Raw genomic sequence first — 43189 nt, 5'->3', positions numbered from 1 at the left:
CCCGCGGCCCAGGTCACCGTCGACCTCGTCGCCCGGCAGGTCCGTGCCCCCGGCATCACCGCAGGATTCGAGCTCGACGAAAACGCGCGCTGGCGTCTGCTGGAAGGCCTGGACGACATCTCCATCACGCTGGCCGAGGAATCCGCCATCGCCGACTACGAGTCCCGCCGCCCCCGGTTCACTCCCGACACGACGCCGCTCTCCCCCTCCCGCGTGATCGATCTCGCCGTGATTCCGGGCGACGGCATCGGCCCGGAGGTGGTGTCCGAGGGGCTCAAGGTGCTCGCGGCCGTCCTGCCCCCCGAGGTCGAGCTGAGGACCACCGAGTACGACCTCGGAGCGGACCGCTGGCACCGCACCGGGGAGACGCTCCCGGACGCGGAGCTCGCGTCCCTGGCACGGCACGACGCCATCCTGCTCGGGGCCGTCGGGGACCCCTCGGTACCCAGTGGCGTGCTGGAGCGCGGCCTGCTGCTGAAACTGCGGTTCGCGTTCGACCACTACGTCAACCTCCGCCCCAGCGTGCTTGTCCCGGGGGCCACGACCCCGCTCGCCGGGCACCCGGAGATCGACTTCGTCGTGGTGCGGGAGGGCACCGAGGGCCCCTACACGGGTAACGGCGGAAGTCTGCGCACCGGTACGCCCCACGAGATCGCCACCGAGGTGAGTGTCAACACGGCCCACGGCGTGGAGCGGGTGATCCGTGACGCGTACGCACGCGCGATGGGCCGCCCGCGCCGGAAGCTGACCCTGGTGCACAAGAACAACGTCCTGGTGCACGCGGGCCGGCTGTGGACGGAGGTCTTCGCCCGGGTGGGCGCGGAGTACCCCGAGGTCAGCACCGACTATCTGCACGTCGACGCCGCGACGATCTTCCTCGTGACCCGGCCCGAACACTTCGACGTGATCGTCACCGACAACCTCTTCGGAGACATCCTCACGGACCTGGCCGCCGCGGTCGGCGGCGGCATCGGCCTCGCCGCCTCGGGCAACATCGATCCGACGCGGACCCACCCCTCGATGTTCGAGCCGGTGCACGGTTCCGCGCCGGACATCGCCGGCACCGGCCGGGCCGACCCGACCGCCACCTGCCTGTCCGTGGCGCTGCTCCTGCGGCATCTGGGCTTCGACGACGAGGCGGCCCGGACGGAGAACGCGGTCGCCTCGGACCTCGCCGTGCGGGCCACGGCCCCGCCCCGTACGACCGCGGAAACCGGTGACGCCATCACCGCCCTCGCGGCCGGCACGCGTCGGCGGCACAGGGCGGCGGCCTCCGTCGAGTAGCGACCGGCCGACGAGCAGGAAGCGAGAAGCGACATGCCCAGAACGAACGCCCTGCGCACCGAGACCGCCGTGTGGGACCACTTCGACACCGTCGAGACCGGCGTCCGACGGCGTGTCGCCGTCGCGGACCCGGTGGTCAAGGCCCACCTCGACGGGCTGCTCGTACGCATCACCCGGCATCGCGCTGTGGAACACCCGCTCCTCAACACCTACCGCAGCACCCCCTTCGACCCTCGGCAGGAGCGCCTCTTCTACAGCGAGTGCCACTACTTCTTCCGCCATCTCCCCTTCTACATCACGGGTATGGCGATGATGACCCGCGACGAGATGATCCTCCGGGAGATCATCCTCAGCGTCGCCGACGAGGTCGGTACGGACCCGACGCGCTCCACGCTGTTCGCCCGCTTCCTGGCCCGTCTCGGCATCGACCGGGAGCATCTCGACCGGTACGAGCCGCTGGAGGTCACCCAGCAGCTCAACGACGGCATCCGGCGGCTGTACACCGAGTCGTCGATCTACACGGCGCTCGGCGCGCTCTACGCGGACGAGACGATGTCCTCCGTCATGGTCTCCAAGATCGACGACGGTCTGCGCAACCAGGGCTACGACGAGCCGACACGTCATTTCTGGACGGTGCGCGTCGACACCGAGGCGGAGCACGGCAACTCCGTCTGCAACGCGATCGCCCCCTACGTCGGCTCGGCCGACACCCGGCAGGAGTTCGAGGCGGGCGCCTTCGAGTTCCTGGAACTGGTGGAACGGTACTGGGACGGGGTGCACCAGCTCGTGGGCCCGGCCACCTGAACCGGGGCACGCCGGGGCGGGCCCCTCCTGTGCGGAAGGGGCCCGCCCCGGCGTCGGGGGAAACGTCAGATGCCCGACCAGGCGCCGCGGAGCGCCACCTCGTCGAACGGGGACTCCACGCCGGCGAGCACATGGGCGAGGGCCGCGTAGCACACGGCGTCCGCCTCGCCGAGGCTCTCGGCCTTGGACAGGTTCTTCTGCAACCGGTACAGCTGGGTGAAGGCCTGCTTGAGGTCCTGCCGGCCCAGCAGGCCCTTGATCTGCGCGGCGGCCTTGGACACCTCGCCGGAGCGCTCCCGCCCGGCGGCCGGCTCCCGCTCGCTGATGGCCGCGTGGGCCGTCAGGAAGCGCTCGCACGGCTCGATGTGCTGGGGCTTGACCGCCAGTGTGTCCAGCGGGGCGGCGTTGACGAGCAGGGCCAGGCGCAGTACCTCTTCCGGAATTCCGGGATCGGTGCCCTTGGCGAGCTGGGCGTTGCCGACGACCACGACCTCGGGCGCGGTCTTGACCACCGGTACGATCTCCGGTTCGGCGAGCAGCAGGCGCAGGGCCAGCAGGTCGTCCTCGACCCTGCTGGACGGGGTGACGACCGTCAGCTCGGCGGACCGGACGTGCTCCTCCACTGCGCTCAGCACGGGCGACAGGCTCAGGCGCACCGGCTCGCCGGACGCGTCACCGTGTGCCACCGTCCTGCGGCGCCGGTCCCACGGCACCTCGACATCGCCGTCGGGACCGACCGATGCGATACGGAAGGTGCCCATACCGGAATCGGTGTACTCCTCGACCAGCCCGCGCTCCGCGACGGCCGCGAAGTACACGGTCTTGGCCTGGTCGAAGGGCTGCCCCTCGGCGGTGGGGCCGACCCGGAAGGCGTGGCCGGACTTGATGTAGGGCGGCTTCATCCAGTCCGCCGGGGCTCCGTCGTAGTCCTTCGGCGCGAGCGAGAACCGGACGGGAAGGCCGACCTTGCGGCTGAACTCCAGGTCGGGCAGGTTGTGCCCGGGGTTGAGGAGGACCGCTCCCGTACCGAATTCGGCCTTGACCCAGTCGCCGACCCAGATGGGCAGGAGATCCCCGGTGAGCGGGTGGCGGCAGAAGCGCCCGGTGAACGAGGCGTGTTCGTCCGGGCCGAGGCCGGTGCTCAGGGGGTGCCCCGGGTGGACGGCGACGGCGCAGGAACTGGGCAGCCCCGTCCAGTCGGTGACGAAGGTCGTCAGGGAGGCGGGCTCGTCACCGCCGGCCTGGGGCCCGTCCTCCAGGGGGAACTCGAAGACGGCGCCGACGGAGCGGCGGACCAGCTTGCGGTGACGGGACACGGTCGACTGGGGCCAGCCCCCGTCGCCGTCGCCCGCGACCCGGTCGCGGGCGGCCGGGGTGGGCACGTAGCGCACCTCGTTCCCGTCGCCGATCAGCGTCGCCGCTTCGGCGAGCAGGCTGACGGCCTGGCGGGAGCCGGTGGCGTCCGTGGCGGCGGCGGTGGTGGCCGGGGCGTCCGCGGTCTCGATCGCGCGCAGTCGCCGCAGGCAGGCGCCCAGGGCCTCGCTGCGGAGGTTCACCTCGGGGGACTCCGGGTCGCGAAGGACCAGGACGGTAGTGCTCCTCACGTATGGCTCCAATGCTCTGGTTCGGTTCGGTGATTTCACCGGGGGAAGGGGGCGAGCCGCGGGGCTCAGGGCAGGGGCACGTTGGCGATGCCGACGACGGGCTCGTGGGCGGGGTGTGGGCGGGGCCGGGCCGCGCTCCACGGGAGGGTCGGTACCGGGGGTGTTCTCGCGAATCCGGCCGTGGCCTTGTCGGCTGCGATCTGGACGGCGTACGCGTGGAGCAGTTCGTGGATCACATAGCGCCCGGGGGCCGGCGTGCCGAGCAGATGGGTGTCGACGAGCGATTCGAGCAGGGCGTCCGCCTGGCTCAGGGAGATCCCGGCGAGTCCCGCCACGTTGTGCGTCCCGATGTGGTCGCCGGGCAGCCGGCCGAGCAGCCGGAAGACATGCTGCTGGGCACGGCTGAGTCCCCGGTACGCCTGATGGAACACTTCGACCAGGCTGCCGTCCTCCGCTTCCAGCGTGGCCAGCCGCTGCCTTCCCCTGGCGAGGTGGGAGGCGAGCTGGGCGACCGTCCAGGACGTACGGGGGCGGAGTTTGGCAGCGGCCAGCCGGATCGCCAGTGGCAGCCGTCCGCACATGTCGACGACCTCGTCCACGGCTTCGCGCTCCGCCGCCGCGCGTTCTTCCCCGACGATCCTGCCGAACAGGTCCCGGCCCTCCGCGGACGTCATCTCCCGGAGCGTGAGGTGGCAGGTGGCGATGAGGTCCATGAGCCGCGTACGGCTGGTCACGATGGTCAGGCAGCTCGGCACCCCGGGCAGCAGCGGGAGTATCCGCCGGGTGTCGGCCACGTCGTCGAGCAGGATCAGCGCGCGGCGGTCGGCGAGGAGCCGGCGCCAGGTGGCGGAGCGTTCCTCCAGGCCCTCCGGTATGTCGCCCGGTGGGTATCCGAGGCCGGTCAGCAGCGTGCCCAGGGCCGCCGCCGGGCTCGGCGGCCGGCCCGCCCCGGCGCGGGCGCCCATGTCGACGTACAGCTGCGCATCCGGGTACAGCGGCGTGAACTGGTGCGCGGCGTGCACGGCCAGTGCCGTCTTGCCGATGCCGGCCATGCCGTCGATCGCCAGGACCGCGGGAGCGACGGAGGGCGAGCGGCCACCGTCCGCATAGCTGCGGGCCATGTCGGAGAGCATGGCCGTCTCACGGGTCCGGCCGGTGAATCGGACGGCGGAATGCGGCAGGTTGTTGTGGGTGAGAACGGGAGCGGAGCGGGCCGGCGGGCGTCCTTCGCACCGCAGAATACGGCGGTGCAGTTCCTGCAATTCCGCCCCGGGGCCGGTGCCCAGTTCCTGTTTGAGTATGCGGCGGGTCTCCTCGTAGACGGCGAGCGCCCGCGCCTGCGCGCCGGAACGGTAGAGCGCCAGCATCAGCTGGGCCACGAGGCGCTCCCGGAGCCGGTTCTCGGCCACCCAGGTGGAGAGGTCGCCGATGACCGACTCGTGGTTGCGCTGGGCCAGTTCCAGTTCGACCCGCTCTTCCATGGCGGCGAGCCGCAGTTCCTCAAGGGCGGCGGTCTGCGCGCGCAGGCCGGGGCTTTCGAGTCCGGCCAGGACGGGGCCGCGCCACAGGCGCAGTGCGGCGCGGAACTCCTCCAGCGCCTGCCCGACGCCTCCCTTGTCCCGGTGCCCGCGTGCCTGGGCGACTCGTTCGGTGAACTCCCTGGCGTCCAGGCGCCAGCCGTCGAGTGCGAGGCGGTAGCCGTCCCCTGCCAGGGTGAGCCGTTCGGCGATCTCCGGATGGGTTCCGCGGAGGTCGGATGCGACGTTGCGGATCTGTTTGGCGCCGGTGGCGGGTGCCCGGTGTTCCCATACGGTGTCGATCAGACGGTTGAGCGAAACCGGTTCACCGGCGGCGAGGAGAAGCGCGCCGAGGACCCTCTGGCGCTTTTTCCCGGACAGTCCCAGGCGTTCTCGGCCACACCACACCTCAAGCAGACCCAGAACACGGCACTCCAGCACAGGGCCCTCATCTCTCGTAATCCAGTTGACGCGTTCCAGGGGAATACCGCGTTCGCGGTCCGGTAGGCCCGGTCGGGTGAAGGGGCCGGGCCCGGTCGGGTGAAGGGCAGGTGTGTCCCGCTTCGACGGGGGATGACCAGCGGCACACACCTGCCCGGCCTTTCACCGGCGGCTTTACGCGCGACGGCCCGAGACGGTCCGGTACGTCAGCTCGTACCGACCTCGGGTGCCACCGCTTCCCGCACCTGCGGAGCGGTGCTGCCACCCGGTCCACGGGCGGTCGCCGGCTCCGGGGCGGCGGCCGGCTCCCCGTCGCTCTCCTGCGGTGTGGTGGCGGCCTTCGCGGCCCGGTGTCCGCTGACCACGGCGAGGAACGCGCCGCCCAGCATGAGCAGGGCCGCCCCGGCCTGGGCCCAGGTGAAGGACTCCCCCAGGAAGGCGAACGAGAACAGGGTGCTGAACAGCGGGACGGCGAACATCATCACCGAGGCGGCGGAGGCACCGACGTCGCGAATACCCCGGACGTACAGCAGATAGGCGACGGCGGTCGGGCCGATGGCGAGGTGGACGGCGTTGACCCAGAAGCCACCGGACAGTTCGCCCCACTGGACACTGCCGAACTGCGGTGCGGCCATGACGGCGAGCGCCAGGGAGCCCGCGACGGTCGAGTACGTCACCGCCTGCACGGGGTCCATGCCGACCACCAGCTTGCGGTTGAGCAGCGTGTAGACGGACCACACGGCGGCCCCCACGAGGAAGATGGCGTCACCCGTGAGCCGGCCGGAGCCGCCCCCGCTGTGGACGGTGGTGGCGACGAAGAACAGCGCCGCACCGCATACGCCGATCACCAGACCGACGATGCGCGTCGGCCGCGCGCGCTCGCGGCCGCCCAGTATGAGGGTCAATGCGGTGATGACCGGCGTGAGCGCGGGAAAGATCACGCCGCCGTCGCTCGCCGGGGCCATGGTGACGCCCCAGAAGAACAAGGCGTTGTAGCCGAACACGCCGACCAACCCGGCCACGCAGGCGCCCACGATCGCCTTGAACGGCGGGGTCCGCTGCGGGCGCCGGAAGAAGGTGATCAGCAGCAGGACGATGGCGCCGCCGCCGAACCGGAAGAGGGCCGCGACCTCGTGCGGAACGTGTTCCACCGCGAATTTCGACGAGGGGAAGGCACTGCCCCAGAGCACCATGGTGAGCAGGAGCCAGCCGTAGGCTCCGAGTGGTTTGGTCTTCATGTCGCATCACACTCGTTCGTCTTCTCGAATCCAATGGGCCGGCTCGGCGGCCGTACGGTGAGGGCGTCGGCCGCGCGCAGGGTTTCGGCGATGGCGTCATGCACCCGCGCGGCATGCGCGAAGATGGCGAAGTGGTCGCCGATCAGCCGGTGCAGGGTGAATTCTTCGGTCGTCTGCTCCTGCCAGGCGTCCAGTTGGGCGACAGTGGCCCTCGGGTCGTCGGTCGCGGCGAAGGCGGTGACGGGGATGTCCAGGGGGGCTTCGGGCGTGTACCGGTACGCCTCGCTGACCGCGAAGTCGGCGCAGAGGAGGGGGTGCAGCATCCGCAGCATGGCCGGGTCGTCCAGCACCCAATCAGGGGTGCCTCCGTGGTGGCGCAGTACGTCCGCCAGCTGCTCGACGGTCAGTTCGTCCAGGCGTGAGGCGCGCTCGCCGATGTGGGGAGCGCGGCGCCCGGCGACGAAGAGGTGTACCGGCCGCGGGGCGCCGATCCGCCGCAGTTCCCGGCACAGTTCGAACGCGCAGATCGCTCCGGTGCTGTGTCCCAGGACGGCGTACGGTCCCTCGACAGAGGTCGCGACGGCCTCGGCGAGTGCGGCAACGAGCGGGCGCACGTCGCTCAGCGGGGTTTCGTGCCTGCGGGTTTCGCGCCCCGGTGGCTGGACGGGGCACAGGCCGATCCAGTCCGGCAGATCCGCGCCCCAGGCCCGGTACGCGGAAGCGCCCGCGCCCGAGTGCGGCAGGCACAGCAGCCGGACGGCCGCCTCTTCGGCGGCGCCGAACGGCAGCCAGGCAGTCTTCGTGCGCTGCGTGCTCATGGTCCTCTTCCTGCGTCGAGACGTCTGTGCATAGCGACCGTGCAGGCCTTGAGGACAAGGTCCGTGACTCCTGGCGTCTACGGCCATGAGCTTGGCAGCAGTTTCAGGCACTCGCTACTTCTCCCGAAACCCCTGCGGTAAGTTGGCGGCTATGCCGAATTTTGATGAGATCAATCGCGGCCTGCTGCTCGAACTCCAGAAGAACGCACGCCGCTCGAACCGGGAGTTGGCACGCACCCTCGGCATCGCCGACTCGACCTGCCTGGAGCGGGTCAAGAACCTCCAGCAGAGCGAGGTGATCGTCGGCTACAACGCCGAGGTGAACCTGGACGCGCTGGGACGCGGTCTGAAAGCGATGATCGCGGTGCGGATCCACCCGAAGAGCCGGCACGCCGTGGAGTCCTTCCGGGAGTTCGTGCTCACCCTCGGCGAAGTCCTGGACGTGTTCGTGGTGTCGGGGAGCGACGACTTCCAGGTGCTGGTGGCCGTACAAGACCCCCAGCACCTGGAGGACTTCGTACTGGACCGCATCGCGCAGTTCCCTTCGGTGGCCGACCTGCACGCCTCGCTCGTCTACGAGCACCTGCAGCGACGGCCGGTGGAGATTCTCGCGCCCAAGCCGAGGCGCCGCCGCCCGGCCGCGGAACTGACGGGCCCGGTCAGCACACGGACGAGCCGGCCTGCCGGTACGCCGCCTTCCGCATGAACGCGGCCATCGGCTCGGCCGCTTCGGCCGGGTCGGTGAACAGCGCGTAATGGCCGCCGGTCGGCAGGACGGACAGCGTCGCGCCCGCCACCAGTTCGGCGGCCCGCCGCGCGTGGCGGTGGCTCACCATCCGGTCGTCCTCACGGGCGACGAAGTGCGCCGGCACGGCCAGTCGTGCGCAGGCAGCGGCCGGATCGTAGTCACACGTGGCGTGGATGCCGAAGGCGAATCGCGTCAGCGCCTCGGCGTCCTGCCGGTAAGGGCGCGTGATCATGCGCGTCAGGTCCTCGTCGTGGATGCCGAGCACGGCCGACTCGTTGCCCCGCGGCCGTACCGCCTCGTGGTAGAAGCCGGCGCGTTCGCTGTCCGCGGAGATCTTCGCGCACATGTCGAAGACGGCGTTGCCGAGCCGGGCACCGGGGGTCCCGGTGAACAGCAGCGCGCCGTCGACCGAGGTGAAGGACAGGGCGCGCTCCCCGAGCGCGTGGGTGACGAACAGGCCGATCGAGGCGCCGGTGCACCAACCGGCGACATGGACGCGGGTGACGCCGAGCGCCCTGAGGACGGCCAGGGCGTCGGCCGTGTGGTCCTCCAGCGTCACCCGTGCCGCGCCCTCGGCGCCGGGGCTGCCGCGCAGCTCCCAGGTGATCATGTTGAGTCCGCGCCCCCGGAACTCCTCCCCCAGGCCCGACAGGAGGGCGTTCTCCATCCCTATGGCGTTGACGAAGAGCACGGCGGGCCGTTCGTCGTCGCCGAATGCGGTCACGTGCAGGGCGACTTCACCGCTGCGGACGGTTTCAGCGCGCACCGCGCATCTCCTCCAGTGCTGCCGCGAGCCTGCGGATTCCCTCGGCGATGACCGACTCGTCCGGGCCGAGGCTCAGCCGTACGCAGCGGGTCGCGTGCTCCGCCAGGAAGGGCGAGTCGAACGGTGGCACGAAGAAGTGACGGCCCGGGACGACGAAGACCTTCTTGCGCTTGAGCGCCTCGTACAGCGCGAGGTCGACGAACCAGTCGTGGTCGATCCACAGCCAGCAGAACATGCCGCCCTCGGTCGCGTGGAGGCGCCAGTCGACCGTGTCGGGCAGGAACTCGTGCAGCATCTTCTCGGCGACCTGGCGCTTGCGCCGGTAGTACGGCTTGATGACCTCGTCGGTGAGCGTGTCGATCACGCCGGTGTCCAGCGCCCGTTCGACCGTGGCCTGGATCAACTGCGGTGGATGCAGGTAGATGTTGGCGGTGAAGGACAGCATGGTGTCGATCGCGTCTTGCGGGCCGATCGCGAAGCCGAGCCGCTCGCCGGGCAGGCCCGCCTTGGAGAGCGTGAAGCAGTTGATGACGTGCGGGTGCCACGGCGGATCGACGGCGTCCTCCGCTACCCCGGGGAACGGGTCGCCATAGGCGTGGTCCAGGAACAGCGGTACGTCGCGCTCCTCGGCGATCTCGATCAGGCCGGCCAGCGCGTCCGCCGGAATGCTGCGGCCGGTGGGATTGCCCGGGCTGGAGAGCAGCATCATCCCCATGGAGGGTTCCCGGCGCACCGCGCCGAGGTCGAAGGTGTAGCGGAAGAGGCGACCGTCCTGGAACTCGACGCCGGGGGCGACACCGACGATGCCGTCCACGTCCAGACTCAGCCCCTGGTATCCGGTGTAGTCGGGGACGGACGGCAGCACCAGGCGCCGGAAGCCCCCGGCGAAGGGACCGGTGAAGGCCGTGGTCGCCATGAACGCCAGCATCTGGCAACCGGCTCCGACCAGGACGTTGCGGGCGGTGATGGACCAGCCGTAGCGGCGGTTGAAGTAGCGCACGATCGCGTCGACGAGGCCTTCGGCGCCGCGTGAGGGGCCGTAACGGCCGCTGACCTCCGTGAAGCGCTGCGCCGACGACTCCTGCTGCAACCGGAGCCAGGTGTCGGCCACCTCCGGGATGTGCGCCGGGTTGCCCGGGCTCAGATTGACCCAGGCCCCGCCGGAGGGGTCGGAGCCGGCCAGGGCGATGTCCTCCATGATGCTGCGGATGCCCGACAGACCGCCCATTTTCGCGCCCCGAAGGGAGAGTTCCACCGGCTCGGTCCTTCCGTTGAGAGGCCGTGTCGTTCTGTGCGTCAGCGTGCTGTCGCGTGGGGAGCGGGCCGCGCCCCGCGGGCGGGGGGAAACACCGCCGCCCGGTGTTCCCCCCGCCCGTCCGCAGGCCGACGCGGCTCCGTACCGTCGGTGGGCCGACGTAACTCCGTACCGTCCGTACCGGCCCCGTCAGCAGGCGCCCGGCGGGGCCGTCGGGCGGTGCGGTGTCACGACACCGCGGCCCGCGACTCCAGGTGGGCCGTGATGCCCTTGATCGTGGAGTACCTGAACAGCTCGTCCATCGGCACCTCGACGCCCAGCTCCTTGGTGATCCCGGCCTGGATCTCCGCCATGATGAGCGAGTGTCCGCCGAGGGCGAAGAAGTCGTCGTCGTCGGAGATGTCGTCCAACTTCAGGGCGTCTTTCCAGATCTTGCTGATCTTCTGCTCGGTCACGCTGTGTCCTCTCTGTGCCGCCGGCCGGATGACCGCGCCGGGCCCGGGCGCGTCAGTGGGTGTTCTTGACGGCGAACAGGTCGCCGTGGGCGTTGGTCGTGCGGAGCCGGTTGTGGCCGTAGGTGTCGCGGCCCGAGACCACGACGGCGCCGTAGTCCTTGAGGTCGAAGTTCTGGCCGTGCGCGGTGTAGGAGTCCTGATCGGGGTACACGCGCACGTGCGTCGGGACGTAGCGCGAGGTGATCGCGAACCGGGTCTCCCGCTCGGTGATGTTGGGCAGTGCGCCGTGCACACAGGAGGCGGTGAAGATGAGGGCCTCGCCCGGCTGCATCTCCACCTCGACGACGTCCTCGGGGCGCGGCTCCCAGTTCGGGTCCACGGCGAAGTCGGAGAAGTCGTAGCCGTAGAAGCCGGTGTCCTTGGTGAACGTGGTGACGTGGTCCGACGCGTAGCTGGCTTCACGGCCGCGTGCCGGGGACTTGCTCTCGTCGAAGATGCGCTCACGGTGGGAGCCGCGCACGAACCTCATGCAGCCGGTGCGCTTGGTCGCCGGGGTGAAGGTCGTCCACACCGTGATGTCGATGTACGCGTTCCAGTCCGTCGCCGTGGGCAGGAGCTGCGGCTTGCCGGTGGCGTAGCTGTAGTCGCGGACCTGGTGCCACTCGGTGCCGCGGGAGCCGGGGAACTTGGCGAAGAACTCGGTGCGCCAGGACAGCACGTCGGGTCCGAGGATCGCGTTCAGGTACTTGAGGATCGTGGGGTGCGTGACGTGCCGCGACAGGTCGGGGATGTCCAGGTGCCGGTCGTAGTTCATGCTGTTCTTGAACACCGAGTGGGTGGCGTCCTGGTTCTTGACGCGCACCTCGCGCAGGATCTCGGCGGCCTCGTCGGGCTCGTAGAGCTTGACCGGGCCGATGAATCCGTCCTGCATGAACCGTGTGATGTCGTCCTTGATGTCCTCGGGGACGATCGCGTCGCCGGCGATCGCCACGCCCGAGCCTACGGGGCCGACCTGAGTCTCGGTCATCGTGAGGTCACGTGTCCTTTCATGAGTTCCTGCATTTCTCGGCCGTACCGACACGCGGCCCGTTTCGGTCCCGGAAACACGGAACAGCAATGCGCCGTCATGAAAACCGGCCGGCGATACAGGGACGTGCGGTGTCTTGCCCGGCTCATCCTCGGCGGCGCTGTCCTCGCGTGGTCCTCGCCGCGTCCTCGCGGCCTTTTTGGCGCCGCCGCAATCGGCGGCACGTGCGCCTTCGGAAGACGAGGGAGAATTGCGGGTTGACAGCCCGTCACGCACCGCCGATGCTGACGGAGATCGCGACCGGGCCGGCATCGGGGCCGCCGACACCGCGCACTGCCGTACCCACCACGAGGAGAAGACATGGCCAGGCCGGACACGTGCGTCAACATCGCCGAGAAGCTGGCAAAGGTGACCGAGCACTGGTCACCGAAAACCGTACTGGAGGCGAACGGCCTCGAATTCAAGGCGGTCAAGGTCAAGGGTGATTTCGTATGGCACAACCATCCCGAGGGCGACGAACTGTTCATCGTCGTCAAAGGAGAGCTGACCATCGAGCTCAAGGACCGCCCGAGCGTGGTGCTGAGCGCCGGGGACATGTTCGTCGTGCCGCAGGGCCTGTATCACAAGCCGTACGCCGCGCAGGAATGCGAAATACTCGTCATGGACCCGCCCGGGGTCGTGAACACCGGTGCGGCGTCCAGTTCCCTGACCGCCGATGAAGAATGGATATGACCGGTCGTTCCCTTGCGGGCTGTTCCCCGAATCCGGCGGCTCAGTGGGATCAGTAGGCTTCGATGCCGAGTTTGACCGCGAGGGCGATGCCTGCCAGGGCGATACCCGTGCGGAGCAGGCCGGTGGGGAGGGCGCGGGCGAGCGGGGGGCCCAGCCACGAGCCCAGCAGGAGGCCGAGGGCCAGTGGCAGTGCGGCGAGCCAGGACACCGTGCCGAACAGGATGAAGCCGGCCGCCGCCACCAGGTCCGCCACTCCGACCAGGACGTTCTTGAGGGCGTTGCTGCGAAGCAGGCTGTCGGAGGTGGCGGCCAGGAGCAGGGCGAGCATGACCACGCCCGAGGCCGCGGCGAAGTAGCCGCTGTACAGCGCCACCGCGAACATGCCCGTGACCGTCAGCCGGGTCGTGCGCGCCGTCGGCTTCGTCCCACCGGTGTCGGCGGCGGTCTGCGCCGGCCTGCGGACGAGGATCAGTACCGAGGCTCCGCCGACCAGGAACGGTACGACCCGTTGGAAGACTCCCGGTGGGGTGGCCAGCAGGAGTGCCGCTCCGGCCGCACTGCCGAGTACGCACACCAGGCCCAGTTTGAGTACGGCGGACGACTGGCCGGTCAGTTCCCGGCGTGAACTGGGGACGACGGTGATGTTGCCGACGGCGAGCGAGACCGTGTTGGTCACATTGGCGGCCGTCGGCGACAGGCCGGTCGCGAGCAGCGCGGGATAGGAGAACAGGGACGCGAGTCCCGCGACCGTTCCCGTCAGGCCCGCGGCCACTCCGGCCACGGTCAGTAACGTGAATTGTGGGATGGACAAGTTCGGGGCTCCGCGGGTCGGGAAACGGGCCGCCCGCCCGTGAGGGCGAAGCGGTACAGCGTGGCCATGTCGCCGCCGGGTGAGGTGCGGGACGGGCCGGCCAGCGTCGACGTGTCCGGAACCGCATGGTAGGTGCGGGCGAGTTCTTGTACGAGGACGACATGCGTACGGCTGTCCGGGCCGATGGGGATCTCGAAGGATTCCGCGCCGTCGTGACGGACGCTCTCGGCCATCGCCGCCATCAGGGCGAGCGCGGCTCCGGCGTGGTCGCGGGGGAAGACGAGGTGCCAGGCGACGTAGCTCTGCGGGGCCGCGGGTCTGCGGTAGCCGCCGATGAAGCCGATGGCGGTGCCTGCCAGGTCGGCCACCATGGAGGTGCGGGCGAAGGCGCCGCAGCACATCCGGCAGGCGCCGCGGGTGACGGATACGCCTGACCGGCGGGCGAGGGCGTGCACCCGCCCGGTATCGGCCACCGTGGGGTGACGGTGGGTCAGGGCTCCGGGGCCGGGCGGCGTTTCCGAGGGCGGTGGCGTCACCGGGTGGACCGGTCGCGCGTTCATCGGGGACCTTTCGGGTGCGTCGCGGGCATGGTGGTCCGTGGCTCCGGAGGTGCGGGGTGCGCCGGGGCGGGGTTCAGGAGCCGTCCCAGGCCGGTGCGCCCGGCGGAGAAGCCGAGGCGGCGTGCCAGGTCCCAGAGCACCGCTTGGTTGCTGGTCACCACGGGCCGGCCGACGAGGGCCTCGATCTGGTCGATGACGGGCGTCACGCGCAGCGAGGTGCAGCAGATCAGCAGGCCGTCGGCCTGCGGGGCGCAGGCGTGGCGGGCCGCCTCCACGAGGGTGCGGGGCGGCACGCGGGCGATGTGCGCGTCCTGGGCGATCTCCAGTCCGACCACGTTGCTCACCTGGAATCCGGCTGCGCCGAAGTGGCCGGCCATCGCCTCGTTCAGCTCGCGCACATTGGGGGTGAGCACCGACGGGCGTCTGATGCCGAGGTGCCGCATGGCCGCCGCCGCCGCGCTGACCGGGGTCAGGCACTGCGCCGCCGGGTGTGCCGCGCGCAGCAGCCGTACCACTTCCGGGTGTCCGATCGCGGCGGCTCCCGCGGTGCAGCCGTATACGAGGGCGTCCAGGCGTCCGTCGGGCAGCAGGGCCCGCGCCGCGTCGGTGATCCGGTCCTCGGTGGCGCGCAGTGACGCGGCGGTGATGGGGTCGGTGTTCGCCAGCCGCGTGGTGCACAGCCCCACGCCCGGTGGGAGCAGGCTTCTGAGGGTGTCCTCGATGGTGGCGTCGGTGGCCAGGGCCAGCAGCCCCACGGTGCCGTCCGGCGAGGCGTCCTCGTACGGGATGCTCGCCCGGCCGGGGTAGGCGTCTATCGCGACCCCGGTCATTTCGGTTCGGTGTCCTCGCGGATGGTGATCCGGTGGATGACCCGTCGGTACTGGTGGGTGTTGAACGTCGACGCGGCGTGCACGACGCGTCGGTTGTCCCAGAGGACGACCTCGCCCTGCTGCCATCGGTGGCGGTAGACGAATTGCGGCCGGGTGGCGAATTCGGTGACGTCGCGGATGAGGCGCCGGCCCTCTTCGTCGTTCATTCCGACGACGCCGATGCTCATGCGGGCGCCGAAGTACAGGGCTTTGCGGCCGGTGCGCGGGTGGGTACGCACCAGCGGCCATCGCTGCGGCGGATGCTTTTCCAGTTCGAGTTCCGCCCTGCTGATGCTCTCGGGCTTTCCGAGTTCGCGCAGGTAGTCGTTGACTCCCCGGACGGAGTGCAGGAGCCGGAGTTTTTCGTAGCGGCGCCGCGTTTCGGGGGCGAGTGCCTCGTACGAGGAGTAGGTGCACGCGAAGAGGGTGTCGCCGCCCACCGGGGGGACCTCGACGCCGTACATCATGCTGATCCAGGTGGGCACGGCGTACTGTGAATGGTCGGCGTGCCATTCGAGTTCGCTGATTTTCGGCTCGTCCGCGCTCTGTGTGAAGTCCGGTGCGAAGAGCACGGCTTTTTCGGCCGGGTTCCCGATCACGAAGATTTCCGGGTGTTCGGGTTGGCGGTCCTCGAAGCGGGGCGGGATGTCGAGTTCCCCCAGGGCCCGGCAGAACCGGATCTCCTCGGCCGGGGTGAGGTCCTGGTCCGCGACGACGAGGACGCCGTACCGCTCCAGCGCGTCCTGGAGTGCTTCGATGACGGCGGGGCCGGGGGGCTGCCGCAGATCGAGTCCTTCGACCCGGGCGCCGAGGGGCGCGTCATCGATCGGGGTGAACGTGAGGGAGGTCGCGGCGCGGGGTTCGGGCCGCTTCTCCCGCAGCATCTTTCCGGCCAGGTCCCAGATTTCCGGGCGCGCTTCGCGGAAGGTCAGTGCGTCGTCGTCCGGTTGCTCGTGCAGTACGGCTTCGCCGGTCACGATCCGGTGCAGACACTCCACGACGACCCGGGCACACAGCTGATTGACCGCGTGCACCAGCTGCGGCACCGTCGCGTCCGGCAGGGGCGGCAGCGGGCTGGACACGAGCAGCGGACCGCGGTCGACACCGGTGTTGATCAGGTGGGCGGTGGCCCCCTGGGGAAGGTCGTGGATGACCGCCCAGATGTAGGGGGTGTTGCCCCGGACGTCCGGCAGCATCCCGGGGTGGGTGTTGACGATGCCGTACGGGAGGGCGTCGATCACTGCCGGTTTCAGGAGGCGGGTGTCGCCCAGTACCGCGAGGTGAAGATCCCTCTCCAGCAGGGTGCGCCGGGTCGCGTCGTCGTTGTGGCCGCCCACCGTCACGTAGTCGATGCCGTGCTCGGCGCACAGGCTCCGGGTGGTGGCGGGCGGTTCGAATCCGGGAACGAGCCGTAACACGTCGAGTTGCCGTCCGCGTCCCCTTTCCGCCAGTGCGGAGGTCTCCTCGATGACGACGTCGGGCACGAAGCCGGCGGTCAGCAATTCCTTGAGCATCGCATCGCCCCGGGGGTGCGAGGCGAGGTTGAGGTAGGCGAAACGCAGGTCCGCCGGTGCCGAACAGCCGGGGATCACGAAGGGCCGGGAGAGAGCGTGCGGATCGTTACGGGTCAGTTGCCTCACTGGTGGAACTCCTGTCCGTACGTGTGGTGCGGGTGCCCGCCGTGCCGCGGCAGGCCGAGCCGGTCGGCCACCCGGCGCGTGTGGGTCTCGGTGTCCCCGAACGCCAGGGCGGCGCTCATGGAGTGCTGGAGGTACAGGTGCAGGTCGTGCTCGGCGGTGAACCCGATCGCTCCGTGCACCTGGTGACCGAGCGCGCACACCCTCTGGTACGCCTCGCTCACCCATGCCTTGGCACAGGACACGGGCAGCGCCACGTCCGACGGCTCCGGGTGGCTGCCACCGGGGCCGCCGTCCCGGGCGTCGGCCAGTCGCCAGATCGCTTCGTACGCGATGAGCCGCGCGCTCAGCACATCGACCGCCATATCGGCGCAGTGGTGCTGCACCGCCTGGAAACTGCCGATCGGCCGGCCGAACTGACGGCGCTCCGTGGCGTACGCCAGCGTCAGATCGAGCACCCGCTGCGCGCCGCCGACCATCTCCGCGCACGTGGCGGCGGCACCGCGCCTCTCCAGCGCGTCGATCACCTCGTGTCCCCGGTCGATCCGGCCGAGTACCGCGTCGGCGGGCACGGCTACGTCCTCCAGGCGCAGCCGGTACAGGGGTACGGGGCCGACGGCCCGCAGCGCGGTGATGTCGACGGCGTCGGTGTGTGCCGTGTCGAGCAGGAAGACGCTGGGCCCGGTGTCCGCGTGAGCCGCCACGATGACGGCCTCGGCGGCCTCGGCGAACGGTACGAAGGTCGCGGTACCGGTCAGGGTGAAGCCGTCGGCGCTGCGGACCGCCGCGATCCTCGATGTCGTCGCCGCCGTGACGGGCCGCCCGGCGACGATGGCCGGCAGCCAGACGGCGCGCTGCTCGTCGGTTCCGAACAGCTCGATCGCCGTCCCGGCGCACGCCGTGGTGACCAGGAACGGGCTGGGTACCAGGGCGGCCCCCAGCTCCTCGGCCAGCAGGCAGCTCTCCAGGAACCCCGATCCCAGGCCACCGTGCCGTTCGGGCACGGCCAGCCCGGTCCATCCGAGGTCGGCCATCTGCTGCCACAGCCGATGGCAGTACCCGTCGCCGGGTCCGTCGCGCACCGCCCGTACCCCGGCGGTCGCGGCCTGGTCGCGCAGCAGTTTCCGGGCCGTGGCGCGGATCATCTCTTGTTCGTCGGTCAGCGTCAGGTCCATGGCGTTCCTATGCGGACCGGAGCGGAGCGATCTTGTCCGAACGTACCCACACCCCGGGTCGCTGCTCCCAGAACAGCTGCACGAGGACCCCTCCCGCGTGCTTGGGGTGGATGAAGGTGTGCTTCCAGGCGGCGCCGTCGGTGACGCCCTCCTCCTCGCCGAACGTCGGCACGCCGTGCGCCGAGCAGGCGGCGAGGGCGTTCTCCCAGTCCGCGACCTCGAAGGTCACGTGGTGGGCGGCCGGGCCGCTGCGTTGCAGGAACCGGTCGACGAAGGAGTCGTCGCCGCGTCCCGTGATGACTTCCCAGCAGATGCTGGAGCCCGGGACGTTGAGCACCAGGTCGGCCATGTCGGGGGCGGCGCCCTCCGGGGTACGCCACACCTCGACGAACCCGGCCAGGTCGGTGTACCAGGCGGCCAGGGCGTCGCGGTCCGGGAAGGCCTGGCAGAGGTGGTCGATGCCCCGGATGCCCAGCGTCGGAGCGTCGGCGGCGCTCCGGGGGGCGGCCGGTGCCGCGGCGTCGTCCGGTACGGCGGCGGCGCCCGGCCCGTACAGCCGCCAGAGGACTCCCGGCCCGTGTGCGGGAGGTGACAGCGAGACCTCCGCCCAGCTGCCCGGCACCGAGTCGGCGATCTCCAGTCCGCGGTGCCGCACCTCGGCGAGGGCGGCCTCCAGGTCGGGCACCTCGGCGCCGACGTGGTGCAGTCCGGGCCGGCCGCCGCGGTCGTCCAGCCAGCGTCCCAGTGCCGTGTTCGGGTCCGGGGGACTGAGCAGCAGCCAGTACTGGCCCGGCGCCCCCGGAACGCCCAGGCGTACGCAGCGCGCCTTTGTCGCCGGGTCGTCGAAGGTGTGCGTGCGCTCGAAGCCGAACAGGCCTTCCAGTAAGGCGGCTTGTCCCTCCAGGTCCGGGGTGGCGACGGCGATGTGGTCGATGCGGTAGATCCGCAGCACGGGAGGTCTCCTCGAAGTCAGCTGGGGTGCGGCTCGATCCAGTCGTATCCGCCGTGGACCAGTTCCTTGACCAGGCGCAGGTTGTACCGGTTCATCGCGGCGATCCGCTCGGCCAGTCCGGCGACCCGGTCATCGAACTCTCCGGCGGGGAACACGGAGTTGACCAGGCCCGTCTGGAGCGCGCGGGCCGCGTCCAGCCGTACTCCGGTGAAGAGCATCTCCTTGGCCCGCGCCTTGCCGACGCGTTCCGGAAGCCGCTTCGTGCCGCCCCAGCCGGGTGCGTTGCCGCCGTATTCGGGCTGGTCGGGATCGCCGTCCTCGGTCATTTTCGGCCGGTGCGGCGGCCGGGCGGACAGGGTGATCTCCACCAGGCCCATCCGGGCGTTCTCGTGCGCCACGATGAAGTCGGCGCCCAGTGCCAGTTCCAGGCCGCCGCCGACGGCATAGCCGTGCACGGCGGCGAAGACCGGAACGGACAGGCGCTCCATCATCGCGAAGGTCTTCTCGCCCAGCCGGCCCTGTTCGACGCGGTCCGCGCGGGTCAGGGACGCGGACCATTCGAGATCCATACCGGCGCAGAAGGCCCGCTCCCCGGCGCCTCGCAGTACCGCGACGCAGATGTCGGGGTCGTCGTCGATCTCGTCGAAGACCCGGCGCAGCGCGTACAGCATGCCGGGGGTCAGCGCGTTGAGCTTGTCCGGGCGGTTCAGCGTGATCCAGCACACCCGTTCCTTGGTCGTGACGTCGAGCCCTTCGTACACGTGCGTGTCCTCCTGTCGGATCAGGCCGAGGGCAGGCCGAGGCCCCGGGTGGCGATGACGTTGCGCTGGATTTCCGAAGTGCCGCCCATGAAGGTGGCGGCGACCGCGTCCAGCGACAGGTGGGTGAACGCCCCTGCCATCGGCGCGTCGTCGCCGCGCCACAGCAGGCTGTTGGCGCCGAAGGCCCGACGGCCGGTCCGGGCCAGCCGCTGGTGCAGCTCCGCGTTGAACAACTGGCTGACCGATGCCTCGTAGCCGGGCACCGCCCCGGTGGGTTCCCGGGAGGCCGTGTAGCGCGCGAGATGGTGCGACACCTGCACTTCGATGTAGCGGCGGGCGACCTCGCCGCGCAGCCCGTGGTCCCACTCCTCGTGAAGCTGTTCCGGGCCGTGCTCCGTGGCGAGGTGGGCGATCAGACCGGTCAGCGTCCGGTCGAATGTGATGCCGGCCCCGAGTCCTGCCCGCTCGAAACTGAGGGTGTCCATCGCGACGTACCAGCCGCGGCCCTCCTCACCCACCCGATTGCCCACGGGTACGCGGACGTCCTCGAAGAAGATCTCGCAGAACGGCGCCGCGCCCCGGATATCGGTGAGGGGACGTACCGTGACGCCGGGTGAGCGCGCGTCCACCAGCAGGAAGGTGATGCCGTGGTGCCGCGGCGCCCCGGCATCGGCGCCGGTGCGTACGAGGACGAACAGCCAGTCGGCGTGCTGGCCGAGCGAGGTCCACACCTTCTGCCCGTTCACCACATAGTGCTCCCCTTCGCGCACGGCGCGCGTGCGCAGGCCGGCCAGGTCCGAACCCGCTTCGGGTTCGGAGAATCCCTGGGCCCAGACGCGCTCGCCGCGCGCGGTGGGCGGCAGGTGTTCGGCTCTTTGTACGGCGGTGCCGTGGACCAGCAGGGTCGGGCCGAGCAGAAAGACGCCGAGGCCGTTGACGCCCGGCTTTCCCGCCCGCAGTACTTCTTCGTGCAGGACGAAGGCCTTGGCCGCCGACAGGCCCGCGCCCCCGTACCGGCGTGGCCACTGGGGAGCTATCCAGCCTCGCCGGGCCAGCGCGGCGGCCCAGTCGCGGGCGCCCGCCGCACGCGTGGGATCGGCGCCCCGCACGTCCGCCGGCCAGTTGTAGCCGCCCACGTCCTCCGGCTCCAGGCCGTTTTCGGCGTCCGGTTCGGGCAGGTAGGAAGCGGGGAACGCGTCCCGCACGAACCGCCGTACACTCCGCCGGAAAGCGGCCTGCTCCGCCGTGTCCCCCCAGTTCACGCCGGTCCTCCCCGGGTGGCGGGCCGGCCCGTGACGAAGTCCCCTCGTTCGCGGTCCCAGGTGGTCGCGGTCAGGCCGCGGTCGCCGAGCGCGCGCAACCGGTGCTTGGCGATCTTGTCGGTCGCCGTCCGGGGCAGTGCGTCCACGAATTCCAGGTACCGCGGGACCATGAAGGCGGGAAGTGCCTCCCGGCAATACGTGGTCAGTTCGTCGTGGTCGACGGTGGCGTCGGGTACGAGGACCACCGCCAGTTTCACGTCGTCCTCCCCCAGTTCCGACGGAACCCCGATGGCCGCGCTTTCGCGTACGGCGGCGTGCTGGTTCACCGCCAGTTCGATGTCGAAGGCCGAGACGTTCTCGCCCCGGCGGCGGATGGCGTCGGCCATCCGGTCCACGAAATAGAAGTAGCCGTCCTTGTCCTGGCGCATCCGGTCGCCGGTGTGGAACCACAGGTTGCGAAAGGCGTGCGCGGTGGCCTCGAAATTCCCGTAATACCCGCCGGTGATGATGTGGGGCTGTCGCGGACGCAGTACCAGCTCGCCCGTGCGGCCGGCGGGCAGCGGCCGGTCCCGGTCGTCGACCACCGCGGCTTCGAAGCGTTCCGCGTTCACCTGCCCGCACGAGCCGGGCCGCCAGTTGCCGAACGCGCCGGCCAAGGGGACGCCGGCTTCCGTGCTGGTGTAGCTCTCCACCGACCGCACCCCGAACCGCTCGCGGAGTTGCCCGTCCCAGAGGGATTTCCCGGTGTAGAAGAGTTTGAGGGAGTGTTCCTTGTCGCGGGCGGACGGCGGCTGTTTGAGCAGGATGGGCAGGATCGAGAAGACCGAAATGGCGATCCGGGCGTCGAAACGGCGTACGTCGTCCCAGAACTTCGAGGCGCTGAAACGCTCCGCCACCGCCACGGTGCCGCCGCACAGGAGCGCGGACAGAACGCCGTCCCACATTCCGGCGGCGTGGAAGAGAGGCAGCGGGCAGTACACCTTCTCGCCGTGTACGTTCACGAATTTCAGCACGTCCTGGGCACACGCCAGGGCCAGCGCGTGCGGCACGAGCGCGCCCTTGGCCGGGCCGGTGGAGCCCGAGGTGTACATGATCGCCAGCAGGTCGGCGGGGTGCGCCCGGTGCTCCGGCGGCGCCGCCCCGTGGGTCATGAGGTCCGGCCACTCGACCGTCTCCCCGCCCGGCGGTTCCGGTTCGGTCCCGCCGCCCGCCGCGGGCCGGCCGTCAGGGGCGCACACGATGGTGAGCCGCATGCCCGGCAGGTCCGCGGTGACCGGAGGCAGCCGGTCGCGGTACCGGCTGTCGACGATCAGCGCGGTGCAGTCGGAGCCGGCCAGTACGTTGCGCAGCGCCGCACCGTGGAAAGCGGTGTTGACCGGAACGGCGACGGCGCCGATCCGGGCCAGCGCGAAGGTGACCCATACGATTTCCGGACCGTTCGGCAGCATGACGGCGACGTGCCCGCCGGCCGTCACCCCGGCCGCCAGCAGTCCCTGGGCCACTTGGTTCGACTTCTCGTCCACCTCGCCGAAAGTGAACGTGGCGTCCTGGAATTCGAGGAACGTCTTGTCCTGGTGCGACTCGGCGCGCCGGGCGAGGGCATCGCCGAGAGTCATGTTTTCCAGGGGGTCGTCGCGCATCTCACCTCCCGGCGCACGACGGTTACGCAATTGCCGTCGTGCACGGCTGACGTGTGACCATGTCTTTGCGCTGAATCCTGGTGGTGTTGTCGCGTGTTGGCGCCGCGTCGAATGCAGAACCGTGAGCGCTTTCTGCGCCGGACTTCCCCACGCATGCATGCGAGGCGTCCTGAACGGTGGGCGACACAGTCCGGCCCGGGCACCCGCGGCGCCTGTCGGCCACGGTCGGCAGCTATGTCGGTAAGACGCGAATCAGGTTGTCAAACAGCCCCTCCTGGGGCGTTGTTGATGACGGTACCAACGTCGTCGCACGTGCGGCAAGGAAGGTTACGGCTGGTTCGGACCAGCATTTTGCGGTAAAGGAACACTGGTCAAACGCCCGCGGGTGCACCACCGAACACCGACCATAAAGAATGGGCAAAGTCTGCGACGGTGGCAGGTGACCGACGATCTGTGCAGGTGGGCGCGTTCCGTCCCCCGCCCCGCATTCCGACGGGACCGCGAGAACGATATTGGCTTGAACGGGGCGGGTAACCGGATCGGCCTGTCGTATACGGTGGCGCCCCCGTTTTATCCGCGCCCGGTTTCCGTCGAGCGGTGCCCCGGCGCGAGGGTCCCGCGGCGACGCGCCTCTGCCCCCGAGGCCGCCCGGCTTGCCCTCCCGTCCCTTCTCCGGGGACAGCGCGGGCCCTAGACAGGGAGCATGGCGTCCGCCGCACCGCGGACGGGGAGGCCGTACGTACGCACAGAGCGGGACGACGCATGTACAGACGACCGGAATCGAGCGCCGGCCGGGGCCAGGACAGCCCTGGACTGCCGCCGGCCCACCGCGCGCGGGCGGTCGGGCAGCGCGGCGCGCAAATGGGTCATGGGCACCCCCGGCACACGGGGGGGGACAAGTCCCATCCGGACTTCGGCGCGAAGCAGCAGGACCGCGTCTACGGCAACTTCAGCGATCTCGCACGGGCGTTGGCCGGCTGGGTGGAGGCCAAGGAGAGCCGTCACCGGGAGAAGGAACTCGCCCACGAGGTGAAGGACAACAGCGACGTCGAACTGCATCTGGAGACCCTGCTGCTGCGCATCCGGCGGTGGATCGACACGCGGCAGGCGGACGCGCCGGACGGGGAGAGCCGGAAGTGGGACGACGTACGGCAGGAACTGGAGACCGGTCGCACGCCCGGGACGGGGCACGACGGCCTGCACGATTTCGGCCACTACCAGAAGTACTTCGACCGGGTGCTCCAGGAGCGGCGGGACCTGCCCGCGCCGGTCCGCCGCAGGCTCCGCACCGGGATCAACGGCGGCATGGCGAAAGTCCTGGCCGACCCCACCCGGTTCACCTTCCGCGACAAGATCATCGTTCTGCACGACCTCATGGAGTACTTCGGCCCGCGCAAGCACTGGAACGCTCCCACCGCGGGCAACGGCACGATGCCCGACGAGGAGCTGGCGGCCCTGACCACCACCGAGATCGACGCGGACGGGCAGCGGACCGCCACGACCACGGACCGCGGACAGCTCAGGTTCACGGGACCGAGGGGCCCCGCCGCCTTGAGTACCCCGGCATGGCCGGCCGGCTCGCCGCTCTGCACGCGGCGGTCGTCGTCCTGCGCGAACAGGTCGGAGCCCCTCTCGCGGGGCCGGAGGCCACCGCTGCCGAGCCCGGTCCCGCCCCGCGGGAGGGGGACGACCCGCTGATCGAAGCCACAGTGGAGGAGGTCTGGGTGAAGCCGAAGAAGAAGGGCAGGAAGCGGCGTCCCCAGGGGCAGGAGATTACGTAGGGACTTGGCTACGTAGTTCTCGCCGACGCGGTTTTCCCCTGCGCGGCGGCATGGTCGGTACCGCAGTCAAGCACCGGCTCCGGACGGATACGGCAGCGCGGTCGGCTCATCGAGGACCCCGCCGGGGATGTTCAGTGATCAGAACAGGGGAATCACTTGCTCAGCTCACCACCGGCCGCCACGGCTTCCCTGGCTTCCGTACCCACCGTGTGCCGGGTGCGGGTAGCGGTCACCGCGCCCGATCCGATCAGCCGCGAGGGAGTCCTCAGCCAGCTGCGCCGCCACCCGGAGGTCGAACTCTGTGAGAAGTCCGGTCCCGCCACCGTGGCCGTGCTCGTCGAGGACGTACTCGACGAGACCGCGCTCGCCCGGCTGCGGCGGATCGTGCGCAGCGAGGGATCACGGGTGGTGCTCGTCGTCGGGACCATCCGGGAGAACGAACTGCTGGACGTCATCGAATGCGGCGCGGGGGCCATCGTCTGGCGCCGCGAGGCCACCGCGCACCGGCTGGTGCAGGCGGTGCTGACCGCGGCCGGGGGCGGCGGCGACCTGCCGTCGGACCTGCTGGGCCGGCTCATCAGCCAGGTGGGACGTCTGCAGCGGGGCGGCGCCGACCACCCGGGCTCCTTCCTGGGCCTCACCTCGCGCGAGGTGGATGTGGTGCGGCTGGTGGCCGAGGGCCTCGACACCTCGGAGATCGCCACCAAGCTGTCGTACTCCGAACGCACCGTCAAGAACGTCATGCACGGGCTCACCACACGCCTGCATCTGCGCAACCGCTCGCACGCCGTGGCGTACGCGCTCCGCGAGGGCTACATCTGACCGGACGGGCGGCGCGGGCGGCCCGTCGGGGCAGAAGCGCTGCCCCGCCGCCGTCCCCGCCGTGCCTGCGCCCCGGGCGGCGCGGGGACCACGATCGGCGGCAGGGCCGTGCGGAGCCGACGCCGGGAGCCGGCAGCGGCGGCCGGCGAAGGGGAGCGGGTACGTGATTCATGAGGTGGACGAGGTCCTCAAGGGCCTCATCGGCGGCGGCGCACTGGCCGGTGCCGGTATCGACGTGTCCTTCGAGGTGCCCACCCGTGACTGGGCGGCCCGGCGCAACGCGCCGGTGGTCAACGCCTACCTGTACGACGTGCGGGAGGACGTGTCCCGGCGGCAGCGCGGGCGTACGGCGCTGCGCGACGACCGGGACATCGTCGTACGCCGCCGTCGCCCGCCGCGCTGGTTCCGGCTCTCCTACCTGGTGACGGCCTGGACGAAGACGCCGCAGGACGAACACCGGCTGCTGTCCGCGGTGCTGGCCACGCTGCTGCCGCACGAACTGCTCGACGCCCGGGACCTTCCCGGATCGCTCGGCCGCCTCGGCCTGGCGGTGCCGGTGACGGTGGGCGGCAGCCAGCCGGAGGCCCGCTCCCTCGCCGACATCTGGTCCGCGCTGGGCGGCGAGCTCAAACCCTCCCTCGACGTCGCGTTGACCGTGCCGTTCCCGGCGTTCCCCGATTACGACGCGGGCCCCCCGGTCACGGAGGGCGCGGCGGTCCGGGTACGCGGTGTGGACGGCGGCCCGCCCCGGTCGGAGGAACGCGCCCACCGGCCCCGTCAGGTTGCGGCGGCCCGTGCCGCACACGAGCAGGCGGCGGCCCGCCGCACGGAGCAGACATGAACACCTCGCCCCTGGACGCCCCGCTTCCCGCGGCCGCCGGGCCCGAGTGCGCCGGACCCGGCGACGCCGATCCGGCGGGCCCGGCGCACTCGCTCCTCGAACGGCTGGCCGGGCTGCGGCACGCGGTGACCGCACTGGTCGAACAGCGCTCCGCCGGCGACCCCACCGCGAACGACCCGTTGCGCGGCCTCTACGTGTCCGGGGACGCCGTGAGCCATCTGCTGCGCACCTGGCCGCGTACGGTGCCGAAGGTGGACGTACGGGCGGGCTCGCCGACGGGGAGGACCGCGGGCACCGACGACCGGCTGGCCCGGACGGCCGCCCGGCTGCGGCTGACCGAGCTGGACGCCGCCGTGCTCCTCATCGCCCTCGCCCCCGACCTCGACCGCACCTTCGAGCCGCTCTACGGCTATCTCAACGACGACGTGAGCCGCCGCCGCGCCACCGTGGGCCTCGCCCTCGACCTGTGCGGGACACCCGCGCACCTGGCGGAGGCCCGCGCCCGGTTCCACCTCTCGGCGCCGCTGCGCGCCCTCGGTCTGCTGGCCGTCGAGGAGGCCGACCGCCCGCTCCTCACCCGCTCGCTGTCCGTGCCCGACCGGCTCACCGCCCACCTGCTGGGCGACGACACCCCGGATGCCGCGCTCCTCGGCTCGCTGCGTGCGATGCCGGACCCGCTGCCCGGCACGGAGCACGACGAGGACTTCGTCCGACGGCTGGCCGCCCGTCTCGGCGGCGCACCGTTCACCGCCTTCCTGCGGGAACACACCGAGGGCGACGCCGTGGCCGTCCTCGCCGCCGCGCTGCGCGAGGCGGGCGTCGACGCGCTGCGCTTCACCGGGCCCCCGGACCGCGTCCCAGAGCTGCTGCGGGAGGCGCGCCTGACCGGCCGGGCGGTCGTGGTGTGCGGTCTGCCCGGACAACCGGGCCCGCTGGTGGCCGAGTTGACCGCGGCCACCGAGGTGACTGTGCTGCTGGCCGACTCCCGTCCGTACGATCCGCAGTGGTCCGCGCACGATCCGCTGGTGCTCCAGGCACCGCGGCGGCCGGCCGGGGGTACGGCTTCCTGGCGCTCCGCGCTGGGGCCGGCGGCCGACGGCTTCGACCTGGCCGGCACCGTGGCCCCGTACCACCTCGGAGGTGAACGCGTCGTCCGTGCCGCCCGTGCCGCGGCGGCGCTCGCCGCCTTCGACGGGACGGCGCTCACCGCCGCCCACGTACGGCTCGCCGCCCGGCAGCAGTCGGCCTCCGGCCTCGAACGGCACGCACGCCGGATCCGCCCCTCGGTGGACTGGAGTGACCTGGTCCTGCCCGGCGGCCCCCTCGCCCAGCTGCGTGAACTCGCCCTGCGCGCCCGCCACCGCGACCGGGTGCTCGGCGACTGGCGGCTCAGCGCCGGCGGCGGCCGCGGCCGCGGCGTCCTCGGTCTCTTCGCGGGGGAGTCCGGCACCGGCAAGACGCTGTCCGCCGAGGTGATCGCCGCCGATCTGGGTGTCGACCTGTACGTGGTCCAGCTGTCCTCCATCGTGGACAAATACGTCGGTGAGACGGAGAAGAACCTCGAACGGATCTTCACGGAGGCCGACCGTACGGACGCCGTGCTCCTCTTCGACGAGGCCGACGCCGTCTTCGGCAAGCGCTCGGAGGTCAAGGACTCCCACGACAGGTACGCCAACATGGAGAGCGCCTACCTGCTGCAACGCCTGGAGTCCTTCGACGGCATCGCCCTGCTGACCACCAACCTGCGGGCGAACATCGACGACGCGTTCACCCGCCGGCTCGACCTGGTGGTCGACTTCCCCTTCCCGGACGCCGGACAGCGCCTCGCGCTGTGGCAGCACGGCCTGTCGCACGTGCCGTGCGCCGAGGGCGTCGAGACCGGCTCCCTCGCCCGGGACTTCGAGCTGGCCGGCGGCTCGATCCGCAGCGCGGTGGTCACCGCCGCCTACCTCGCGGCCGGCCGGAACGAGCCGGTCGCGGCGGGCGACCTGTGGGAGGGCGCCCGCCGCGAGTACCGCAAGGCGGGCCGGCTGGTCCCGGGCGAGACGAGCTGGTGACGCGGAGGGTCCCGCCCGGACGGCGCGTGGTCACACGGTGAAGCGGACCGCCTCCAGCTGGAGGTTCAGTTCCATGGGGCTGCCGCCGTACCGCCACTTGCCGGGCTCGGTGCACAGCTTGCCCGTCCAGTCCTGGTCCTTCACCTTGGTTTCGTGGCAGACGGTGCCGTCGAAGACCTGGAGGGTGAACCCTTCCATGGGAGGGTCGGCGCTCTCGGTGCTGCCGAGGACCATGTCCTTTCCGTCGTCCTCCTTCCGCCACGCGTCGCCCTTGCGCCACCCCTCCCCCACGTACGCGCTCGCGCCGGTGACGCCACGGGTTCCGGACACCGCGATATTGAGGGCCTTGACGGGCTTGGCCTGGCCCACCGTGCCGGCCTCCGCCCCGTCGCACACCGGTTCCTGCCAGCCGTCGTCCTGGACGAAGGCCCGGTAGCAGATGTGGCGGCCCGCGCTGCGGGCGGTGAGTTCGCGTACCGCGGTGGCCGCGGTCCGCTCCGGGGGCTTCTCCTTGGGCTTGTCCCCTCCCCCGCCGCCTCCGTCCTTCGGCTCCTCCTGCCCGCCGCCGCCGGGCTTCTCGGACGGGCCGTCCGACTTCTCGGGCTTGGGGGGCGGGCTGCTGATCGCCGGGGACGGGCGGCCCGGCGCGAGCTGGCCGGCCTTCTCCGGCTTCTCCCTCGCCACGCTCTGCACCTGCGGCCGGTACGCCAGCCAGATCACCACGAACGCGATCGTCAGCGCGAGAAGCAGGCCGCCGGTGGTGGCCAGCCAGCCCGGCAGGATTCCGCGCTGTACGAAGGTGCCGTTCACCTCCACCGGCTCGGTGCCGGAGCGCCGCAGCGTCAGCGCGTACGGCTGCTCCTGCTTGGAGCCGAACCAGGTGATCTGCCGGGGCCGCAGCGTCGCCTTCACGAAGGCGGCCCGGCCCGGCTCGATCTGGACGTTGGCCGGCTGGAGGTCGTACGACAGCCGTTCGCCGGCGTCCTTGCCGCTGAGCGAGGCGGTGACCTTGGTGTTGCCGAGATTGTCCACGGCCAGTCGCGGCCGTCCCCGGAACCGGCCCTTGACCGTCGGCGGCACCAGTTCGGCGCGCACCTCCGTGAAGGGCGTGATGGTGAGGTTGCCCTCGGGGACGGTGACGGCGTCCGGATGTTCCGTCGGCGTGATCCGCACCCCGTACGGATTCGGGCCGGCCGTCGCGTCCGGCGTACGCGGCGGTGCGAACGTCAGCTCCACCGCGCCGGTCGTCCCCGGATAGAGCCGCAGCACCTGCGGCTCCACCGTGCTCCAGGGGGCGAGATCACCGACCGGCTCGAAGCGGTACTCGTCGACGATGTCTCCGGTGTTGCGCACCCGCAGGCGCACCGTGGTGCTGCTGCCGGGTTCGACGGTCGCGGAGGCGGGTTCCAAAGAGGTCCAAGGGCTCACGCCATGACGCTAGGAGAGGCGGCGCGCACCGTCACGAGCCCTCCGGGCAGACCCGGTTGCCCGGAGGGGCGGCGGCGGGTGCCCCCGGCCCGGCGCGCGGCACCGCGGTCTTCGGCGGCACCGGCCCGGCGGGCCCCGGCGGCTTCGGCGTCCTTCACGGCGGGCCGCCGCCGGCCGGCCGCGAAGGCACGCCGTCGCGCCCTTGGGGGCAGCGGCATTGCCCGGGACCCGGCACCCGGGGACGTTTCCGCGGCGAGGCGGGCGCGCGAGGGTGAGGGCGTCCCGTCTCGTACTCCGAGGAGAGCAGAACATGCCGTCCTATCTGTCGCCCGGCGTCTACGTCGAGGAGGTGGCCAGCGGATCGCGTCCCATCGAGGGGGTGGGCACCTCCGTGGCGGCCTTTGTCGGGCTCGCACCGGCCGGGCCCTTGAACGAGCCCACGCTGGTGACCAACTGGACCCAGTACGTCGCCTCCTTCGGTGACTTCACCGACGGGTACTACCTCGCCCACTGCGTGTACGGGTTCTTCAACAACGGTGGCTCCGCCGCGTACGTGGTGCGGGTCGGCGGTTCCGCCGGGGGCGCTGCCGGGGACGGCGCGGCCCCCGCCGAGGTGGCCGGCGCGGCCCGCGCGGCGGAGCTGCCCGCCGCCGAGCCGAGGCAGCTCGGCGCGTTCTTGGTGGCGGCCATCGCGCAGGGCGCGAACGGCCCGTTGACCGTGGAGGTCGCCGACCCGGACGGGGAAGGGCCCGCCGAGCGTTTCAAGCTGATCGTCAAGGACGGCGACAAACCGGTCGAGACGTTCGACGTGAGCGCCAAGAAGAGCAACCGCTCCTACGTCGTCACCCAGGTCAAGGAGCGCTCCAGGCTCATCACCGTGGCGGAGGCCGCCGCGGCGGCGCAGCTCGTCCGCCCCGAGAACCAGACGGTCACCCTCGCCGCGCCGCCCGCCCCGGCCCCCGCGCCGGTGCCCGCGGAGCGGGACACGACCGCGAACCCCGGCCCGGCGCAGTACCTCGGCGACTCCGCGGATCGCACCGGCTTCGGCGGCCTGGAGGCCGTCGACCAGGTGTCCATGGTGGCCGTGCCCGACCTCATGGCCGCCTACCAGCGGGGGGCGATCGACCTGGAGGCCGTCAAGGCCGTACAGCTCGGGCTCATCGCCCACTGCGAGCTGATGGGCGACCGGGTGGCGGTCATCGACCCGCCGCCCGGCCTCAGCGCCCAGCAGATACGGGTGTGGCGCCAGGAGACGGCGGGCTACGACTCCAAGTACGCGGCCCTCTACTACCCCTGGCTGAAGTCCTTCGACCCGGCGACGGGCCAGGCCCGCATGGTCCCGCCCAGCGGCCACGTCGCCGGCATCTGGGCGCGCAACGACTCCGAGCGCGGTGTGCACAAGGCCCCCGCCAACGAGGTCGTACGCGGCGCCGTCGACCTGGAGCTCCAGATCACCCGCGGTGAGCAGGACCTGCTCAACCCCGTCGGCGTCAACTGCATCCGGGCCTTCCCCGGCCGGGGCATCCGCGTCTGGGGAGCCCGCACCCTCTCGTCCGACCCCGAGTGGCGCTACCTGAACATCCGCCGGTACTTCAACTACCTGGAGGAGTCGATCCTGATCGGCACCCAGTGGGTGGTGTTCGAGCCGAACGACCACGCGCTGTGGGCCCGCATCCGGCGCAACATCTCGGCGTTCCTGGTCAACGAGTGGCGCGGCGGCGCGCTCTTCGGCCAGCGGCCCCAGGAGGCCTACTACGTCAAGTGCGACGAGGAGACCAACCCGCCGGAGTCGGTCGACCTGGGCCGGGTCGTGTGCGAGATCGGTGTCGCCCCGGTCAAGCCCGCGGAGTTCGTGATCTTCCGGCTGTCGCAGTTCTCCAGCGGCAGCGGTGAGCTGGAGGAGTAGGCGGCCCGCCCGCGCCCCCAGCCCTCGCACCTCACCGTCACACAGCCCAGAAAGACAGCGAACCCATGGCTCTCATGCAGGGTGACTCCCTCACCTCACACAATTTCGGCCTGCAGATCGACGGCGTGATGGTCGAGTACCTCTCGGAGGTCAGCGGCCTGACCATCGAGCAGGACGTCATCGTCAGCCCGCAGAACACCGCGCAAGGCAAGATCGACATCAACATTCTGCCGGGTGTGCAGAAGAACGGGCAGTGCACCGTGGTGCGCGGCATGACCCAGTCGTCCTCGTTCACCCAGTGGATCAACGACTCGATCAACGGCCGGATGAGCACCGCCCGCAAGAACGCCTCCATCATCATGATGGATTACGAGGACAATCCGGTGAAGCGGTACAACCTGCGCAACGCCTGGTGCAGCAAGATCGACGCCAGCACCCTGAAGGCCGGCGAGGCCGCCGTGCTCAGCGAGACCGTGACAATCGTCTTCGAAGAACTGGTCATCGAATAATGCGGCGTACGGCTGCCGGTGCGCCGGGCGCGGACACGGCCGCGGCGCCACCACCGGCCCCCCGGACCGCGGCGGCGGGGACGGAGGCCCCCTCCGTGCCCTCCGCCGCCGCTCCGGCCGACGCGGCGCCCCGCGGCCTGCGCACCGAGTTCCCCTTCCAACTGCCGCGCGGGTACGTCGACGAGGCGGGCGCCGTGCACCGGGACGGCGTGATGCGCCTGTCGACGGCACGGGACGAACTGGTCCCGCTGCGCGACGTCCGGGTCCAGGAGAACCCCGCGTACCTGTCGGTGGTGCTGCTCGGCCGGGTCATCACGCGCCTGGGCACGCTGCCGATGGTGCACGACGGGATCGTGGAGAACATGTTCGCGTCCGACCTCGCGTTCCTCCAGGACTTCTACCGCCAGATCAACGCCGAGGGCCACACCCGCGCCGCGGTGGACTGCCCGCACTGCTGCGAACCGTTCGAGGTGGAACTCGGCGGGAGCCGCCTGGGGGAATCGTGACGTACGCGACCGACCGGCTGCACGAGGAGATCGCGTACGTCGCCTACCACTTTCACTGGAACCTGGAGACGATCCTGGACCTGGAACACCACGACCGCCGCGGATTCACGGACCGGATCGCGTCCTTCGTGACGCGCGCCGGGGCGGAGGGCTGAGCCATGGGTTTCCTGGAGCGGCTGCGGGGCCGGAGTGGCCGTGGACCCGGTGGGGACGCGGAAGCCCGTCACTCTGCTGACGGCAGGGGCGGTGGCGCCGGAGTCGGCGGCGCCGGGGAGCCGCCGGCGGCTCGTGACGTGCCCGGCGGTGCGGCATCCGCGAACGCCTGGCGCACGCTGCCGGCCATCCGGCGGTCCGTGGCCGACGGCCGGCCCGAAGTCGCGGACACCGGGTTCGGCAAGCGGCTGCCGACGTGGCAGAACCCTTCGTTCACGGGTGCGCCAATGCGCCTCGGAGTTCTCGACACCACGCCCCGCAGCCTGCTGTCGGGGACGATGACCGACACGGCCCGCCCGGTGACAGGGCTGGAACGGCCGTCGAACGCGCTGCCCTGGACACCCGTTTCACCGCAGCCGACGGTGCAGCGGGTGCCGGTGGCGCCGCTGCGGGCCTTGGCACCGGGTGTGGCACCGGGTGTGGCGGGGGTGGAGTCGGGCGGTGGGGCCGGGGCTTCGGCGTCGGCTGGAGGGGCGTCGGCGGGGGTGTCGGCTTCTCCGGTCGGGGTCGGTGGAACCGGCAGGAGTGGTACGGGTGTTGGGAGTGCCCGGGGCCTCGGGGCTGTGGAGTCTGCCGGGTCCGTCGTTCCGGTTCCGCAGGCTCCGCGGGCCCGGCCTTCCGGCGGTGCTCGTCGGCACACGCCTGCCGCCACGAACCGGCCGCCGGTGGCGGCCTCGCGCCCCTCGATCACACCGGCGGCTCCGCCCGCCGCATCCGCGTCTCCGGCGCCTCGGGACGCACATGTGCCTGCGGCCCGGCACGTACCTGCGGCTCCGCACGCGTCGGCGACCCCGCAGGTGTCTGCGGCTCCGCATGTGCCTGTTTCGTACGTGCCTGTGCCGTACGCGCCCGCCCCGGCCCCCGCGCGCGGTGTCCGTGTGACGCCTGCTCCGCCCAGCCCGCCGGCTCCGTCCGCCGCGTCCGGGCTGCCCCTGACCAAGGCGCCGACGGGGGCCGGGGTCGTGCAACGGCGGATGCTGCCGGTGGCGCGGCGGGACTTCGCACCCGCGGAGCGCACGGTGGCGGCTGCGGGAGCCCCGGCGGCAACGCCTGCCCCGAGGGCCGCGCGGGAGCCGGGCGCTGTTCCCAGCGAGTCCGGAACGGCCGCACCGGCCGAAGACGGCCGAGGGGGGACCGACGCGACTGCCCCTCGCGCTCCCCGCAGCCGCCCCACGCCGTCGCCGAAGAGCACGAGCACCGGTACACCCACACCCGGCTCGCACGCGCCCGGCCCGCCCACACCCGGCCGAGCGTCGACATCGCACGGGCGGACAGCGCCTGGAGGAGGGACGGAGGCCGGCACCACGGTGCAGCGCGCGGCCGTCCAGCGCGATAGTGCAACGGAAGCACCGGGCACCGGCAGGGCGCGCACCGGTCCGACTCACGTACAGCGGGCCACGGTCCGGCAGCAGGGCGGCGCCGCACCATCCGCCCCCGGCAGCGCGCCCGACGAGGCGGCGCCCGCCACCGTACGGACCGATGATTCCGGTGGCGCGACACCGGCACCGTCCGCGGACCTTGACGGCCCCGCCGCCCACGGCAGCCCAGCCCACCCGTCGCCGCGGCCCGCAACAGCCGCCCCTGCCGCTACGGCGGAGACCGGCCCGGCGACCGGTCCACAGACAGGACCGGCGCAGAGCGTACGCACCGATCCGTCACCCGCTCCGAGCAGCACCGACTCCAGCACCGGCGCCACCAGCACCACCGGTGCCACCAGTCACAGCACCAGCACCAACACCAACGTCCCGGTCGTTCAGCCGCGCGCGCTCCCGCGTGCTCAGGAGGCCGCGCCCCGGCCTGTCATGCCCTCGGAACAGGCGCCGACCGCTCCCCCGGCCGCAGTCGGCGGGCCGGCCGAGAGCGCCGCTTCGGCAGTCGCGCCGACCTCGGGCCCGCCCAGCGCAACCGCCCCGGTCCAGCGGTCGCTTCAGGCACCGCGGTCGCTTCAGGCACCGCGGCCGTTCCCGGTCGCCGACGGTCACGCCGCACCCACCGCGCCTTCGGCGGCCGGCTCCGGCGCCCCCTCCCCGGCCCCCGGCCGCCCCCCGGTTCTTCCGGCCACGACCCCGTCCCCCACGTCCCGTACCAAGCCGGCCCCTCCCCCGGACCGGACCCCAGGCCGCCCCGCGCCCCATCAGACGGTTCAACGCAGCGCCACCCGTGGGGTCGCCGGAACCGGCCTCGGCGCCCCCATCCCGGCGGCACCGGCGCCCGCGCCGCCGAACACCGCGCCCCGGGCCACTGTGCCCCTCTCCCCCTCGCCCGCACCCAGCCCCACCACGCACACCCCGCTGCCCACCGCGCCGCCCCTGCCGGAGAACGCACCACGTACGCCTGGAAACCAGCCCTCCCCCGCAGTCGTCGCACGTCGCCGTTCCCCGCTGGGTGCCCCGGTCGGCAGTGCTCCCGCGGACGCCGTATCCCTGGCCAGGGCCTCGGCCCGTGCGGACGCCGTGCTTCCCGCCGAGCCCCCGGCCCGCGCGACGGCCAGGCCCGCTCCGGTCCGACACCCCGCGCCTCCGGCCGCAGGACTCCCGGCCGTCGAGCGGTCTCCAGCAGTCCCCACCCCTGCCCCCGTCAACGTCCAGCGTCGCACCGCGCTTTCCACGGCTGCACCGCTGCCCCGCCCCACCCCGCACAACGTCACGCGCAACCCGACGCACAACCCGACGCGCAACCCTACCGCCCCTTCCCGCCCCCTCCCCGTGGTCTCTCTCGCCCCGCCCGCAGCACGGCCCCCAGTACCGCCCCCGGCATCACCGCCACGCCCGCTCCCGCCCGCCCCCACAGTCGACGGCGCCCCACCCCCGCTTCCGGTCACCGTCCAGCGTGACCGGAACCCGGCCACCGGCACACTCGCGGCCACGGCCGCGGACACCCTGCTCCGAGCACCTGCTCCACGCCAATCGGCGCCCCCGGGCGCGCCCCCATCTGCGTACGCCCCGCCTTCCTACGCCCCTCCGTCCGAAACCTCGCCGTCCGAAACCTCGCCGTCGTACGAGCCGCCTTCACGGGAGGGGCCCACGGGGAAACAGTCCCCGCCACCCGGCTACGCGGAATCCCCCGCCGGCGGATTCGATCCGCGCGCCATCACCGACTTCCAGCTCGACGAACTGGTGCACCGGATCATCGGCCGCGTCACCCGGCTGATCCGCACCGAACTGCGGATGGACCGCGAGCGGATCGGCAGGCTCCGCGACCCCCGCCTCTGACCGGCCGGCGACCCCGCCCCACCGACGCCGTACCGCCGACCGCTCCTACAGAAAGGCCCCCGCGACATGTCCCGCCAGGACCCGGGCTCGTCCCTCTGGTTCACCCTCTCCATCGACGGCGAGAGCCTCGGTTACTTCAACGGGTGCGACGGGCTGTCGTCGCAGGTGGAGACGGAGCAGCGGCAGGAGGGCGGCAACAACGGCTTTGTCTGGCACCTGCCGACCCGCGTCACCTTCTCCACGATCCGGCTGACCCGTCCGCTCACTCCGGACACCACGAAGGTCGCCAAGTGGATCTCCTCCGTCCAGACGGGCATCGAGCGGCCCACCGCCCAGATCACGGCGCTGCGCGCGGACGGCTCGGAGGTCGCGCGCTGGGGGCTGATCGACGTACTGCCCGTCAGCTGGCAGGGCCCCGCCCTCGACCCGGCCAGCCCGGCGGTCGCCACGGAGGTTCTGGAGATCGCCCACCACGGGTTCACCGACTGAAGACCACCGACCGAGGAACGAAGAGACGACCCCCATGCCCAAGAGCAGCAACGGCGCCGGCAAGAGCCTGGTCCGGGCCACCCTCGCCATCCATGAGCCCCCGCTCGGTACCGGCACCAGTCCGGGCGCGCTCATCAGGACGTTCGCCTTCGACTTCAATCCGGCGCAGCTGTCCCTGAGCCGTTCCGCCCAGTGGAAGATGACGCCGGCCATCGCCGTACGGGACGGCGCGCGGCTGGAGTTCATGGGGTCGCAGCCGCGTGCGATGTCCCTGGAGGTCTTCCTGGACTCCTCCGACCGTCCGACCAGCAACTCGGTGCTGAAGAAGGTGGCGGCACTGATGAGCTGCTGCGTGGTGACCGCGAAGAGCAAGGCGGCCGAGCAGCCCTCCCCGCCCTGGGTGGTCTTCCAGTGGGGGTCCTTCTCCACGGCCCGGTTCACCGCGTACGTCAGCTCCGTCGAGGCGTCCTACACGCTGTTCGGGACCACCGGTGTCCCCATCCGTGCCACCTGCCAGATGCAGCTGCACGAGATTCCCCGCAAGACCCGGCGGCAGAACCCGACGTCGGGCGCGCTCACCGCGCGGCGGGTGCACCAGGTCGTCGCCGGTGACTCGCTGCAGTCCCTCGCCTGGCGGGAGTACGGGGACGCGGCTTCCTGGCGGGCGATCGCCGAGGCGAACGGCGTCGACGATCCGTCCCGGCTGCCCACGGGCACCGAACTCGTCCTGCCCGCCGCCGAGGAGGTACGTCACTGATGCCCGGTCCCGCCACGTCCGCCGTCCTCCAGGTCTCCATCGGCGGCACACTGCCCGACGACGCCGTGGAGGCTCTCGTCGACGGCTGGGTCGACCAGGGCGCCGGGGTCCCCGCCGCCTTCGAGCTCACTTTCCGGGACCCCTACCGGGTCATGATCAGCCGGCTGGGCGCCACGTTCGGCACCCCGGTCACCATCGCGACCGTCACCGACGGCCAGGGCGCCGGTGACACGCTGCTGACCGGTGAGATCACCGGTTTCGAGGCCGATTACGACGGCACCGGCACCTTCACCGTCATCCGGGGCTACGACTTCGGGCACCGGCTCATGCGCCAGCGCCGGGTGGCGGCGTACCGGAACCAGTCCGCCTCCGACATCGCCAGGAAGCTGGCGGCGCGGGACGGCGTGCCGATCGGCACGATCCAGTCGACGAAGACGGTGTACGAGTTCATCAGCCAGTCCAACGTCAGCGACTGGGACTTCCTGGCGCGGCTGGCCGACGAGAACGAGAGCGTCATGTCGATCGACGCGAAGGGCAGGTTCTGCTTCGTCAGGCCGAAGCCCGCCGCGGGCGCGCCCGCGGCGAGCCTGGAGGGCGAGGACCCGCTCGAACTGAAGGCCGGGATCGACGTTCTGCGGCTGCGGGCCGCCGTCACCGCCGCCGACCAGGTCGGCAAGGTGGAGACGCGCGGCTGGGACGTCACGCAGAAGAAGGCGCTCAGCTCCGTCTCGCCCGCCACGGACAACCCGGGCTTCGTCATCGGCGAGACGCCCGGCAGGGCCGCGGGCAGGTTCAAGGCGGGCAAGCTGGTCGAGACCTCGATCCCGTACGACAGGTCGGCCGAGGTGCGGTTCGCCTCCGACGCCCTCGCCGACGACGTGACCTCGGCCTTCGCCGAGGTGGAGGTCGTGGTGCTGGGCAACACGAAGCTGCGGCCGGGGGTGCCGGTGATGCTCTCGGACACCGGCGCGCCCTTCGAGGGCAAGTACACGGCGACCTCCGTACGGCATGTCTTCGGCGACGGGAAGCACTACGAGTCGTGGGTGACCGTCAGCGGCCGGCAGTGGCGTTCGCTGTTCGGGCTGGCCTCCGGCGGGGGCGGCACGGGCACCGGCCCGAAGCTGCCGAGTGTGGCCAACGCGCTGGTCACCGATGTGAACGATCCGCTCAAGCAGGGCCGGGTGCGGCTGCGGTTCCCGTGGCTGGACGACACCTACGTCAGCGACTGGACGCGGACGGTGCAGCTGGGCGGGCTCGGCGGCGGCGGGGTGTTCCCGATGGACGTCAACGACGAGGTGCTGGTGGGGTTCGACCGGGGCGCCCTCGACCATCCGTTCGTGATCGGCGGCCTCTACAACGGCAAGGACAAGCCGACCGTCGTCGGTGACGTCCCGCTGCACGACACCGTACGGAAGAAGGCGAGCCGGCACACCGTCTCCGACCGGGACGGCAACCGGATGGACCTGCTCAGCCAGAAGACCGGCGGCCGCAGGCAGGGCGTCCGGCTGACGTCCGGCGACAAACGGCTGACGGTCAACCTGGACCGGACGAAGACCGAGATCGTCGTGGACAGCAAGGGGTCGGTCACCATCAAGGGCAGCAGGTCGGTGTCCGTGGAGGCCGGCACCGACCTCACGCTCAGTGCCCGGCGCCGGCTGAGTCTGCAGAGCGGCGGCCTGCTCAGCATCAGGAGCGGCGGCCCCCTCACCGTCGACTCCACCGGCCTGATCAACCTCAAGTCCGTGGGACAGATCGGGCTCACCACGGGTGGGGCGCTGAACATGACCGCCGGGGGCGTGGCGACCCTCACCGCGGGGGCGAGCGCCACGATCACCTCGGCCGCGAACCTGCTCAACGGCGCCAAGACCACCGTCACGACGCCGCTCTTCTTCTCCGTCACACCACCCGTACCGCCGATGGGATGAGCGCCGTGTCCTGCCCCGGTCCTGGTTTCTTCGTCCCTGTGCCCTGTCCGTGGAAAGCGGGTGTGTTCTGATGGCCGAACAGTTCGTCGGCTCCGGGTGGTCGTTCCCGCTGCGTATCGGGCCGACCGGCGGTATCGCGCTGGTCAGCGGCGAGCGGGAGATCGAGGAGGCCGTCCGGCTGGTCCTCGCGACCGCGCCGGGAGAGCGGCCCATGCGGCCCGAGTTCGGCTGCGCCATCCACGACCTGGTGTTCGCCCCGGTCAACGAGCAGACCGCGGGCCGTATCCAGCACGAGGTGTACATCTCCCTGGACCGCTGGGAGCCGCGCATCGAGGTCACCGACGTCCAGGTGACCACCGGAGCCGACCGCAGCGTCCTCTACATCGACATCCGCTACCAGATCCGCGGCACCAACAACCCGCGCAGCCTCGTCTTCCCCTTCTACGTCATCCCCTCCCACGAGGAGGACGGCCCCGGCGGCGGCCCCTTTGACGACGGCTCCGGCACTTCCTTCGAAAGCGACCGCTGATGTCCCTGCCCTCCCCCAACCTCGACGACCGCCGTTTCCAGCAGTTCGTCGACGACGCCAAGCGCTACATCCAGCAGCGCGCGCCGGAATGGACCGACCACAACGTCTCCGACCCGGGTGTCACCCTCGTCGAGACCGTCGCCCACATGGCCGACCAGATCGTCTACCGCCTCAACCGGGTGCCCGAGAAGAACCACCTGGCCTTCCTGGACCTCATAGGGGTCACCCTCTTTCCGCCGTCGGCGGCCCGTACGGATGTCACCTTCTGGCTGTCCGCGCCCCAGGAGGAGACCGTGCCGGTGCCGGTCGGCGCCGAGGTGGCCACGCTGCGCACGGAGCGGGAGGAGGCGGTGGTCTTCGCCACCGAGTGCGAACTGGCCATCGTGCCCTGCGCGATGAGCCGCCTGATGGTGCAGCGACGGGGCGGGCCCGTGACCGACAGCACCATCGCGCTCGTCGAAGGCGGCGACGTACACTGCTTCGCCGAGGCCCCCGGCCCCGGGGACTGCATGCTGATCGGTCTGACGGCGGCCGTCCCGCACTGCGCCGTCGCCCTGGAGCTCGACAGCCGGGTGGACGGTGTCGGCGTCGACCCGAGGCAGCCGCCGCTGGTGTGGGAGGCGTGGACCGAGGACGGCTGGCAGCCCTGCGAGGTCGACCACGACGGCACCGGCGGTCTCAACCGCGCCGGCGAAGTCGTCCTGCACGTCCCGGGCGGCCACGTCCTGTCCCGCAACGGCGGCCACGAAGCCGGCTGGCTGCGCTGCCGGGTCACCGACCCGCTGCCCGGCCAGCCCTTCTACACCACGTCGCCGACCGTACGGTCCGCCGGGGCCTGCACCATCGGCGGCACCACCGGCGTCGTCCACGCCGCCACCGTGTACGACGAGGCGCTCGGCGAATCCAGCGGCCTGCCCGCGCAGCGCCGACGGCTCGCCCACGCGCCCGTCGTCGGCGACGACCCGCCCCTGCTGCTCCAGACCGCCGAACGCGACGGCTGGCAGGACTGGCAGGTCGTCCCGCACTTCGCCGCGTCACGGGCGGACGACCGCCACATCACCCTCGACGCCACGACCGGCGACATCGCCTTCGGCCCCGCCGTCCGGGAAGCCGACGGCGCCCTGCGCCAGTACGGCATGGTCGCGCCCAAGGGGGCGGTCATCCGGGCGCGCCGTTACCGCACCGGCGGCGGCCGGATCGGCAACGTCACCCGGGGCGCCGTACGGGTCCTGCGGACCTCCATCCCGTACGTCTCCGAAGTCGTCAATGGCGAGGCCGCGCGCGGCGGAGTCGACGGGGAGACCGTCGAGGAGGCCAAGGTCCGGGCCCCGATCACGCTGCGCGCCCAGGAGCGCGCCGTCACCTTGCGCGACTACGAGGAACTGGCCCGCCGGGCCGCGCCCGAGACCGCCCGCATCACCTGCCTGGAAGGCGACCGGGACGAGCACGGGGCCTACGCGGTACGGGTGCTGGTCGTCCCGCAGGCCGTCCCCGACCCCGGCGGCCGGCTCCGCTTCGAGCAACTCGTGCCCGGCGACCGGCTGCTGGACCGCATCACCCGCCATCTCGACGAGCGCCGCCTCATCGGCACCAGGCTCGCGGTCGGCCCGCCCTACTACCAGGGCGTCACGGTCGTCGCCACCGTCCACGCCTTCCGCGGCACCGACACCGACCTGGTGCGCCGCCGGGCCCACGACGCCCTCTACCGTCATCTGGACCCGCTCACCGGCGGAGCCGAGGAACGTGGCTGGCCCTTCGGGCGCCCGGTCCAGGCCGGTGAGGTCTTCGCCGTCCTGCAACGCGTCCCGGGCGTGGAGCTGGTCGACGAGGTCGTACTGCATCCCGCCGACCCGCTGACCGGTCAGCGCGGTGACCCGACCGACCGTATCGATCTCGAACCGCCGGCCCTGGTCTTCTCCTTCGACCACCGCGTCCGGGTGATCGGGGACGGGGCATGAGGTGCTCGCTGTGTTCGGGAGGCCGCTCATGAGAGGCTCCGTCGACGGTCTGGGCTCCGCCGCCCCCATCGGCCTGATGCTCCCGGCCGTCTTCGCCGACGACGATCTCGCCCAGCGCTTCGTGGCGGGACTCGACGACGTCCTCGCGCCGATCCTGAACGTGCTCGACTGCCTGGACGCCTACTTCGACCCCGCGCTCACCCCGGACGACTTCGCCCGGTGGCTCGGCACCTGGGTGGGCGCCGAGACCGACGGCACCGAACCCGAACCGCGGCTGCGCGCCGCCGTGGCCGCCGCGGTCGCCCTGCACCGCGTCCGTGGCACCCGGCGCGGCCTGTCGGAGGCGGTACGCCTCGCGTTCGGCGCCGAACCGGAGATCACGGAGAGCGGCGGCGCCGCCTGGAGCGCCCGTCCCCGCGGCGCCTTCCCGGGAAGGTCCCGCCCCCGTCTGCACGTCGTGCTCCGGCTGCCCGATCCCACCCCGGCCGACACCCACCGTCTCGACACGCTCGTGGCGGCGGCCCGTCCCGCCCACATGCCCTACACCGTCACGGTGACCACCACCGAAAGGACCTCGGAGAGATGACCATGCCGGACTGCGGCGAGTGCGGCACCCGCGCGGAGCCGGGGCAGTCGTTCTGCGACGCCTGCGGAGCCGTCCTTCGCTGGGATCGGGCCGGTGCCCCGGCGGCCTCCGAGGCCGGTTCCGGCCGGGGCGTCTCCGCGCGCCCCGACGACGCCGGCGTGGCGGCCGCTCCATCCGTCCCATCCGCTCCTTCCGCCCTGGGTGGCCACCGCCCCACGGGGACGGTCGCGGAGCGCACCGGAGAGCGCGGCGGTGCCGGAGCGACCGGCGCGTCCCGGTCCGCGTCCGGCACCCCGGACCTGGAGGACACCGACCCCGCCATCCCGCCGGTCGCGGCGCAGGACGGCTTCCCGCCGGGCGGCCCTGTCGCCGACCGGGCGCGTTCCCTCGTCGTGCCCGTCCCGGAACAGGCGGATGTCTCTGCCGTACCGGCCCCCGCCGTGGCCCCGGTCCTGCCCGGACGCCCCGACACCGACCGGCCCCACGTACGCGTCCCCGGCCCCCAGGAGACGGGGCACGGCCCGCCCTGTGCCTGGTGCGCCACGCCGAACCACCCGGACCGCCACTTCTGCAACCGCTGTGCGATGCCCCTCGCCGAGAGCGGCGCCCCCGCGCCCGGACGCCGCCCCTGGTGGCGCCGACTCCTCGGCCCCGGCGGCCAGGAGACCCCCTGGGCCGGCGACCGCCCCCGCCTTCGCCGCGCGTTCGACAGCGTCGGCACCTGGGTCACCCTCGCCCTCGCCGTCACGCTGGTCATCCTCGGGGTGCTGTACGTGCCGGACGGCGTCCAGGCCGCGCGCGACCACTTCGCCAAGCGCGCTCCGGTCGAGCCGGACGAGATCCGGGTCTCGCACTCCTACCCCGGCCACGGGCCGAAGCTGGCCTTCGACAAGCTCAACAACACCTGGTGGGGGCCGGGGGTGGTGCAATCGGGCCAGGGCGAGTGGATCGAGGTGCGTTTCGCGCGCCCGGCGCGGCTGCTCGACGTCATCATCACGCCGGGTGTGTCCGCCCGCGCCGATCAGCTCGACCGGTCCGCCCTGCCGCACCGCATCAGGGCGACGATCACGGGGAAGGACGGGGGGACCGAGACCCGCGAGCTCACCTTGGACCCGGGCGCGGGCGGGCAGCGCCGCGACTTCCGCGTCGGTGAGGCGACCAGAGTCCGCTTCACCATCGAGTCGGCCCACGCCGCGTCCGCCGACAAGCAGGTGGCCATCGCGGAGATCGAGCTGTTCGGCCGGTCCGGTGGGGACCAGTCCTGAAGCGGCCGTGGTACGTCGGCCCCTCGACGGGGGCGCGGGGGCGCCGGAC

37 protein-coding genes are annotated in these 43189 nt (G+C 71.7%); 19 read left to right on the top strand and 18 right to left on the bottom strand.

Translation table 11 applies throughout. The features are described 5' to 3' along the window. Nucleotides 1-213 precede the first annotated feature (213 nt). Both ACFV57_RS39080 and ACFV57_RS39075 read left to right on the top strand, forming a co-directional pair. Complete coding sequence (locus ACFV57_RS39080) at nt 214-1284, top strand: 3-isopropylmalate dehydrogenase (RefSeq protein ID WP_385242847.1); 1071 nt, start codon at nt 214-216, stop codon at nt 1282-1284. A gap of 33 nt (nt 1285-1317) precedes the next feature. Then, nucleotides 1318-2088 carry an iron-containing redox enzyme family protein gene (locus ACFV57_RS39075; protein ID WP_385242844.1) on the top strand — a complete coding sequence of 257 codons (771 nt, stop codon included), beginning with the start codon at nt 1318-1320 and terminating at the stop codon, nt 2086-2088. A gap of 65 nt (nt 2089-2153) precedes the next feature. Here ACFV57_RS39075 and ACFV57_RS39070 read toward each other — a convergent pair whose 3' ends face one another. From ACFV57_RS39070 to ACFV57_RS39055, 4 genes are all read right to left on the bottom strand, one after another. Further along, nucleotides 2154-3692, bottom strand: coding sequence for a hypothetical protein (locus tag ACFV57_RS39070; RefSeq protein WP_385242841.1), 1539 nt, complete (start codon nt 3690-3692; stop codon nt 2154-2156). Nucleotides 3693-3757: 65 nt separating this feature from the next. After that, nucleotides 3758-5650, bottom strand: coding sequence for a BTAD domain-containing putative transcriptional regulator (locus ACFV57_RS39065; RefSeq protein WP_385242838.1), 1893 nt, complete (start codon nt 5648-5650; stop codon nt 3758-3760). A 206-nt stretch (nt 5651-5856) separates the two neighbouring features. Continuing rightward, nucleotides 5857-6888, bottom strand: a complete 1032-nt coding sequence (locus ACFV57_RS39060) for a DMT family transporter (protein ID WP_385242835.1) — start codon at nt 6886-6888, stop codon at nt 5857-5859. Next, nucleotides 6885-7706 carry a thioesterase II family protein gene (locus ACFV57_RS39055; protein WP_385242832.1) on the bottom strand — a complete coding sequence of 274 codons (822 nt, stop codon included), beginning with the start codon at nt 7704-7706 and terminating at the stop codon, nt 6885-6887. The genes ACFV57_RS39060 and ACFV57_RS39055 overlap by 4 nt, the downstream gene beginning before the upstream one ends. Before the next feature lie 151 nt (nt 7707-7857). Between ACFV57_RS39055 and ACFV57_RS39050 the strand changes: the two genes are divergently transcribed. Beyond that, complete coding sequence (locus ACFV57_RS39050; RefSeq protein ID WP_385242829.1) at nt 7858-8412, top strand: Lrp/AsnC family transcriptional regulator; 555 nt, start codon at nt 7858-7860, stop codon at nt 8410-8412. Here the strand turns inward: ACFV57_RS39050 and ACFV57_RS39045 are convergent. The 4 genes from ACFV57_RS39045 to ACFV57_RS39030 form a co-directional block, all read right to left on the bottom strand. Further along, nucleotides 8366-9220, bottom strand: a complete 855-nt coding sequence (locus tag ACFV57_RS39045; protein WP_385242826.1) for an alpha/beta fold hydrolase — start codon at nt 9218-9220, stop codon at nt 8366-8368. The genes ACFV57_RS39050 and ACFV57_RS39045 overlap by 47 nt on opposite strands. Further along, nucleotides 9210-10475 (bottom strand): aminotransferase class I/II-fold pyridoxal phosphate-dependent enzyme, encoded by a 1266-nt coding sequence (locus ACFV57_RS39040; protein ID WP_385242823.1) that lies wholly within the window; start codon nt 10473-10475, stop codon nt 9210-9212. Before ACFV57_RS39040 ends, ACFV57_RS39045 begins: the two co-directional genes overlap by 11 nt. 227 nt (nt 10476-10702) lie before the next feature. Then, entirely contained in the window at nt 10703-10930 is a 228-nt protein-coding gene (locus ACFV57_RS39035) for a phosphopantetheine-binding protein (RefSeq protein WP_385242820.1), read from the bottom strand. A 52-nt stretch (nt 10931-10982) separates the two neighbouring features. Continuing rightward, a complete protein-coding gene (locus ACFV57_RS39030; protein ID WP_385242817.1) occupies nt 10983-11957 on the bottom strand; it encodes a chlorinating enzyme in 975 nt (324 codons plus the stop codon). Between the two features lie 360 nt (nt 11958-12317). Here ACFV57_RS39030 and ACFV57_RS39025 point away from each other — a divergent pair, with 360 nt between their 5' ends. Then, nucleotides 12318-12689 carry a cupin domain-containing protein gene (locus ACFV57_RS39025; RefSeq protein ID WP_385242814.1) on the top strand — a complete coding sequence of 124 codons (372 nt, stop codon included), beginning with the start codon at nt 12318-12320 and terminating at the stop codon, nt 12687-12689. 49 nt (nt 12690-12738) lie between these two features. On the opposite strand, the gene ACFV57_RS39020 is transcribed toward ACFV57_RS39025, so the two are convergent. The 9 genes from ACFV57_RS39020 to ACFV57_RS38980 are packed head-to-tail and all read right to left on the bottom strand — an operon-like array spanning nt 12739 to nt 22356. Further along, nucleotides 12739-13500: a sulfite exporter TauE/SafE family protein gene (locus ACFV57_RS39020; protein WP_385242811.1), complete on the bottom strand. Its 762-nt coding sequence runs from the start codon at nt 13498-13500 to the stop codon at nt 12739-12741. Next, nucleotides 13473-14060: a hypothetical protein gene (locus tag ACFV57_RS39015; RefSeq protein WP_385242808.1), complete on the bottom strand. Its 588-nt coding sequence runs from the start codon at nt 14058-14060 to the stop codon at nt 13473-13475. Before ACFV57_RS39015 ends, ACFV57_RS39020 begins: the two co-directional genes overlap by 28 nt. Next, nucleotides 14057-14890, bottom strand: a complete 834-nt coding sequence (locus ACFV57_RS39010) for a hypothetical protein (RefSeq protein ID WP_385242806.1) — start codon at nt 14888-14890, stop codon at nt 14057-14059. The genes ACFV57_RS39015 and ACFV57_RS39010 overlap by 4 nt, the downstream gene beginning before the upstream one ends. Continuing rightward, complete coding sequence (locus tag ACFV57_RS39005) at nt 14887-16569, bottom strand: TauD/TfdA family dioxygenase (protein WP_385242803.1); 1683 nt, start codon at nt 16567-16569, stop codon at nt 14887-14889. Before ACFV57_RS39005 ends, ACFV57_RS39010 begins: the two co-directional genes overlap by 4 nt. After that, a complete protein-coding gene (locus ACFV57_RS39000; protein ID WP_385242800.1) occupies nt 16566-17741 on the bottom strand; it encodes an acyl-CoA dehydrogenase family protein in 1176 nt (391 codons plus the stop codon). The genes ACFV57_RS39005 and ACFV57_RS39000 overlap by 4 nt, the downstream gene beginning before the upstream one ends. 7 nt (nt 17742-17748) lie before the next feature. Next, nucleotides 17749-18693: a VOC family protein gene (locus tag ACFV57_RS38995; RefSeq protein WP_385242797.1), complete on the bottom strand. Its 945-nt coding sequence runs from the start codon at nt 18691-18693 to the stop codon at nt 17749-17751. Nucleotides 18694-18710: 17 nt separating this feature from the next. Next, nucleotides 18711-19454 carry an enoyl-CoA hydratase/isomerase family protein gene (locus ACFV57_RS38990; RefSeq protein ID WP_385242794.1) on the bottom strand — a complete coding sequence of 248 codons (744 nt, stop codon included), beginning with the start codon at nt 19452-19454 and terminating at the stop codon, nt 18711-18713. Nucleotides 19455-19474: 20 nt separating this feature from the next. Beyond that, nucleotides 19475-20716 (bottom strand): acyl-CoA dehydrogenase family protein, encoded by a 1242-nt coding sequence (locus ACFV57_RS38985; RefSeq protein WP_385242791.1) that lies wholly within the window; start codon nt 20714-20716, stop codon nt 19475-19477. Next, the gene (locus ACFV57_RS38980) at nt 20713-22356 is read right to left on the bottom strand and encodes an AMP-binding protein (protein WP_385242788.1); all 1644 of its coding nucleotides are present in this window, start codon (nt 22354-22356) and stop codon (nt 20713-20715) included. Before ACFV57_RS38980 ends, ACFV57_RS38985 begins: the two co-directional genes overlap by 4 nt. Nucleotides 22357-23217: 861 nt before the next feature. Between ACFV57_RS38980 and ACFV57_RS38975 the strand changes: the two genes are divergently transcribed. The 4 genes from ACFV57_RS38975 to ACFV57_RS38960 all read left to right on the top strand — a co-directional run bounded on the left by ACFV57_RS38975 (nt 23218) and on the right by ACFV57_RS38960 (nt 27857). Continuing rightward, nucleotides 23218-24054 (top strand): hypothetical protein, encoded by an 837-nt coding sequence (locus ACFV57_RS38975; protein WP_385242785.1) that lies wholly within the window; start codon nt 23218-23220, stop codon nt 24052-24054. Nucleotides 24055-24293: 239 nt separating this feature from the next. Then, the gene (locus ACFV57_RS38970; RefSeq protein ID WP_385242782.1) at nt 24294-24959 is read left to right on the top strand and encodes a response regulator transcription factor; all 666 of its coding nucleotides are present in this window, start codon (nt 24294-24296) and stop codon (nt 24957-24959) included. Between the two features lie 163 nt (nt 24960-25122). Then, nucleotides 25123-25800, top strand: coding sequence for a DUF4255 domain-containing protein (locus ACFV57_RS38965; protein WP_385242779.1), 678 nt, complete (start codon nt 25123-25125; stop codon nt 25798-25800). Further along, nucleotides 25797-27857 carry an ATP-binding protein gene (locus ACFV57_RS38960; protein ID WP_385242776.1) on the top strand — a complete coding sequence of 687 codons (2061 nt, stop codon included), beginning with the start codon at nt 25797-25799 and terminating at the stop codon, nt 27855-27857. Before ACFV57_RS38965 ends, ACFV57_RS38960 begins: the two co-directional genes overlap by 4 nt. A 30-nt stretch (nt 27858-27887) precedes the next feature. Here ACFV57_RS38960 and ACFV57_RS38955 read toward each other — a convergent pair whose 3' ends face one another. Further along, nucleotides 27888-29285: a hydrolase gene (locus ACFV57_RS38955; protein WP_385242773.1), complete on the bottom strand. Its 1398-nt coding sequence runs from the start codon at nt 29283-29285 to the stop codon at nt 27888-27890. Nucleotides 29286-29595: 310 nt separating this feature from the next. Here ACFV57_RS38955 and ACFV57_RS38950 point away from each other — a divergent pair, with 310 nt between their 5' ends. The 11 genes from ACFV57_RS38950 to ACFV57_RS38900 all read left to right on the top strand — a co-directional run bounded on the left by ACFV57_RS38950 (nt 29596) and on the right by ACFV57_RS38900 (nt 43140). Then, on the top strand, nt 29596-31191 hold the full coding sequence (locus ACFV57_RS38950) for a phage tail sheath subtilisin-like domain-containing protein (RefSeq protein WP_385242771.1): 1596 nt from the start codon (nt 29596-29598) through the stop codon (nt 31189-31191). A 65-nt stretch (nt 31192-31256) separates the two neighbouring features. Then, nucleotides 31257-31700 (top strand): phage tail protein, encoded by a 444-nt coding sequence (locus ACFV57_RS38945; RefSeq protein WP_385242768.1) that lies wholly within the window; start codon nt 31257-31259, stop codon nt 31698-31700. Then, a complete protein-coding gene (locus ACFV57_RS38940) occupies nt 31700-32206 on the top strand; it encodes a hypothetical protein (RefSeq protein ID WP_385242765.1) in 507 nt (168 codons plus the stop codon). The genes ACFV57_RS38945 and ACFV57_RS38940 overlap by 1 nt, the downstream gene beginning before the upstream one ends. Further along, a complete protein-coding gene (locus ACFV57_RS38935) occupies nt 32203-32361 on the top strand; it encodes a DUF6760 family protein (RefSeq protein WP_385242762.1) in 159 nt (52 codons plus the stop codon). The genes ACFV57_RS38940 and ACFV57_RS38935 overlap by 4 nt, the downstream gene beginning before the upstream one ends. Nucleotides 32362-35697: 3336 nt before the next feature. Further along, nucleotides 35698-36120 carry a phage tail protein gene (locus tag ACFV57_RS38930; protein WP_385242759.1) on the top strand — a complete coding sequence of 141 codons (423 nt, stop codon included), beginning with the start codon at nt 35698-35700 and terminating at the stop codon, nt 36118-36120. Between the two features lie 34 nt (nt 36121-36154). After that, complete coding sequence (locus ACFV57_RS38925; protein WP_385242756.1) at nt 36155-36877, top strand: LysM peptidoglycan-binding domain-containing protein; 723 nt, start codon at nt 36155-36157, stop codon at nt 36875-36877. Further along, nucleotides 36877-38802: a VgrG-related protein gene (locus ACFV57_RS38920; RefSeq protein WP_385242753.1), complete on the top strand. Its 1926-nt coding sequence runs from the start codon at nt 36877-36879 to the stop codon at nt 38800-38802. The genes ACFV57_RS38925 and ACFV57_RS38920 overlap by 1 nt, the downstream gene beginning before the upstream one ends. Nucleotides 38803-38872: 70 nt before the next feature. Further along, nucleotides 38873-39331: a GPW/gp25 family protein gene (locus ACFV57_RS38915; RefSeq protein WP_385242751.1), complete on the top strand. Its 459-nt coding sequence runs from the start codon at nt 38873-38875 to the stop codon at nt 39329-39331. After that, nucleotides 39331-41289: a putative baseplate assembly protein gene (locus tag ACFV57_RS38910; protein WP_385242748.1), complete on the top strand. Its 1959-nt coding sequence runs from the start codon at nt 39331-39333 to the stop codon at nt 41287-41289. Before ACFV57_RS38915 ends, ACFV57_RS38910 begins: the two co-directional genes overlap by 1 nt. Before the next feature lie 28 nt (nt 41290-41317). After that, the gene (locus ACFV57_RS38905; protein ID WP_385242746.1) at nt 41318-41875 is read left to right on the top strand and encodes a phage tail protein; all 558 of its coding nucleotides are present in this window, start codon (nt 41318-41320) and stop codon (nt 41873-41875) included. Continuing rightward, the gene (locus ACFV57_RS38900) at nt 41872-43140 is read left to right on the top strand and encodes an NADase-type glycan-binding domain-containing protein (protein ID WP_385242744.1); all 1269 of its coding nucleotides are present in this window, start codon (nt 41872-41874) and stop codon (nt 43138-43140) included. Before ACFV57_RS38905 ends, ACFV57_RS38900 begins: the two co-directional genes overlap by 4 nt. Nucleotides 43141-43189: the final 49 nt, after the last annotated feature.

This window comes from Streptomyces sp. NPDC059788 (assembly GCF_042732265.1).
GTDB lineage: Bacteria > Actinomycetota > Actinomycetes > Streptomycetales > Streptomycetaceae > Streptomyces.
This window is presented reverse-complemented; position numbering and strand designations above follow the sequence as displayed.

Bases quoted from the DNA above. Each gene is read 5' to 3' on its own strand.
- ACFV57_RS38945 (WP_385242768.1), top strand. From the start codon at position 31,257: ATGGCTCTCATGCAGGGTGACTCCCTCACCTCACACAATTTCGGCCTG.
- ACFV57_RS38900 (WP_385242744.1), top strand. From the start codon at position 41,872: ATGACCATGCCGGACTGCGGCGAGTGCGGCACCCGCGCGGAGCCGGGG.
- ACFV57_RS39000 (WP_385242800.1), bottom strand. From the start codon at position 17,741: ATGGACCTGACGCTGACCGACGAACAAGAGATGATCCGCGCCACGGCC.
- ACFV57_RS38905 (WP_385242746.1), top strand. From the start codon at position 41,318: ATGAGAGGCTCCGTCGACGGTCTGGGCTCCGCCGCCCCCATCGGCCTG.
- ACFV57_RS38980 (WP_385242788.1), bottom strand. From the start codon at position 22,356: ATGCGCGACGACCCCCTGGAAAACATGACTCTCGGCGATGCCCTCGCC.
- ACFV57_RS39030 (WP_385242817.1), bottom strand. From the start codon at position 11,957: ATGACCGAGACTCAGGTCGGCCCCGTAGGCTCGGGCGTGGCGATCGCC.
- ACFV57_RS39075 (WP_385242844.1), top strand. From the start codon at position 1,318: ATGCCCAGAACGAACGCCCTGCGCACCGAGACCGCCGTGTGGGACCAC.
- ACFV57_RS39025 (WP_385242814.1), top strand. From the start codon at position 12,318: ATGGCCAGGCCGGACACGTGCGTCAACATCGCCGAGAAGCTGGCAAAG.
- ACFV57_RS38930 (WP_385242759.1), top strand. From the start codon at position 35,698: ATGTCCCGCCAGGACCCGGGCTCGTCCCTCTGGTTCACCCTCTCCATC.
- ACFV57_RS39010 (WP_385242806.1), bottom strand. From the start codon at position 14,890: ATGACCGGGGTCGCGATAGACGCCTACCCCGGCCGGGCGAGCATCCCG.
- ACFV57_RS38940 (WP_385242765.1), top strand. From the start codon at position 31,700: ATGCGGCGTACGGCTGCCGGTGCGCCGGGCGCGGACACGGCCGCGGCG.
- ACFV57_RS38910 (WP_385242748.1), top strand. From the start codon at position 39,331: ATGTCCCTGCCCTCCCCCAACCTCGACGACCGCCGTTTCCAGCAGTTC.
- ACFV57_RS39050 (WP_385242829.1), top strand. From the start codon at position 7,858: ATGCCGAATTTTGATGAGATCAATCGCGGCCTGCTGCTCGAACTCCAG.
- ACFV57_RS38920 (WP_385242753.1), top strand. From the start codon at position 36,877: ATGCCCGGTCCCGCCACGTCCGCCGTCCTCCAGGTCTCCATCGGCGGC.
- ACFV57_RS38950 (WP_385242771.1), top strand. From the start codon at position 29,596: ATGCCGTCCTATCTGTCGCCCGGCGTCTACGTCGAGGAGGTGGCCAGC.
- ACFV57_RS39060 (WP_385242835.1), bottom strand. From the start codon at position 6,888: ATGAAGACCAAACCACTCGGAGCCTACGGCTGGCTCCTGCTCACCATG.
- ACFV57_RS39015 (WP_385242808.1), bottom strand. From the start codon at position 14,060: ATGAACGCGCGACCGGTCCACCCGGTGACGCCACCGCCCTCGGAAACG.
- ACFV57_RS38975 (WP_385242785.1), top strand. From the start codon at position 23,218: ATGGGTCATGGGCACCCCCGGCACACGGGGGGGGACAAGTCCCATCCG.
- ACFV57_RS38925 (WP_385242756.1), top strand. From the start codon at position 36,155: ATGCCCAAGAGCAGCAACGGCGCCGGCAAGAGCCTGGTCCGGGCCACC.
- ACFV57_RS39055 (WP_385242832.1), bottom strand. From the start codon at position 7,706: ATGAGCACGCAGCGCACGAAGACTGCCTGGCTGCCGTTCGGCGCCGCC.
- ACFV57_RS38960 (WP_385242776.1), top strand. From the start codon at position 25,797: ATGAACACCTCGCCCCTGGACGCCCCGCTTCCCGCGGCCGCCGGGCCC.
- ACFV57_RS38915 (WP_385242751.1), top strand. From the start codon at position 38,873: ATGGCCGAACAGTTCGTCGGCTCCGGGTGGTCGTTCCCGCTGCGTATC.